The organism is Bradyrhizobium iriomotense (assembly GCF_018129405.1).
Lineage (GTDB): Bacteria > Pseudomonadota > Alphaproteobacteria > Rhizobiales > Xanthobacteraceae > Bradyrhizobium > Bradyrhizobium iriomotense_B.
This window is the reverse complement of record NZ_JAFCLP010000008.1, coordinates 1-56,974: the sequence shown is the minus strand read 5'-3', so window position 1 is coordinate 56,974 and position 56,974 is coordinate 1. Positions and strand designations below refer to the sequence as shown.

The 56,974-nt window shown below is 65.0% G+C and carries 52 protein-coding genes (1 of these 52 cut by a window edge); 34 read left to right on the top strand and 18 right to left on the bottom strand.

The features are described 5' to 3' along the window. Both JQ592_RS18470 and JQ592_RS18465 read left to right on the top strand, forming a co-directional pair. Nucleotides 1–708, top strand: the 3' portion of a protein-coding gene (locus tag JQ592_RS18470; RefSeq protein ID WP_211404237.1) for a UDP-glucose dehydrogenase family protein. 606 nt of this gene lie to the left of the window's left edge; 708 of the gene's 1,314 nt are visible here — the last part of the coding sequence; its start codon lies off the left edge, out of view; its stop codon occupies nt 706–708. Nucleotides 709–841: 133 nt separating this feature from the next. Next, the gene (locus JQ592_RS18465) at nt 842–1,732 is read left to right on the top strand and encodes an aldose 1-epimerase family protein (protein ID WP_211404236.1); all 891 of its coding nucleotides are present in this window, start codon (nt 842–844) and stop codon (nt 1,730–1,732) included. Nucleotides 1,733–1,824: 92 nt separating this feature from the next. On the opposite strand, the gene JQ592_RS18460 is transcribed toward JQ592_RS18465, so the two are convergent. After that, on the bottom strand, nt 1,825–2,982 hold the full coding sequence (locus JQ592_RS18460; protein WP_211404235.1) for an acyltransferase family protein: 1,158 nt from the start codon (nt 2,980–2,982) through the stop codon (nt 1,825–1,827). A 267-nt stretch (nt 2,983–3,249) separates the two neighbouring features. On the opposite strand from JQ592_RS18460, the gene JQ592_RS18455 reads away from it, so the two are divergent. Further along, complete coding sequence (locus JQ592_RS18455) at nt 3,250–4,065, top strand: response regulator transcription factor (protein ID WP_211404234.1); 816 nt, start codon at nt 3,250–3,252, stop codon at nt 4,063–4,065. A gap of 2 nt (nt 4,066–4,067) precedes the next feature. Here the strand turns inward: JQ592_RS18455 and JQ592_RS18450 are convergent, their stop codons facing one another. Together JQ592_RS18450 and JQ592_RS18445 are read right to left on the bottom strand one after the other, a co-directional pair. Beyond that, entirely contained in the window at nt 4,068–5,207 is a 1,140-nt protein-coding gene (locus JQ592_RS18450) for an alpha/beta hydrolase family protein (RefSeq protein WP_211404233.1), read from the bottom strand. A gap of 88 nt (nt 5,208–5,295) precedes the next feature. Next, nucleotides 5,296–5,682 (bottom strand): c-type cytochrome, encoded by a 387-nt coding sequence (locus tag JQ592_RS18445; RefSeq protein ID WP_211404232.1) that lies wholly within the window; start codon nt 5,680–5,682, stop codon nt 5,296–5,298. 437 nt (nt 5,683–6,119) lie between these two features. Here JQ592_RS18445 and pgm point away from each other — a divergent pair, with 437 nt between their 5' ends. From pgm to JQ592_RS18425, 4 genes are all read left to right on the top strand, one after another. Next, entirely contained in the window at nt 6,120–7,766 is a 1,647-nt protein-coding gene (gene pgm, locus JQ592_RS18440; RefSeq protein ID WP_211404231.1) for a phosphoglucomutase (alpha-D-glucose-1,6-bisphosphate-dependent), read from the top strand. 286 nt (nt 7,767–8,052) lie between these two features. After that, on the top strand, nt 8,053–9,102 hold the full coding sequence (locus JQ592_RS18435) for an aromatic ring-hydroxylating dioxygenase subunit alpha (protein WP_211404230.1): 1,050 nt from the start codon (nt 8,053–8,055) through the stop codon (nt 9,100–9,102). 3 nt (nt 9,103–9,105) lie between these two features. Further along, nucleotides 9,106–9,858, top strand: a complete 753-nt coding sequence (locus JQ592_RS18430; protein WP_211404229.1) for a GntR family transcriptional regulator — start codon at nt 9,106–9,108, stop codon at nt 9,856–9,858. 11 nt (nt 9,859–9,869) lie between these two features. Then, complete coding sequence (locus JQ592_RS18425; protein WP_211404228.1) at nt 9,870–10,850, top strand: PDR/VanB family oxidoreductase; 981 nt, start codon at nt 9,870–9,872, stop codon at nt 10,848–10,850. Between the two features lie 155 nt (nt 10,851–11,005). Here the strand turns inward: JQ592_RS18425 and JQ592_RS18420 are convergent, their stop codons facing one another. Further along, nucleotides 11,006–12,967 (bottom strand): putative bifunctional diguanylate cyclase/phosphodiesterase, encoded by a 1,962-nt coding sequence (locus JQ592_RS18420; RefSeq protein WP_211404227.1) that lies wholly within the window; start codon nt 12,965–12,967, stop codon nt 11,006–11,008. A gap of 81 nt (nt 12,968–13,048) precedes the next feature. Between JQ592_RS18420 and JQ592_RS18415 the strand changes: the two genes are divergently transcribed. Beyond that, nucleotides 13,049–14,296: a hypothetical protein gene (locus JQ592_RS18415; RefSeq protein ID WP_246820505.1), complete on the top strand. Its 1,248-nt coding sequence runs from the start codon at nt 13,049–13,051 to the stop codon at nt 14,294–14,296. Nucleotides 14,297–14,308: 12 nt separating this feature from the next. Here the strand turns inward: JQ592_RS18415 and JQ592_RS18410 are convergent, their stop codons facing one another. Further along, nucleotides 14,309–14,674 carry a nuclear transport factor 2 family protein gene (locus tag JQ592_RS18410; RefSeq protein ID WP_211404226.1) on the bottom strand — a complete coding sequence of 122 codons (366 nt, stop codon included), beginning with the start codon at nt 14,672–14,674 and terminating at the stop codon, nt 14,309–14,311. 312 nt (nt 14,675–14,986) lie between these two features. Between JQ592_RS18410 and JQ592_RS18405 the strand changes: the two genes are divergently transcribed. The 3 genes from JQ592_RS18405 to hemC are packed head-to-tail and all read left to right on the top strand — an operon-like array spanning nt 14,987 to nt 18,258. Next, a complete protein-coding gene (locus tag JQ592_RS18405) occupies nt 14,987–15,577 on the top strand; it encodes a TetR/AcrR family transcriptional regulator (RefSeq protein WP_211404225.1) in 591 nt (196 codons plus the stop codon). A 49-nt stretch (nt 15,578–15,626) separates the two neighbouring features. Then, on the top strand, nt 15,627–17,252 hold the full coding sequence (locus tag JQ592_RS18400) for a GMC family oxidoreductase (RefSeq protein ID WP_211404224.1): 1,626 nt from the start codon (nt 15,627–15,629) through the stop codon (nt 17,250–17,252). A 25-nt stretch (nt 17,253–17,277) separates the two neighbouring features. After that, entirely contained in the window at nt 17,278–18,258 is a 981-nt protein-coding gene (gene hemC, locus JQ592_RS18395) for a hydroxymethylbilane synthase (protein ID WP_211404223.1), read from the top strand. 98 nt (nt 18,259–18,356) lie between these two features. On the opposite strand, the gene JQ592_RS18390 is transcribed toward hemC, so the two are convergent. Together JQ592_RS18390 and JQ592_RS18385 are read right to left on the bottom strand one after the other, a co-directional pair. Continuing rightward, entirely contained in the window at nt 18,357–19,511 is a 1,155-nt protein-coding gene (locus JQ592_RS18390) for an alpha-hydroxy acid oxidase (protein ID WP_211404222.1), read from the bottom strand. Between the two features lie 13 nt (nt 19,512–19,524). Next, complete coding sequence (locus JQ592_RS18385) at nt 19,525–21,171, bottom strand: L-lactate permease (RefSeq protein ID WP_211404221.1); 1,647 nt, start codon at nt 21,169–21,171, stop codon at nt 19,525–19,527. A 223-nt stretch (nt 21,172–21,394) separates the two neighbouring features. On the opposite strand from JQ592_RS18385, the gene JQ592_RS18380 reads away from it, so the two are divergent. Continuing rightward, a complete protein-coding gene (locus JQ592_RS18380) occupies nt 21,395–22,156 on the top strand; it encodes an FCD domain-containing protein (protein ID WP_246820504.1) in 762 nt (253 codons plus the stop codon). 210 nt (nt 22,157–22,366) lie between these two features. On the opposite strand, the gene hemE is transcribed toward JQ592_RS18380, so the two are convergent. Continuing rightward, entirely contained in the window at nt 22,367–23,401 is a 1,035-nt protein-coding gene (gene hemE / locus JQ592_RS18375; RefSeq protein ID WP_211404220.1) for a uroporphyrinogen decarboxylase, read from the bottom strand. 106 nt (nt 23,402–23,507) lie between these two features. Here hemE and JQ592_RS18370 point away from each other — a divergent pair, with 106 nt between their 5' ends. Both JQ592_RS18370 and JQ592_RS18365 read left to right on the top strand, forming a co-directional pair. After that, on the top strand, nt 23,508–23,723 hold the full coding sequence (locus JQ592_RS18370; protein WP_211404219.1) for a hypothetical protein: 216 nt from the start codon (nt 23,508–23,510) through the stop codon (nt 23,721–23,723). A 175-nt stretch (nt 23,724–23,898) separates the two neighbouring features. Further along, nucleotides 23,899–25,803 (top strand): sensor domain-containing diguanylate cyclase, encoded by a 1,905-nt coding sequence (locus JQ592_RS18365; protein WP_211404218.1) that lies wholly within the window; start codon nt 23,899–23,901, stop codon nt 25,801–25,803. A 153-nt stretch (nt 25,804–25,956) separates the two neighbouring features. On the opposite strand, the gene JQ592_RS18360 is transcribed toward JQ592_RS18365, so the two are convergent. Next, entirely contained in the window at nt 25,957–26,175 is a 219-nt protein-coding gene (locus JQ592_RS18360; protein WP_211404217.1) for a SlyX family protein, read from the bottom strand. Continuing rightward, nucleotides 26,165–26,917 (bottom strand): rhodanese-related sulfurtransferase, encoded by a 753-nt coding sequence (locus JQ592_RS18355; RefSeq protein ID WP_211404431.1) that lies wholly within the window; start codon nt 26,915–26,917, stop codon nt 26,165–26,167. Before JQ592_RS18355 ends, JQ592_RS18360 begins: the two co-directional genes overlap by 11 nt. Nucleotides 26,918–27,151: 234 nt before the next feature. On the opposite strand from JQ592_RS18355, the gene ggt reads away from it, so the two are divergent. The 5 genes from ggt (at nt 27,152) to JQ592_RS18330 (ending at nt 31,154) form a co-directional block, all read left to right on the top strand. Further along, complete coding sequence (gene ggt / locus JQ592_RS18350) at nt 27,152–28,738, top strand: gamma-glutamyltransferase (RefSeq protein ID WP_211404216.1); 1,587 nt, start codon at nt 27,152–27,154, stop codon at nt 28,736–28,738. Nucleotides 28,739–28,823: 85 nt separating this feature from the next. Further along, a complete protein-coding gene (locus JQ592_RS18345; protein WP_130370680.1) occupies nt 28,824–29,288 on the top strand; it encodes an FKBP-type peptidyl-prolyl cis-trans isomerase in 465 nt (154 codons plus the stop codon). A 269-nt stretch (nt 29,289–29,557) separates the two neighbouring features. After that, nucleotides 29,558–30,073, top strand: coding sequence for a cupin domain-containing protein (locus tag JQ592_RS18340; protein ID WP_028134790.1), 516 nt, complete (start codon nt 29,558–29,560; stop codon nt 30,071–30,073). Between the two features lie 128 nt (nt 30,074–30,201). Further along, nucleotides 30,202–30,630: a VOC family protein gene (locus JQ592_RS18335; RefSeq protein WP_211404215.1), complete on the top strand. Its 429-nt coding sequence runs from the start codon at nt 30,202–30,204 to the stop codon at nt 30,628–30,630. A gap of 35 nt (nt 30,631–30,665) precedes the next feature. Further along, nucleotides 30,666–31,154, top strand: coding sequence for a VOC family protein (locus tag JQ592_RS18330; protein ID WP_211404214.1), 489 nt, complete (start codon nt 30,666–30,668; stop codon nt 31,152–31,154). A gap of 48 nt (nt 31,155–31,202) precedes the next feature. On the opposite strand, the gene JQ592_RS18325 is transcribed toward JQ592_RS18330, so the two are convergent. From JQ592_RS18325 to JQ592_RS18315, 3 genes are all read right to left on the bottom strand, one after another. Next, nucleotides 31,203–32,381 carry an IS481 family transposase gene (locus JQ592_RS18325; RefSeq protein ID WP_211404213.1) on the bottom strand — a complete coding sequence of 393 codons (1,179 nt, stop codon included), beginning with the start codon at nt 32,379–32,381 and terminating at the stop codon, nt 31,203–31,205. A gap of 207 nt (nt 32,382–32,588) precedes the next feature. After that, nucleotides 32,589–33,737: a hypothetical protein gene (locus JQ592_RS18320; RefSeq protein WP_433996424.1), complete on the bottom strand. Its 1,149-nt coding sequence runs from the start codon at nt 33,735–33,737 to the stop codon at nt 32,589–32,591. Continuing rightward, nucleotides 33,725–34,426 carry a FecR family protein gene (locus JQ592_RS18315; RefSeq protein WP_211404211.1) on the bottom strand — a complete coding sequence of 234 codons (702 nt, stop codon included), beginning with the start codon at nt 34,424–34,426 and terminating at the stop codon, nt 33,725–33,727. Before JQ592_RS18315 ends, JQ592_RS18320 begins: the two co-directional genes overlap by 13 nt. Before the next feature lie 200 nt (nt 34,427–34,626). Between JQ592_RS18315 and JQ592_RS18310 the strand changes: the two genes are divergently transcribed. Continuing rightward, on the top strand, nt 34,627–35,907 hold the full coding sequence (locus JQ592_RS18310) for a phospholipid carrier-dependent glycosyltransferase (protein WP_211404210.1): 1,281 nt from the start codon (nt 34,627–34,629) through the stop codon (nt 35,905–35,907). Between the two features lie 54 nt (nt 35,908–35,961). Here the strand turns inward: JQ592_RS18310 and JQ592_RS18305 are convergent, their stop codons facing one another. Then, nucleotides 35,962–36,603, bottom strand: coding sequence for an OmpA family protein (locus JQ592_RS18305; RefSeq protein WP_211404209.1), 642 nt, complete (start codon nt 36,601–36,603; stop codon nt 35,962–35,964). A 534-nt stretch (nt 36,604–37,137) separates the two neighbouring features. On the opposite strand from JQ592_RS18305, the gene JQ592_RS18300 reads away from it, so the two are divergent. The 3 genes from JQ592_RS18300 (at nt 37,138) to JQ592_RS18290 (ending at nt 39,051) form a co-directional block, all read left to right on the top strand. Further along, a complete protein-coding gene (locus JQ592_RS18300; RefSeq protein WP_211404430.1) occupies nt 37,138–37,383 on the top strand; it encodes a hypothetical protein in 246 nt (81 codons plus the stop codon). A gap of 121 nt (nt 37,384–37,504) precedes the next feature. Beyond that, the gene (locus tag JQ592_RS18295) at nt 37,505–37,759 is read left to right on the top strand and encodes a hypothetical protein (RefSeq protein WP_211404208.1); all 255 of its coding nucleotides are present in this window, start codon (nt 37,505–37,507) and stop codon (nt 37,757–37,759) included. Between the two features lie 128 nt (nt 37,760–37,887). Next, the gene (locus JQ592_RS18290; protein WP_211404207.1) at nt 37,888–39,051 is read left to right on the top strand and encodes a winged helix-turn-helix domain-containing protein; all 1,164 of its coding nucleotides are present in this window, start codon (nt 37,888–37,890) and stop codon (nt 39,049–39,051) included. On the opposite strand, the gene JQ592_RS18285 is transcribed toward JQ592_RS18290, so the two are convergent. Then, on the bottom strand, nt 38,993–40,066 hold the full coding sequence (locus JQ592_RS18285) for an NAD(P)-dependent oxidoreductase (protein WP_246820503.1): 1,074 nt from the start codon (nt 40,064–40,066) through the stop codon (nt 38,993–38,995). The genes JQ592_RS18290 and JQ592_RS18285 overlap by 59 nt on opposite strands. A 136-nt stretch (nt 40,067–40,202) precedes the next feature. Here JQ592_RS18285 and JQ592_RS18280 point away from each other — a divergent pair, with 136 nt between their 5' ends. Beyond that, the gene (locus tag JQ592_RS18280; protein ID WP_349630470.1) at nt 40,203–41,207 is read left to right on the top strand and encodes a LacI family DNA-binding transcriptional regulator; all 1,005 of its coding nucleotides are present in this window, start codon (nt 40,203–40,205) and stop codon (nt 41,205–41,207) included. Here the strand turns inward: JQ592_RS18280 and JQ592_RS18275 are convergent. Further along, complete coding sequence (locus JQ592_RS18275; protein ID WP_211404429.1) at nt 41,173–41,637, bottom strand: DUF2809 domain-containing protein; 465 nt, start codon at nt 41,635–41,637, stop codon at nt 41,173–41,175. The two genes, JQ592_RS18280 and JQ592_RS18275, sit on opposite strands and share 35 nt — an antisense overlap. A gap of 79 nt (nt 41,638–41,716) precedes the next feature. Between JQ592_RS18275 and JQ592_RS18270 the strand changes: the two genes are divergently transcribed. Continuing rightward, a complete protein-coding gene (locus tag JQ592_RS18270) occupies nt 41,717–43,048 on the top strand; it encodes an MFS transporter (RefSeq protein ID WP_211404205.1) in 1,332 nt (443 codons plus the stop codon). Nucleotides 43,049–43,062: 14 nt separating this feature from the next. Here JQ592_RS18270 and JQ592_RS18265 read toward each other — a convergent pair whose 3' ends face one another. Together JQ592_RS18265 and JQ592_RS18260 are read right to left on the bottom strand one after the other, a co-directional pair. Next, the gene (locus JQ592_RS18265; RefSeq protein WP_211404428.1) at nt 43,063–43,416 is read right to left on the bottom strand and encodes a type II toxin-antitoxin system PemK/MazF family toxin; all 354 of its coding nucleotides are present in this window, start codon (nt 43,414–43,416) and stop codon (nt 43,063–43,065) included. A 149-nt stretch (nt 43,417–43,565) separates the two neighbouring features. Beyond that, nucleotides 43,566–43,793, bottom strand: a complete 228-nt coding sequence (locus JQ592_RS18260; RefSeq protein ID WP_211404204.1) for an antitoxin MazE family protein — start codon at nt 43,791–43,793, stop codon at nt 43,566–43,568. 181 nt (nt 43,794–43,974) lie between these two features. Here JQ592_RS18260 and JQ592_RS18255 point away from each other — a divergent pair, with 181 nt between their 5' ends. The 9 genes from JQ592_RS18255 (at nt 43,975) to JQ592_RS18215 (ending at nt 56,667) form a co-directional block, all read left to right on the top strand. Continuing rightward, nucleotides 43,975–45,081, top strand: a complete 1,107-nt coding sequence (locus JQ592_RS18255) for an efflux RND transporter periplasmic adaptor subunit (protein WP_211404203.1) — start codon at nt 43,975–43,977, stop codon at nt 45,079–45,081. 261 nt (nt 45,082–45,342) lie between these two features. Then, a complete protein-coding gene (locus JQ592_RS18250; RefSeq protein WP_211404202.1) occupies nt 45,343–48,480 on the top strand; it encodes an efflux RND transporter permease subunit in 3,138 nt (1,045 codons plus the stop codon). Between the two features lie 34 nt (nt 48,481–48,514). Next, nucleotides 48,515–49,114: a TetR/AcrR family transcriptional regulator gene (locus JQ592_RS18245; RefSeq protein WP_211404201.1), complete on the top strand. Its 600-nt coding sequence runs from the start codon at nt 48,515–48,517 to the stop codon at nt 49,112–49,114. A 142-nt stretch (nt 49,115–49,256) separates the two neighbouring features. Beyond that, nucleotides 49,257–49,880, top strand: a complete 624-nt coding sequence (locus JQ592_RS18240; RefSeq protein WP_211404200.1) for a flavin reductase family protein — start codon at nt 49,257–49,259, stop codon at nt 49,878–49,880. Between the two features lie 291 nt (nt 49,881–50,171). Next, entirely contained in the window at nt 50,172–52,439 is a 2,268-nt protein-coding gene (locus JQ592_RS18235) for an acyl-CoA dehydrogenase (protein WP_211404199.1), read from the top strand. After that, nucleotides 52,439–53,722: an acetyl-CoA C-acetyltransferase gene (locus JQ592_RS18230; RefSeq protein WP_211404198.1), complete on the top strand. Its 1,284-nt coding sequence runs from the start codon at nt 52,439–52,441 to the stop codon at nt 53,720–53,722. The genes JQ592_RS18235 and JQ592_RS18230 overlap by 1 nt, the downstream gene beginning before the upstream one ends. A 2-nt stretch (nt 53,723–53,724) precedes the next feature. Beyond that, nucleotides 53,725–55,821 (top strand): 3-hydroxyacyl-CoA dehydrogenase NAD-binding domain-containing protein, encoded by a 2,097-nt coding sequence (locus JQ592_RS18225; protein ID WP_211404197.1) that lies wholly within the window; start codon nt 53,725–53,727, stop codon nt 55,819–55,821. A gap of 21 nt (nt 55,822–55,842) precedes the next feature. Then, nucleotides 55,843–56,253, top strand: coding sequence for an acyl-CoA thioesterase (locus JQ592_RS18220; protein ID WP_211404196.1), 411 nt, complete (start codon nt 55,843–55,845; stop codon nt 56,251–56,253). A gap of 222 nt (nt 56,254–56,475) precedes the next feature. Next, nucleotides 56,476–56,667: a hypothetical protein gene (locus tag JQ592_RS18215; RefSeq protein WP_197963553.1), complete on the top strand. Its 192-nt coding sequence runs from the start codon at nt 56,476–56,478 to the stop codon at nt 56,665–56,667. Nucleotides 56,668–56,974 lie beyond the last annotated feature (307 nt).

The window sequence follows — 56,974 nt, the reverse complement described above, 5'->3', positions numbered from 1 at the left end:
GCGGAGATGATCAAATACGCCGCGAACGCGTTCCTGGCGACCAAGATCACCTTCATCAACGAGATCGCCGACCTCTCCGAAAAGGTCGGCGCCAACGTGCAGGAGGTCGCGCGCGGCATTGGCCTCGACAACCGCATCGGCACCAAGTTCCTGCATGCCGGCCCCGGCTTCGGCGGCTCGTGCTTCCCGAAGGACACCAAGGCGCTGATCAAGATCGCACAGGATTATGACGTGAACCTGCGCATCGTCGAATCCGTGCTTGCCGTGAACGAGAACCGCAAGCGCGCGATGGCGCGCAAGGTCAGTCAGGCGCTTGGCGGTTCGCTGCGCGGCAAGACCATCGCCGTGCTCGGCCTGACCTTCAAGCCCGACACCGACGACATGCGCGATGCACCGTCGATCCCGCTGGTCACCGGCCTCATCGACATGGGTGCGAAGGTGAAGGCGTTCGATCCCGTCGGCATGGAGCAGGCGAAGGGTGAGCTGCCCAACATCACCTATTGCGAAGATGCCTATTCCTGTGCGCAAGGCGCCGATGCCCTCGTCATCGTCACCGAGTGGGTGCAGTTCCGCGCGCTCGATCTCGACCGGCTGAAGGCGACCATGGCGCAGCCCGTCGTCGTCGACTTGCGCAACATCTACCGCCCCGAAGAGATGGTCGCCGCCGGCTTCATCTACGAGAGCGTCGGGCGCTCGTCGCAGGCTTAAGCAAGCCGTTTGACGTTGAGCTTCGCCCGCCCCATCCTGGGGCGGGCGAAATCGTCTCTGCTGCGATATGATACAGTCGCATCAGGTCGCCGCGCTTTGGCCCGTCAGCCTCGTTGCCGCCATGGAGATTGTCATGACCGACGACACGCACACGATCCGCAGCGGCGGGCTGACCGCGACCGTCAAGGCGCAGGGCGCCGAAATGTGCTCGCTGAGGAGCGACGCCGGCGTCGAATTCGTCTGGCAGGCCGAGCCGGCCTGGCCGCGCCATGCGCCGCTGTTGTTTCCGATCGTCGGGCGTCTCGCCAATGACGAATTGCGGCACCGGGGCAAGACGTACCGGATGACGCAGCACGGCTTTGCGCGCGACAGCCGCTTCCGATGGGCGGAGCGCGGCGAAAGCCGCTGCGAGCTGGTGCTCGAAGACAGCGAGGCAACGCGCGCGCTCTATCCGTTCGCGTTCCGCCTGACGGCCACCTATGCGATCGACGACGCCGGTCTCGACCTTTCGCTCACGATTGCCAACACCGGCAGCGAGACATTGCCGGCGTCGCTCGGCGGCCATCCCGCCTTCAACTGGCCGCTCCAGCCCGGTGTGTCCAAGGAAAGCTACGCGCTCACCTTCGCGAACGCAGAGTCATCTCCCGTTCGCCGTCTCGACGGCGGTATGCTGCGTGCGGCAGCGGAGGCAACTCCCGTCAAAGGCACGGCGCTGCCCCTGTCCGATTCCCTGTTCGTCGACGACGCGATCATCTTCGACCGGATCGAGAGCAACTCGGTTCGCTTTGCCGCAGGCGAGGGCGTATCGACTGGGCCCTCGCTCAAAATGTCATGGCGCGGTTTTCGCGAACTCGGCGTCTGGTCGAAACCGTCGGGCGCGCCGTTCCTCTGCATCGAGCCCTGGCGCGGCCATGCCAGTCCCGCCGGCTTCGACGGCGAGTTCAGCGACAAGCCCGGCCTGATGCATATCGCGCCCGGCGCGGACGAGCGATTGTCGTTTCGGATCGAGGTCGCATCGTCCTGAGATCGACGATCCCTAGACCTCGATCCGCGTCAGGTCCTCGCCGATCACGACCGGACCCGAATAGTCTTCTCGGACGTCCGCGAGCAGCGCGTTCAGCTCACGCCTGTCGCAGCGGCCGCGACGTTGGGTCCGATGGCGGGCCGGCTTGACGCCCGTGAGGTCAGGCGATGCGCGAGATCCTGTGCGTGCCGCTCGACCAGATGCCAGGTCGCGCGCGCGACGAGATAGCTGAGCGCGGCCGTGACGGCATAGGCGATGAGCAGCGAGACCAGCCCGTCCGCGAGCGGCCAGATCTGGCGCAGGCCGTAGATCACGGCGAAGTGCGACAGGTACATCGAATAGGAATTGCGGCCGAGCGTCTCGATCGGCGACCACCGGATCGCCAGGTGAATGCAGCCGGCAACCAGCGCGCCGAGCACGAGGTTGATCATCAGATAGTTGAACTCGTGCGAGCCGGTGGCGCGATCGGCGATGAAGGACAGCGCGATGAAGGCGACGAGGATCGCCGCGTCAGACTTCGCAAAGCCGTCGCGCAGCGCGAAGAACAGCGCGCAGCCGACGAGGAAGACCGGAAGCTGGTTCAGGAAGCTGATGTGGAGCGCGTTCCAGACGAACGCTTCATTGCCCGGCCCGTAATAGGCGGAGAACAGCGCAAAGGCGAACGGCTTGAACAGGCAGACATTGACGAGATGCAGCACGATCGCGAGCCCGAGATAGAGATGACGGCGCGCGCCGAACGCGGCGATCAGGAGCGGGAAGAGGAGATAGAATGTCATCTCCGCGGCGATCGACCAGTCGCCCGGTACGATGCTGTTGACGCTGTCCGGCCAGAAGCCGTGCAGGAATGTCGCCGTCAGGATCACCTGGAGCGGCCCGATGCCGTTGGGTGCGTTGGTGCTCGGGCCAGTGCCGTTGACGGCGAGATAGAGCGGGATCGCGAGCCAGAACAGCGGCGCGATGCGCAAGGCACGTCGGATGTAGAAGTTGCGCGTCGGATTGGTTTCGGTCCGCTGCGTCCACATCAGGCACATCGTCATGGCGCTGACAAAGTAGAACACGTTGACGCCGGTCCAGCCGCACATGAAGGCGAAGTCGACGACGCGGATATTCGATGGAAAGGATTGTGAGACATGGATCGCCATCACGCCGACGATGGCAAGGCCGCGCAGAAAGTCGAGGCTGTGCGAACGGCCGAAGGGCGTTGTGGTTTTCTCGGTTCGACCGGCAACTGGCCGGGGCTGCCCCTGCATAACGCCTGCTCCTTCGGTTTCCATCTGCAGGCGGGACCATAGAGGCGCGGCCGGCTTTCCCGAAGCCGAAGGCATTCTTTACGTTAACCGGCGTTCGAGTCCGGAGCCGGCACCGCGGCGCTCGCACGGACCATGCCGGGATGATGGTGCGCCGGATGAGAAGTGTGGGGTAATTCATACTTAATACGGCGAGATCGTGACCAATATTGTTTGGGCGGCACAATAAGCCTAGTATTGGCCAGGCAATTTCGGGGGCTCGAACCAGCTGTGAATGTTCGTTCACATGACAATGTGTTGCGCGACGGCGCGACTTTTCAGGCCGGGTCGCACGCACACAGGACATCCAACATCGTGGCTGATTCCGCACGTCAGGAGATACGTCCCGCGGGCCGCGAGCGGCTGATCGTGGTCGAGGACGATCCGGTGACGCGGACGATGCTGGTCGGCTATTTCAACGACAACAATTTCGACGTGGTCGGCGCCGGCTCCTGCGCGGAGTGCCGGCAAGCGTTGCGCTCGCGCACCGATCTCGTCTTCCTCGACGTGCAGCTGCCCGACGGCGACGGCTTCGACCTCGCCAAGGAGATCCAGGCGACCAGCAACGCGGGCATCATCTTCGTGACCCGCCGCGACACGGACGTCGATCGCATCCTCGGCCTCGAGATCGCCGGCGACCATTACGTCACCAAGCCGATCAATTTGCGCGACCTGCTCGCACGTGCGCGCAGCGTGCTGCGGCGGCGCTCGATCGACCGCAAGGCGGCGCGCAACCACAATTCGATCGCCTTCGGCGACTGGATCATCGACCTGACGCGGCGCGAGCTGCTCGGCGCCGACGGCAAGCCGGTGGCGCTGACCCGGGCCGAATTCGACCTGCTCGCGGCGCTGGTCGGGGCCGACGGCAGACCGCTCAGCCGCGACTATCTGATCGAGGTCGTCAGCAACCGCCAGGCCGAGGTCGACATCCGCACCGTCGATGCGCTGGTGGCGCGGCTGCGTCGCAAGCTCGTCGGCAGCGGCACGCCCGTCATCGCGACCGTCACCGGCGTCGGCTACAAGCTTGCGCTCAGCGAACGCCTCTAGCGTTACCGCGCGCGGGCGCTCTGGTCCGTCGACTTCTTCTGCGCAGGCCCGGCCAGCCGGTCGTCGACCGCATAGAGCGTGCAGGTCGTCGACCATTTCATGCAGGCGGTGAGCGAATCGCGCTGGGCATCGTCGGCGGTGGCGCGCCCTGAACGCCAGCCGTAGCCGCCGTTCGGCGACACCGCAAACGCCTTGTGCGGCAACGTGCTGGCAAGATAGCGCGCGAACTCCGCGCGCGCGGCCTCGTTGAGCTGGCTCGGCGGCGGCAGCGGATCGGGCGGGCTCAGGATGTCATGGTTCAGCCCACGTTCGCGCAGGAACGCATCCACATAGGGCGTCCATTGCGGGCGGCCGGCCACGGAATAGAGATAATGTCCATCGTCGCCGTAAGCCGGCGCTGCGACGAACTTGGCGGTGCCGCCATGGCCGCGAAACCCGTCATACAGCCGGCGCGCGAGTTCGGGGCCGAAATACGAATCGTTGCTGGCATAGACCCACAGCATCGGCACCCGCGAGGTCTTGCCGAAGCTGGCAAAGGCCTGCACCAGCCCATCCTCGTTGCAGACGTCGTCGTCGTCGCGCGAGCCGCGGCCGCCGGCGAAGCTGATCGCGGCGACGAGGCCGCTTGGTGGCTGCGCCGTCAGCGCGACGGTGGCGAGCCCGCCGGCGGAATGGCCTGCCGCGATCATGCCTGATGTCGTGACGTCGGTCCGCCGCGCCATTGCGTCGATCGCCGCGCGCAAATCGGCCACCGCAACCGCCGCTGCCGGCAAATAGGCGGCATTGGCGCAGCCGCCGACGCTATCGGCGCGGCCGCCGGGTGAGGTGCCGTAGCCGCGCCGCATCACGATCAGCGCGGCAAAGCCGCGCCGGGCATATTCGAGCGCGATGCCGTAATATTTGTGCGCCGACATCGTCGCGCGGTCATCGAACTTGCGCGGCGAGCCATGGCTGAGCAGCGCCAGCGGATAGCGCTTTGTCCCCGCCGGGCGCACCAGGAATGCCTCCAGCCCCTGCGGCCCCGCCTCCGTCATCGGGATGCGCAGATCCTCGGTGTAGAACTCGGCGGCGTTGGCGCGCACAGCAAGCCCCGCGATGGCGAGTAGGATGAGCACGCGCAGATGCCAGCGCGCCAAGTCCATGGGTGGATGATTCTCCGTGGCCGCGCGGATCATAACAGAACCGCATGCCCCGGCGAACTCATCCTGATCTCATCGCTCTAGCGGCCGCTCATTTCAGCGTCTGAAGATAGGCGATGACATTGGCCCGATCCGCGGGGTTCGGCAGCCCCTTGAAGAACATCTTGACGCCGTGGACGTCGCCGCGGGGGTCGGCGAGGTAGGCATCCAGCGCCGTCGGCGTCCATGCCGCCTTGTTGGCCTTCATGGCATCAGAATAGGCGAAGTCCGGAACGACGGCAGGCTTGCGGTCAACGACATTCCAGAGGCTTGGGCCGACCTTGTTCACCCCGATCGCCACCGCGTGGCAGTTCTCGCAGGTTCGCTGGAAGACGGCCTTGCCCGCGGCGGCATCGCCCTCGGCGGCGGAGGCGGACGGTGTGGGCAACGACGACGTGGCCAGGGCCAGCACGAGCGTGAAGATCAAACGTCCAGTCATCTTGAGTTAACTCCCCCAAGGCAATCAGCAAGGCAATCAGCGAGGAATCAGCCAAGGGATCGGCGGGCTGATCCTGCAAATCCCGGCTTTCGTTGATCAAACGGCAAGCAGCGTGCCCCACGCCACGCGGCGGCGTCTTTGTCCTGAATCAACCGAAATCCGAGACCAAAGTACGAGGCGCGCCATGCGTCATCGCCATGGATCATCCTGAGCCGGATGCGCGTTGTCGGTTGAGTCGGGCCGGTCACTTGTGCCGGTCCGGCAATCGGCTTGGCGATGCGCCGGCCGATGGTATGGTGTTCGAGAGCGTTTTCCAGCGAAGTGGATGCCGGTTTGCGTGAAGAAAACGCGTCAAAACAAGAATCTGGAGCTTCTGTTCCGATTCTATCGGAACGGAAAAAGCTCTAGGCTGTCGTTTGAAGGCACGGAGAGTTGCAGTGGCAGAAGTCGATCCCGCGGCGGGTAAGCCGGTTGCGCCGAGCGCGCTCACCAACATTCCGCGGCTGGTGACGGCCTATTTCGCGGGCAAGCCCGATGTTGCGGACCCCGCGCAGCGGGTGGCGTTCGGCACCTCCGGCCATCGCGGCACCTCGTTCAAGAACACGTTCAACGAGGGCCACATCCTCGCGACGACGCAGGCGATTTGTGACTACCGGAAGGAGAAGGGGCTGACCGGCCCGCTCTTCATAGGCATCGACACCCATGCGCTGGCCGAGCCGGCGCTGGTCAGCGCAGTCGAGGTGTTCGCCGCCAACGGCGTCGACATCATGATCGACAAGGATGGCGGCTACACGCCGACGCCCGTGATCTCGCACGCGATCCTCACCTACAACAAGGGCCGGACCTCGGGCCTTGCCGACGGCGTCGTCATCACGCCCTCGCACAACCCGCCGGAAGACGGCGGCTACAAATACAATCCGCCGCATGGCGGCCCCGCCGATACCGACGTGACCGGTGTGGTCGAGAAGCGCGCCAACGCCTATCTCGCCGACGGCCTCAAGGGCGTGAAGCGCATCGACTACGCCAAGGCGCGCAAGGCCGCGAACGTCCACCCTTACGACTTCATCACGCCCTACGTCGCCGATCTCGGCAACGTCGTCGATCTCGACCTGGTCAAATCCGCCGGCATCAAGATCGGCATCGATCCGCTCGGCGGCGCCGCCGTGCATTACTGGCATCCGATCATCGAACGCTACGGCCTCAAGGCCACCGTCGTGAACGAGGCGATCGACCCGACCTTCCGCTTCATGACGGTCGACTGGGACGGCAAGATCCGCATGGACTGCTCCTCGCCTTATGCGATGGCCAGCCTGATCGGCATGCGCGACCGTTTCGACGTCGCCTTTGCCAACGACACCGACGCCGACCGCCACGGTATCGTCACGCGCACCGGCGGCCTGATGAACCCGAACCATTATCTGGCGACTGCGATCTCCTATCTGTTCGCGCACCGCCCGAACTGGGGCAGGGACGCTGCGATCGGCAAGACCGTGGTGTCGAGCTCGATCATCGACCGCGTCGCCAAGAAGCTCGGCCGCAAGCTGGTGGAGACGCCGGTCGGCTTCAAATGGTTCGTCGACGGCCTCGTCAGCGGCGGTTTTGGTTTCGGCGGCGAGGAGAGTGCGGGCGCCTCGTTCCTCAGGCGCGACGGCACGGTGTGGACTACCGACAAGGACGGCATCATCCTCGGCCTGCTCGCCGCCGAGATCATGGCGAAGACCGGCCGCGATCCCAGCCTGCTCTTTAATGATCTCACGGCCGAGTTCGGCGTGCCGCATTACGCGCGCATCGACGTAGCGGCGACCGGGCCGCAGAAGAACATTTTGAAGTCCGTCACGCCCGAGCAGCTCGGCCTGAAGGATCTCGCCGGCGATCCGGTTCGCTCGACGCTGAGCAAGGCGCCCGGCAACGGCCAACCGTTCGGCGGTATCAAGGTCGAAACCGATTTCGGCTGGTTCGCCGCGCGGCCGTCCGGGACGGAGGACGTCTACAAGATCTATGCGGAAAGCTTCCGCAGCACCGAGCACCTGAAGCGGATTCAGGAGGAGGCTCAGGCAGGGCTGAAGAAGGTGTTCGGGGCGTAGGGGCCGAGCCGAGCGCCGCTCTAACTGCCCCTCCAAGGAAGGGTCGCCGTATCAACAGGTGTCATCACCCGCGAAAGCGGGTGATCCAGTACGCCGCGGCGGAAGATGTGTGCACCCAATATCTGCCGCGGAGTACTGGATTCCCCGCCTTTGCGGGGGATGACAGTTATCTATGTATACAGAGTCTGCGTAATAGGTATTATAGTACGCCCATTTTGATCTTGAACAATTCAATCCCTTCGCTATTGTATACATAACGCATACATAAGCCGTGGGAGTGAGACCGATGACAAAGCCCTTCCCCATGAACGCCTGGTACGCCGCGGCCTGGGACGCCGAGGTGAAGCCGGCGCTGCTGCCGCGGACGATCTGCGGCAAGCACATCGTGATGTACCGGAAGGCCGACGGCTCGGTGGCCGCGCTGGAGGATGCCTGCTGGCACCGCCTGGTGCCGCTGTCCAAGGGCCGGCTCGAAGGCGACACCGTCGTCTGCGGCTATCATGGCCTGAAATACAACGCGCAGGGCCGCTGCACCTTCATGCCCTCGCAGGAGACCATCAACCCGTCGGCCTGCGTGCGCGCCTATCCCGTCGTCGAGCGTCACCGCTACATCTGGCTCTGGATGGGCGATCCCGCGCTGGCCGATCCCGCGCTCGTGCCCGACATGCATTGGAACCACGATCCGGCCTGGGCCGGCGACGGCAAGACCATCCACGTCAATTGCGACTACCGCCTCGTGCTCGACAATCTCATGGACCTCACCCACGAGACTTTCGTGCACGGCTCCTCCATCGGTAACGATGCCGTGGCCGAAGCGCCGTTCGACGTCACCCACGGCGAGAAGACGGTGACGGTGACGCGCTGGATGCGCGGCATCGAGGCCCCGCCGTTCTGGGCCAAGCAGCTCGGCAAGCCCGGCCTCGTCGACCGCTGGCAGATCATCCGCTTCGAGGCGCCGTGCACCATCGCCATCGACGTCGGCGTGGCGCCGACGGGTACCGGCGCGCCGGAAGGCGACCGCTCGCAGGGCGTCAACGGCTTCGTGCTCAACACCATCACGCCGGAGACCGAGAAGACCTGCCACTACTTCTGGGCCTTCGTCCGCAACTACCAGCTGGGCGAGCAGCGCATCACCACAGAGATCCGCGAGGGCGTCTCCGGCATCTTCCGCGAGGATGAGCTGATCCTGGAGGCGCAGCAGCGTGCCATGGACGAGAATCCCGATCGCGTCTTCTACAACCTCAACATCGACGCCGGCGCGATGTGGTCGCGCAAGCTGATCGACAAGATGGTGACGAAGGAAAATCCGCCGCCGCGCCTCCAGGCCGCGGAGTAAGTCATGGCCGAGCGTGAGGTCGATCGCTCCATCTCGCAGACCGTGAAGGCGCAGCTGGCGCTGCGCGACCAGATCCTGTCGGGGTCTTTGCGCCCCGGCGAGCGCATCTCCGAGCTGCAGGCGGTGGAGACCACCGGTGCTTCGCGCACGCCGGTGCGCATGGCGCTGGTGCGGCTGGAGGAGGAGGGCCTGCTGGAAGCAATCCCTTCCGGCGGCTTCATGGTGAAGGCCTTCTCCGAGCGCGACATCTCCGATTCCATCGAGCTGCGCGGCACGCTGGAAGGCCTGGCTGCGCGCTTCGCTGCCGAGCGCGGTGTCTCCGCGCGGGAGCTCGAGCCGTTGAAGGAATGCCTAGCTGCGATCGACGAGCTGCTGCGCCAGGTGCCGATCTCGATCGAGGCCTTCTCGTCCTATGTCACGCTCAATGCACGCTTCCACGCGGTGCTCACGGAATTGTCGCGCAGTCCGCCCCTGATCCGGCAGATCGACCGCGCCTCCGCGCTGCCGTTCGCATCCCCAAGCGGCTTCGTGATGGCGCAGTCGGCGCTCCCCGAAGCGCAGCAGATCCTGATCATCGGGCAGGAGCACCACCGCGTCGTCATCGACGCCATCGAGAACCGCGAGGGCGCGCGCGCCGAAGCCATCATGCGCGAGCATGCGCGGCTTGCCGTGCGAAACCTTCGGCTCGCACTGCGCAACCGGACCCATCTCGACCTCTTGCCGGCGCTGGCGCTGATCAAGACCGCAACCGATTGAGGGCAGTCATCATGCGCTTCATCGAAACCTGGACCCCGGCAACGCTTCTCTCGACGCGCGACCTTGCGCCCGGCATCCGCGAATTCCTGATCCGCCCGGATCAGTTCGACGGCGCCGCCTATCCCGTCGGCAGCCACATCAATGTCAGCGTGACCATCGACGGCCAGCCGGAGACGCGGTCCTATTCGCTGGTCGGCGAGGCCTCTTCGCACGGCCTTCGAATTGCGGTGCGCCGCGCCGAGGATTCCCGCGGCGGCTCGCGCTACATGTGGTCCTTGCAGCCGGGCGCGCGGCTCGACATCACCCAGCCCGCCTCGCTGCTTGCAGTGGACTGGACGCGGGAAAACTATTGCCTGATCGCCGGCGGTATCGGCATCACCCCGATCCTCGGCGCGGCACAGGCGCTGGCGCGCCGCGGTGCCAATGTCACGCTGCACTATGCCGTGCGCTCGCGCACTGAGGCCGCCTATCTCGACGATCTCGCCGCAATGCTCGGTGACCGCCTCGTCGTCCATGCCAGCGAGGAAGGCCAACGCCTCGATCTCGACGCGCTGTTCGCGTCATTGCCGCAAGGTGCGCTGGCGCTGTTCTGCGGCCCGATGCGGATGCTCGATGCCGCGCGTCACGCCTGGATCGGCGCCGACCATCCGCTGCCCGATCTCCGCTACGAAACCTTCGGCTCCAGCGGTACGCTGCCGACCGAAGCTTTTCGCGTGCGCCTGAAGGGCTCGAACGTCGAGCTCGAAATCCCGCGCGAGCGTTCGATGCTGGACGTGCTCAACGCCAGCGGCCACGAGGTGATGTACGATTGCAAGCGCGGCGAATGCGGCCTCTGTGCCATCGACGTCGTCGAGGTCGACGGCGAGATCGACCACCGCGACGTCTTCTTCAGCGACCATCAGAAGGAGAGCAACGACAAGATCTGCGCCTGCGTCTCCCGCGCGCGGGGCACGATCACCGTGGACACGCTGCTGCGGGCGGATGCGGTCTGAGGCGGCTCCTCCGGACCGAGCACGTCTCGGGGAGGGGATCGTAGCCCGGATGGAGCGGAGCGAAATCCGGGGCGGTCTTGCTCCGGCGCGCACCTTCCCGGATTGTGCTCCGCTCCATCCGGGCTACGGCGTCTCTAAGGATAGCCGCAGAGCCCCTACGCCGCGTAGATCGCCCGGTACTTCTTCGTGTCGAGCAGCGCCCGCACGCCATCTGCCGCCACCGGCCGGCTGATCAGATAACCCTGCACCTCGTCGCAACCGACCTGGCGCAGATATTCGAGCTGGTCGGCGGTCTCGACGCCTTCGGCGACCACGGCGATGTTGAGGTCCCGCGCCAGCGAGATCACCGACTTCACGATCGCGGCGCAGTCCGGCTGCACCAGCATGTCGCGGATGAAGGACTGGTCGATCTTGATCCGGCTGAACGGCAGCTTGCGCAGGTAAGTCAGCGATGAGAAGCCGGTGCCGAAATCGTCGAGCGCCACGGTGACGCCGAGTTGCAGCAGCGCGTTCAGGATCGAGGCGGCCGAGCCGTATTTCGACAGCAGCATCGATTCCGTGATCTCGATCTCGAACCGGCTGGGAGAGACCTTTGCATCGGCGAGTGCCTGCACGATGGTCTGGAGGATGGCCGTGTTGTGAAACTGCGATGCGGAGAAATTCACGGCGACCCTGATGTCTTCGGGCCAGTCCGCCAGCGTCGCGCAGGCGCGCCGGATCACCCATTCGCCGATTTCGTGGATCAGCCCGGTCTCCTCGGCGATGGCGATGAACTCGCTCGGCGGCACAAGGCCCCGCGAGGGATGCTGCCAGCGCAGCAGCGCCTCGAAGCCGGTGATGCGGTTCTCGTCGAGGTCGAGGAACGGCTGGAAGACGAGGAACAGCTCGTCCCGCGCAATGGCACCCTCGAGATCCGCTTGCAGCGCCTTGCGGTCGCGGGACAGCCTGTCGTCGGCTTGCTCGAAGAAGCAGACGGTGCCCGGTCCCGCCTTCTTGGCGCGATAGAGCGCAGCGTCCGCGTTCTTCATGATGTCGAGCGCCATGTTGCCGTCGCGAGGCGCCAGCACGATGCCGACGCTGGTTGCGCCGACGATCTGGCGGCCCTCGATCTGGAACGGCTCGTCGAAGGCCACAACGAAGCGCTCGGCGATCTCGAGCGCATCCTCGGGCCGGGCCAGATTGGCCATCACCAGCGCGAACTCGTCGCCGCCGATGCGCGCGACGTGCTCAGCCGCGCGGGTGCAGCGCTGCAGGCGGCCTGCGACCTGGACCAGGAATTCGTCGCCGGCGGGATGGCCGAACTTGTCGTTGACCTCCTTGAAGCGATCGAGATCGAGCAGCAGCACCGCGAACTCCTCGCCCGATAGCGCAAGGCGCTTCAGCGCGGCATCGAGCGTCTCATTGAAGGCGAAGCGGTTGGGCAGGTGCGTCAGCGGATCCTGCCGCACCGTTCGCTCCGCCTCGATCTGCCGCATCACGCGCCGCGCGAACGAGAACGAATTGACGAACACGCCGCGTAGCAGCACGCTGCCATAGACCACGACGAGGAAGGCGATCAGCAGGAAGGCCAGGTCGCCGTTCCTGCCGAGGCAGATGGCGATGCCGGCGAAGATCGGGGCCGTGAAGGCGATGGCCGCGATCGGGATCGTTGCGAAGGCGAGCGCGCCGCCGGCCAGCATTCCCGAGCACAGGCAGGTGATGACGAGCTGGCCGCCGGTCGAAGCGTTGGCGAAGAAGGCGACCGGGACGATGCCCCAGGCGGCCCCGAGCAGAAAAGCATTGCGCACCAGCCGACGCATGGCGCGCTCCGAGACGAAGTGCGGCTTGGTGATGCGCCGCGCGGCGCGGGATTGCAGGCCGAATGCGATCGCGGCGACGGCGACGGAGACCGCCCAGATCAGCGCGAACGTCCGGTCCGGCGACGACCACAGCGCGATGGCCAGCACGATGGCGTTGCAGGCATTGGCGAGCATGATGCCGACCGAATAGCCGAGCACCAGCGACATCTGTTCGGCGCGGATGTGCCCCGCCACGGCTTCGTCCGTTGCGGGACCGCCGAACGCCGACAGATCGCCGGCGAACAGCCGCGCGAAATAGCTGGTCAGTTGTGTCCGCATTCCAGAGCCTAGCAGCAGGGCCGTTTGTCCGGCTCAATCCGGAGAATTCGCTGCAAACCTTTGACGAACTATGAATTATCCATGCTTGCCAGGGTGGTCGCGACCACTTCTGCGTGTTCAAAGGAAGGTATCGATAACAAATCGATACAAATGCGGTGTTATGCGTCACGCCTGTGGCACATGGCCTGTTCGGTGGCGGCAAGGAAGCTGTCTGCCTCTTCGCTGAGCGGCTTCGGGTCCCGGAAGAACTGCTCCCCGATCGGCTTTTTGCCGCACCCCGGCCGGATCGAGACGCCCCCCGATCGCGTGATACGTTCGTGGACCGACCAGGCCACCTTGCGCGGCGTCGGCACTGGATGCATTCGAAATCCCGAGGGCCTGTCCATGATCGAGCCTTCAGCCGATGTTTCGGCAACGGTCGAATACACGATGGACAAGTGGCGGATGGACCGGGTTCCCTGGGCCATGTGGGCTTGCGTCGCCGGCCTTGCGATCGCGCTTCACGCCGAGAGCCGTGGCCAGAATGGAGCAGTTTTGGCCGCCGTCTATTTGGCTCTCCTGGGTCTGGCGTTCGCAGGCTATGCACTGACGACCCTGATCGGACGGTCCGGCCTGCCACTGCTTCTGGAGTTGTTGATCGGCGCCCTTGTCCTGATCATCGTCTCCGCCCTCGTCGGTGGCATCAGCCTGATGGTCGGCGGGTCGACCGGCGGCTCCAGCTATGTCGGCGCCATGCGCAGTCTCTATTGGAGCCATCTCGTGAACCCATCGCTGAATGTTTTCGGCTGGATGTTGCTCTACTTGGGATCGGGATGGATCGCGTTCTCGTCCTACCGGCACTTCCATGCGGACCGGGCAGTCGTCTCCATGTCTGCCGCGGGCATCCGGTTTCACAGGCCCTGGCTCAAGGGTCTTTTCATCCCCTGGCAGGAGGTGCGCGGGGTGGGCCACCTCGAGGTCCCTGGCATGTCGGGGGTGCCGTATGTCAGTCCGTATGCTGCTGCCGTCACGGTCGGTCAGGATTTCTATGAGCAGCACATCGCGCCGAAGCGAAGCTTCCTTGCGCCACCCGGGTCAGAAGCCATGTTCCAGCCGAAAGGCGAGATGATGCAGGTGGTGCTCAATAGCGCCGACATGACGGTCAAGCCCGATGATTTTCTCGGGCCAGCCGGGGCGCGATGGAAAGCCTTCCGGGATCGGGCCGGATCGTCATCGCAGCCCGGCGGCACTATCGTCTACGGACGGTGGTCCATCAACGGCTCTGCATGGCAGGCCGTTCAGTTTCTTGCGCCTCTCGTCGGCATGGCCGTGGTCATGCTGTACCGATAGGCGCAATCCTGCTCAGCGTCCGAGTTGCTTCGGATCGTAGAAGAAGCGCTCCTCGATGATCTCATTGCCTCGCCAGGTCTGCCACGCGATCTCCTCCAGCGTCCGCGTCACGCCCTCGGCGTTGGTGAAGGAGAATTTCCAGCGGCTGGCGACAATGTCGCCATCGATCAGGCTCGGGCCGAGGCGCACGGCAGTAACCTCCTTGAACGCCGCCAGCACGCCGCGCTCCTTGTCCGCGAGCTTGTCGCGCCCGACCACGGGCGCGGCGAGGTTCTCATAGGTCGCGGCATCCGGGGTGTAGTAGTCGAGGATCGCTCCGACGAAGTCGCCATCCTCCAGCCGCTTCGCAAAGGCTTCGACGATGTCACGGCTCGGCATGGCGACCTCACAAGAAAAACCGACTTATAGTCGGTAATTACCGACCGATAGTCGAAAAGTCAACTGGCCGCCTCTCTTCCCTTCTCCCCTTGTGGGAGAAGGTGGCGCGAAGCGCCGGATGAGGGGTTGTCTCCGCGAATTCCATTGCGAGAGAGTCACGCGTGGATAGAGACCCCTCACCCCGTCTCGCCGCTCCGCGGCGAGCCACCCTCTCCCACAAGGCCCACAAGGGGAGAGGGTGCAGTGTCAGCGCGGCGCACCGTGTTGAATCACTGACTGGCCGCCTGTCGCGAATTCGACTAGACGAAACTCATGGCGAAACAGGCGGAGCGGCGGGCGGCGACATCGGAGGCGATCCTGACGGCGGCGCGCCGCCTGTTCGGGACGCAAGGCTTTGCCGCCACCACCATGGACGAGATCGCGGAAGGCGCCTCCGTCGCCAAGGGCGCGGTCTATCATCACTTCAAGACCAAGGAGGCAGTGTTCGAAGCCGTGTTCGACCAGGTCTCGCGCGACCTCGTTGCCGAGATCGACCGCACAGCGCGGGCCGAGAAGGACGTGCTCGCCGCGATGGTCGCCGGCACCCAGCATTATTTCGCCGCGACCGCCAAGGGACCGACCGGCCAGATCATCCTGCGCGACGGTCCCGCCGTGCTGGGCTGGGAACGCTGGCGCGAGATCGACGCGCAGCACTTTGGCGGCAAGATGCCGCGTGCGCTCTCCGCAGCGATGGAGGCCGGCCTGATCGCGCGGCAGCCGGTCGAGCCGCTGGCGCGGCTGCTGCTCGGCGCGGTCACGGAGGCCGCGGTCGCCTGCGCCGGTCGCGCCGATATCGCAAGGGCGGGTGCGGAATATGCCCGTGCGTTCAGGTCGCTGGTCGAGGCGCTGCGCGTCAAGGCATGATTGTGCTAAGCCACGAAACGGAAACGCCCAACAAGAAGACTAGTAGCGCATGAACGCAAATTCCTCCCTCACTCCGTCAGAACCCGAATTCGACTACATCATCGTCGGCGCCGGCTCAGCCGGCTGCGTGCTTGCGAACAGATTGTCTGCGAACGGCAAGCACAGCGTGCTGCTGCTCGAGGCCGGCCCGAAGGATTCCAACATCTGGATCCACGTCCCGCTCGGCTACGGCAAGCTGTTCAAGGAGAAGTCGGTCAACTGGATGTACCAGACCGAGCCGGAGCCCGAGCTGAAGGGCCGCCAGGTGTTCCAGCCGCGCGGCAAGACGCTGGGCGGATCGAGCTCGATCAACGGCCTGCTCTATGTCCGTGGCCAGCACGAGGACTACGATCGCTGGCGCCAGCTCGGCAACACCGGCTGGGGCTATGATGACGTGCTGCCTTATTTCAAGAAGGCCGAGAACCAGTCGCGCGGTGCGGATCAGTATCACGGCACGGATGGGCCGCTGCCGGTCTCCAACATGATCGTGACCGATCCGCTCTCGAAGGCCTTCATCGACGCCGCGGTCGAGACCGGTCTGCCCTACAATCCTGATTTCAACGGCGCGACGCAGGAAGGCGTCGGCCTGTTCCAGACCACGACGCGCAACGGCCGGCGCGCCTCGACGTCGGTCGCCTATCTCGGCCCCGCGCGGACGCGCAGCAATCTCAAGATCGAGACCGAGGCGCTCGGTCAGCGCGTGCTGTTCGAGGGACGTCGCGCCGTCGGGGTCGAATATCGCCAAGGCGCTGCACTGCGCCGCGCGCGGGCGCGGAAGGAGGTCGTGCTGTCGAGCGGCGCCTACAACTCGCCGCAGCTGCTCCAGCTCTCCGGCGTCGGCCCTGGCGATCTCCTGCGCAAGCACGGCATCGATGTGGTGCTGGACGCAGCTGGCGTCGGCCACGACCTTCAGGACCACATGCAGGTCCGCATCGTGATGCGCTGCTCGCAGAAGATCACGCTGAACGACACCGTCAACAATCCGCTCCGCCGCACCATGGCCGGCGCACGCTATGCGCTGTTCCGCAAGGGCTGGCTGACGATTGCGGCCGGCACGGCGGGCGCATTCTTCAAGACCAGTCCGCGGCTCGCCTCGCCCGACATCCAGGTCCATTTCCTGCCGTTCTCGACCGACAAGATGGGCGAGAAGCTGCACGATTTCTCCGGCTTCACCGCCTCGATCTGCCAGCTCCGGCCCGAGAGCCGCGGCTCCCTGCGCATCAAGAGCGCCGACCCGACCGTGCCGCCGGAGATCCGCATCAACTACATGTCGACCGAGTCCGATCGCACCACCAACGTCGAAGGCATCAAGATCCTGCGCAAGATCTTGAACGCACCCGCGATGGAGCCGTTCGTGGTCGACGAGTACGATCCCGGGGCGAAGGTATCCACGGATGCCGAGATCCTGGATTATTGCCGCGAGCGCGGCAGCACCATCTATCATCCGACCTCGACCTGTCGTATGGGCAACGACGCGCTCGCGGTGGTCGATCAGCGGCTGAAGGTGAGGGGGCTCGAAGGCCTTCGCGTCGTCGATGGCTCGGTCATGCCGGACCTCGTCTCGGGGAACACCAACGCGCCGATCATCATGATCGCCGAAAAGGCCTCCGACATGATATTGGAGGATGCGCGGTAACTTCGCTGCTTGAGAGGGTTTGGACTTGGCTACGCGGTTCAAGATCGGCACACGCAAGAGCGCGATGGCGCTGGCCCAGACGGAGGAGATTGCGCGCCGCCTGACCGCCGCCGTACCCGGTCTCGATGTCGAGATCGTCAAGTTCGACACCACGGGCGATCTCGACCAGACCAGCAAGCTGTTGCCGCATGGCGGCAAGGGCGGCGCCTTCGTGGCGCAGATCCGCGCCGCCGTGCTGTCGGGCGAATTGCAGGCGGCGATGCATTCGCTGAAGGACATGCCGGGCAACGAGGACACGCCCGGCCTCGTCATTGGCGCCACGCTGTCGCGCGATCCGCCCGGCGATGCGCTGGTGCTGCGCGACGGTGTGACGCTCGAGGCGCTGCGCCAGTCCCGCGGCAAGGGTTTTAAGATCGGCACCAACGCGGTGCGCCGGGCCGCCTATGCGCGGCGATTGTTCCCGGAGGTGGAAGTGATCCACTTCCGTGGGGCCGCCGACACCCGCGTGCGAAAGCTCGACAATGGCGAGAAGCAGCGCTTGCCGGACGGCGGCGCCGTGGGCCCGGCCGATGCGCTGATCATGGCGCGCTCGGGTCTCGATCGCGTTGGACTCGCCAGCCGCATCGCCTACGAGTTTGCGACGGCGGAGATGCTGCCGGCGGCAGGGCAGGGCATCGTCGCGGTCGAATGCGCAGCGCAGGACTGGCAAACGCGAAAGATCCTGTCATCGATCGACGATCCCGCCGCCCATGCCTCAGCCGATGCCGAGCGCGAGGTGCTGTGGGTGCTCAACGGTCACTGCAATTCGCCGGTGGCGGGCTTCTCGACCATCGCGAGCGATCAGATGTCGCTCACCGCATCCGTGCTCGACCTCTCCGGCAACACCATCATCGAAGCCTCGCGCACGGGGCCGGCCAACCGCCCGCGCGAGCTCGGCCGTGCCGTGGGACTCGATCTGCTGGCGAAGGGTGCAGCGGAGATCATCGAGCGCAGCCGGCCGCGCTAGACTCGGATTTATCAGCGACCGAGACGAACCGCCAGGTCCCGCGCGCGCCGCTTCAAACTGATGACCGCCTCCTATCGATGCGCCGTCGCGCCGGTATTTCACGCTGCCGACTTGAAGCGCAAATTGGCGCGCGAGAGTTGGCCGAGCGAGGTGCATCCCATCAGCTTCATGTCGCGCTCGAGCTCGGCCCGCAACAGGCCGAGGGCCCGCTCGACGCCGGGCTGACCGGCCGCCGCCAGCGGATAGAGATAGGAGCGCCCAAGGCCGACGGCCTTGGCACCGAGCGAGAGCGCCTTCAGGATGTGGGTCCCGCGCTGGATGCCGCCATCCATCATCACGTCGATGCGATCGCCGACGGCGTTGACGATTTCGGCGAGTTGGTCGAAGGCGGAGCGAGAACCGTCGAGCTGCCGACCACCATGGTTCGACAGGATGATCCCGGCGCAGCCGATCTCGACCGCGCGGCGCGCATCGGCCGGCGACATGATCCCCTTCAGACAGAATGGCCCGTTCCAGCTCCGCACCATCTCGGCGACATCATCCCAATTCATCGACGGATCCAGCATCTCGGTGAAATACCGGCCGATCGACACCGCGCCACCGCTCATGTCGACATGCTCCTCCAGTTGCGGCAGCCTGAATCTCTCGTGGGTGACATACTGGATGCCCCATTGCGGCTTGATCACGAACTGGAGCATTCCGGCGAGCGTCAGACGGAAGGGGATACTGAATCCCGTCCGCAGGTCGCGCTCGCGATTTCCACCGGTGATGCTGTCGACCGTCAGCATCATCACCTCGACGCCGGCGTCCTTGGCGCGCTGCATCATCGCACGGTTGAGCCCGCGATCCCTGTGGAAATAGAACTGATAGACCTGCGGCGTATCATGGGCCTTGCGCAGCTCCTCGAGGCTGACCGTGCCGAGCGAGGAGACGCCGAACATGGTGCCGTAGCGCGCCGCGGCCGCAGCGACGGCACGCTCGCCCCGATGGTGAAACAGACGCTGCAAGGCCGTCGGCGAGCAATAGAACGGCAGCGCAAGCTTCTGTCCCATGACGGTGACCGAGAGGTCGACCTCTTGCACGCCGCGTAGCACATTGGGCACGAGGTCGCATTGCTCGAAGCTCGCCGTGTTGCGGCGGTGGGTGACCTCATCGTCCGCCCCACCGTCGATGTAATCGAAGATCGGCCCGGGCAGCCGGCGACGCGCCAGCCGCCGGAAGTCGTGAAAATTGTGACACTGTGACAATCGCATCGCCAGCCCCCGATCAGGGCACGAGCAGCTTGAGCGGCCAGACGTAAGCCTGGCCCAGCACCAGGATGCCGACGAGAACGACGAGCGCGAAGCTGTGGAAGAAGACGAAGCGCAGGATCGTGCCCTCGTGGCCGTACCATTTGGTGGCCGTGGACGCGACCACGATGCTCTGCGCGTCGATCATCTTGCCCATGACGCCACCGGAGCTGTTGGCGGCTGCCATAAGCACCGGACTGACGCCGATCTGTTCGGCGCTGATGCGCTGAAGTCCCCCGAACAGTACGTTCGAGGACGTATCCGACCCCGTCAGCGCGACGCCGAGCCAGCCGATCAGCGCGCCGAAGAACGGATAGAGCGCCCCGGTCTTGGCGAAGGCCAGTCCGAGCGTGGCATCCGTGCCGGAGTAGCGGGTGACGAAACCGAGCGCCAGCATGCAGGCGATGGTCGCGATCGAATAGCGCGTCAAATAGAGCGTACGCGCATAAATTCGGATCAGACCGAGCGGACCGTAGCCGACCAGTAGGCCCGAAATGATCGCCGACAGGAGAATGCCGGTGCCGGCCGCCGAGAGCAGATTGAGCATATAGACCGCGCCCTCTGCGACAGGCTTGGCCACGACCGGCGGCGCCTTCTGAACGAGGTTGTGCAGCCCGAGCACGGGAAACTTGGCGACCCAGATGCCGTCGAGCCAGCTCTTCACCTGCGGCGTGCCCCAGGCGAAGACGAAAGCCGAGAAGATGAGCCAGGGCGTCCACGCCTTGGCGACAGCCGCCTTGGTGGTCTTGCCGACGGCAGCCTCGTCCGATAGCGGGGCGCCATAGCGCGCCGGCATCTCCTTCATCGCATGCGTGGGCCGCCAGACGCGCAGGAACAGCGCGAGGCTTGCCATGGAGACCACCGCGGCAATCACGTCGACCAGCCATGGGCCATGGAAGTTCGAGACCAGATATTGCGGAACGGCGAACGAAACGCCGGCCACCAGAATGGCGGGCCAGATCTCGAGCATTCGGCGGAAGCCGACGAAGGCCCAGATCAGCCAGAACGGCACCAGCAGCGAGAAGAACGGCAGCTGCCGCCCGATCATCCCGCTCAGCTCCTGGAGATCCAGCCCAGTCACCGCGCTGAGCGCGATCACGGGCGTTCCGAGCGCGCCATAGGCGACCGGCGCGGTATTGGCGATCAGCGACAGGCCGGAGGCGGCGAGCGGCGAAAAGCCAAGCCCTATCAGCATCGCGGCGGTGACCGCAACCGGCGTGCCGAACCCTGCGGCGCCCTCGAAGAACGCACCCAGCGAAAACGCGATGAAGAGCAGCTGGAGGCGGCGATCGTCACTGATCGAGGAGACCGAGCGTTGCAGCACCGCGAACTCGCCCTTCTCGTTCAGAAGCTGATAGAGGAAGATGATGTTGATGATGATCCAGCCGATCGGCAGGAGCCCGAAGCCCGCGCCGTAGACCGCGGCCATTCCGGCCATGCCCGCCGGCATGCCGAACGCGAACACGGCAACGCCGAGGGCGGTCACGAGGCCAATGGCTGCCGCCCAATGCGCCTTGATTTCGAAGACCGCAATCGCACTCAGCAGCACGATGACCGGCAGCGCCGCCGCGGCGGTCGAGAGCCATGGATTGTTGAAGGGGTCGTAAGCCTGGGTCCACGCCACGAAAATCTCCTCGCGTTGTCCTCATCTGCCGCCGCGTTGGTCCACGGTCTTGGGTATCCACATTGTCCGATACCTATATTGGTAAAATTAATTTACCAGAATTGTCAATTGGGAAATATTATTAATCCGGAATCGGTCGTGGGGAGGATGCTTGACCGAGGGCGCGAAAGGGCCATACTTCGCAACCGAATCTGCGCGCTCTGCCAAAGGGATAGGTGCCATCTTGAGCAACGTCGTCCGGACGCCGAAAATCGCGGAAGCGATGGCCGATCACATCGAGAAGCTGATCCTCGAGGGCGTATTACGGCCTGGAGAAAAGCTCGCGGCGGAGCGGGATCTCGCCGAGAAGCTGGAGATCTCGCGACCCTCACTGCGCGAGGCGCTGCAAATCCTCGAAAAGCGCGGGCTGCTCGCCACCACCCGCTCGGGGACGTTCGTCGCCCAGTTCCTGTCGCCGCTGTTGCGGCCGCTCGCTACGCTGTTGCAGGACAAGCCGCGTGTCACGGCCGACTATTTCGAATTCCGCAGGATTCAGGAGGCGCACGCCGCCCGCTTCGCCGCACTGCGTGGCACCGATCTCGACCGGCAGGCGATCCGGGATTGCGCCGATCGGATGCGAAAGGCCCATAAGCTCGAAGATCCGAGCCAGGAGGGTGATGCCGACGTGGAGCTTCATCTCCTGATCTACGAGGCGAGTCACAACGTGGTGTTGCTCCACGTCATGCGCGCGCTTGCCGACCTCTTGCGCAACAACATCTTCTATAGCCGCGCGCAACTCTATTTGCGCGAGGGCGTCCGCGACCAGCTGCTGGAGCAACATCTGGCGCTCGCGGACGCGGTGATCGCAGGCAAGACCAAGGAGGCTGAAGCGGCTGCGGCCGAGCACATCCGTTTCACCTTCGAGACGGTCGAAGAGATCAGGCGCGACGATCTCCGGCTCGAAACGTCGCTCAGCCGGGTGAATCGCAGCGATTTCCTCGCCTGACGTGGCCTCTCATCGAGCGCAGCCGGCTGCGGTAAGCTTCGCCGAAATCACAATCTGCGATCCTGCCATTCTGCCCCTGTTTTGCCCGACGGGTCAAACCTCGTCGCTTCCGGACCTGAGGCTGCGCCGTGCGAAATTCTTCAATGATTTGTACTGTGCATGGGGTTGTTTTCGCACTTTTTTGTTTCCGCCTCCTGAGAGGCTGAAACATTAGCCCCGCACCCGCTTGATCATCTGCTCGACATGGGCGATCGGCGTCTCCGGCTGGATGCCGTGGCCGAGATTGAAGATCAGCCGCCCCTCGGCGAAATTGGCCAGCACGTTGTCGACCGCGCGGTCGAGCGCGGCGCCGCCGGTGATGAGCACCAGCGGATCGAGATTGCCCTGCACGGCGACCTTGCTTTGCACGCGCTCGCGGATGAAGGCCGGCTCCGCGGTCCAGTCGATGCTGACGCCGTTGATGCCGGTCGCCTCGACGTAAGGCGGCAGCAGTGCGCCGGCGCCGCGGGGAAAACCGATGATCTTCGCATCCGGCACCTTCGCGCGCACGCCCTCCACGATGCGCCGCGTCGGCTCGACCGACCACCGCACGAATTCGGCCGGCGGCAGCACGCCGGCCCAGGTGTCGAAGATCTGCAGGGCATCGGCGCCGGCGGCGAGCTGGGCCAGCAGATATTCGATCGAGCTGTCGACCAGCACGTCGATGATTTTCGAGAATGCCTCGGGATGCCGGTAGGCCATCATTCGTGCGGGCGCCTGGTCGGGCGTGCCTTGGCCGGCGACCATGTAGGTCGCGACCGTCCACGGCGCGCCGCAGAAGCCGATCAGCGCGGTCCTGGGATCGAGCGCGCTGCGCACGATCTTCAGTGCGTCGAACACCGGTTGCAGCCTGCCGAGATCAGCGCGCGGCGCCAGCGTCGCGACCTTGGCGGCATCGTCGAGCGGCTCGAGCCGCGGGCCTTCACCGACCTCGAAGCGCACCGAGCGGCCGAGCGCGTAGGGGATCACGAGAATGTCGGAGAAGATGATCGCCGCGTCGAAGCCGAACCTGCGGATCGGCTGCAATGTCACCTCGGCTGCAAGTTCCGGGTTGAAGCAGAGATCGAGGAAGCCGCCAGCCTTGGCGCGCACCTCGCGATATTCCGGCAAGTAGCGGCCGGCCTGTCGCATCATCCACATGGGCGGGACGGGCTGGCGCTGGCCGGAGAGCACGTCGATGAAGGGCTTTTTTGCAGGCTGGGGCACGAATGGTCCTGAACGAGGTTATGGCTCCTGATACACCGCCCCGGCGCTCAGCGGAACAGGGGAACCTGCGCAATCGGGTCGCGTTGACCAGCCAAAGGAGGAGCTCATGGCTGAGAGATTCAATCCCGCCCCGCACGACAAGCACGCCGACGATCTGCGTGAGGCGCTTGCCGCCGATCGTCATGCCAAGCTCGATACAGGTCTGGAAGACACCTTCCCCGCATCCGATCCCGTCAGTGCGGCCCAGCCGACACCGTCGAAGGCCGATGCGGAGGCAGATGCCCCCTCGCTCTGGGACAAGGTGAAGGCGATCTTCAGCTAGCGGCGAGAGGCGCCGGATTCCGACAGGCTTGCTAATGTCTTGTTAGCGATGCGCTGATCCTGGCGTCCGTAAGACTACTGGAAACCGGGGAGATAGCCGCGTATTCCGGTAGTGATTTCAGAGTTCACTAAGAGAAGCGGCAGAGTTTCCGAAACGATCGGAGAAATTCTGCCGCATGAGCGCCGCTACCCAAAGAGCCGGATGGAGCCGCCTGCCGCTGCGTGCGGCGGCGTTCGTCGTGCTGACCTGCGCGACCATCCTCGGCGTCAGCGCCTGGCGCGAATGGGCCGCGCGCGATGCGGTGCTCAGGGGCGCCGAGACCGAGATGGCGAACGTTGCGCGCTCGCTGACACAGCATGCGGAGGACAGCTTCGACCTGCTCGATTCCGGCATCGTCGGCGTCGTCAGCCGGCTGGAGATGGACGGCACCGACCCCGTCACGATTGCCAAGCTCGGAAACCTCCTGGAGGCCCGGGCGAAGTCGGTCGAACGCATCCACAGCCTCGCCATCACCGACGACCAGGGCAAACGGCTGACCTCTCCCGGGACGATCAACTCGACGTTCAGCGACGACGCGTTCTTCCGCCATCACCAGCTCTCGCCGAAGCGCGAGCCCCATTTCGGACGCCCGGTGAAGAGCCTGATCGACGGCGAATGGGTCGTCACCCTGTCGCGCCGTTTCAACAAGCCGGACGGCAGCTTCGGCGGCGTGGTGCTCGCGACCATCAGCTCCCGATATCTGTCGCACTTCTACGAGCAGTTCGAGATCGGCCGCAACAGCTCCGTGGCGCTGACGCATGGCGACGGCCTGATCGTGGCGCGCTACCCGAGCAACGAGAAATTCGTCGCACGCAGCGTTGCCGACAAGCCGCTGTTTCGCGACCCGAGCCTGCAGGGACCGAGCGGCGCCTATCACTTCAAGTCGCCGCTGGACGGCGCCGAACGCGTCAGCTTCTTCAAGCGCTCCAGCCGCTATCCGTTCTTCCTGCTCGCCACCGTCGACAGGGATGCACTGCTGGCGCCCTGGCGCGCCGCCGCAGTTTCCCGCATGCTCTACGTCCTTGCGCTGGTCATGCTGATTGCAATCATCGGCGCGGTGCTGGTGCGGCAGTTGCAGCGCGGGCAGCGCATGGCGGCCGCCCTGGTCGAGAAGGAAGCGCATTTTCGCCTGCTCGCGGAAGGCTCCAGCGACATGGTGACCCGGATCGGGCTCGACGAGCGGCTGCGCTATGTCTCGCCGTCGTCGGTTCGCGTCGTCGGCTGGCGGGCCAATCAATTGATGGGTACGCCCGCACTCGCCGGCATTCATGCCGACGACCTGCCGCAAGTCCAGGCTCTCGTTGACGCCATGAAGCGCGGCGAGAAGGAGGAGGCGCGCGTCACCTACCGCAACTCGCACCGGCAGAAGGGCGAAGTCTGGCTCGAATCGACCATGCGGGTGACGCGCAAGGACGACGGCCGTGTCGATGGCGTGGTCGCGATCTCGCGCGACATCACCGCGCACAAGCAGCTCGAAACCCGGCTCGAGACGCTTGCGATCGAGGACAGCCTCACCGGGCTTGCCAACCGCCGCCGCTTCGACGAGCGGCTGAAGGAGGAATGGGCGCGGGCCTATCGCGACCGGTCCAGCCTCGCTTTGCTGATGATCGACGTCGACCACTTCAAGGCCTACAACGACGAGTACGGCCATCCCGCGGGCGACGCCTGCCTGCGCGTGATCGCCAGGATCCTTGCGGCCGAGATGCAGCGCGCCGGTGATCTGGCGGCGCGCTATGGCGGCGAGGAATTCGCCATGCTGCTGCCCAACACCGATGCCGCCGGCTGCGCCCGGATCGGCGAACGGATCCGCGTAGCCATTCACCGGCAGGGCCTCGTCCACGCCTCGAGCCCGATTTCGGGGCGCGTGAGCGCCTCGCTTGGCGGCGCCGCCTGCCGGCCGACCTTCGAGCGAACCGCAGGCGTCGCTTCTCTGGTGGAAGCCGCCGATCGCGCGCTCTACGCCGCCAAGGATGCCGGCCGCGACCGTCTGATCATGTCCGGCGAGGTCATGACCCTGCTGCCGAAGGCGTCCGGACAGTAAGCCTCGTCCGCAACAGCTACGTGTCCCGGACGCGACGCAGCGTGAAACGATGCGGCGCCGAGCCGGGACCCAGCACCTATCTTGTCGCAATAATGGGCCCCGGTTCAGCAGCGCATCGCAAAGCGCGCTGCGCTGCGCCCGGGGCACGAGAATTCAATAATGCGGCGGGCGCTCGTTGGCGGGGCCCGGCGCATGGGCCTCGGCCTCCTGCAGCCGCTCGCCGAGCTCTGCGATCTTCCGCGTCAGCGCATCGATCTGCTTCCACTGCGCGGTGATGGTCTGGTTCAGCGTCTCGATGGTGTCGTCCTGATAGGCGATGCGCATCTCCAGCGTGTCGATGCGTTCGCTCAGCGTCTTGATCTCATTCGTCACGTGTCGCGTCCTTGTCCCGTTCGCGCAAACCGTGGCCCAGCGCGACGCGCTCGTCGAACACAAAACATTCGCCGCGCCAGCGGCTCTGCGCCTCCGGCACCACTTCCAGATATTTCAGGATGCCGCCCTTGAGGTGATAGACCTCGGCAAAGCCGCGCGCGAGCAGGTGCGCGCTCGCCTTCTCGCAGCGGATGCCGCCGGTGCAGAACATAGCGATCCTGCGGTGTCTTGCCGGATCGAGCTTCTGCGCGGCAAACTCCTTGAACTGGCCGAAGCTCTTGATGTCTGGGTCGACCGCGCCCTCGAACGTGCCCATCGCGACCTCGAAGGCGTTGCGGGTGTCGAGCACCAGCGTGTCGGGTGCTGCGATCAGCGCGTTCCATTCGCGTGCGTCGACGTAGGTGCCGACCTGGCGCGTCGGATCGGCGGCCGCATCGCCCAGCGTGACGATCTCCTTCTTCAGCCGCACCTTGAGCCGGCCGAACGGCATCCCCTCCGCAGTCGAGAACTTCAATTCGAGATTGTTCAGCCGGCCGCCGAATCGGGCGCCGTGTGCGAGCTCGTGGGCGAAGGTGTCGATCGCCTCGGCCGCGCCGGCGATGGTGCCGTTGATGCCCTCCTCGGCCAGCAGCACGCTGCCTTTCAGCGCAAGGCCGGCGCAGAACGCGCGCAGCGGCTCGCGCAGCTCGCGGTAATCGGGCAGGGCGGCGAATTGATAGAAGGCGCAGACCTTGTAAGCCATATTCCTGGACGTCATGGCCGCTCGTTTAGCAGGCGGCCGGCGCCCGGAAAACCCGCATCGCGAGAGCCCGCAAAAGGTCTATACGCCCAGCGGATGGCAGCCATTTCCCTGGTATGCCAGCATTGCCCCGACCGGCCGGAATGTGCCATGTAGACCCGGTTTTTCCGAGACGGCGCGGCGCGCGCATCCACGGCCAAGAAAGCCTCAAGACAGCCTAACGAGAGCAAGAATTCGATGAGAAACTTCCATTTCCCCGGCAGGTCCACGGTCCACGCCACCAACGCGATGGTTGCGACCTCGCATCCGCAGGCCTCGCTGGCCGCGATCGAGGTGCTGCGCGAGGGCGGCACGGCGGTGGACGCGGCGGTCGCCGGCTCGGCCGTGCTCGGCGTGATCGAGCCGCAATCGACCGGCATCGGCGGCGACTGCTTTGCGCTGATCCAGCCGCGTGGCGAAGGCAAGATCATCGCCTATAACGGCTCCGGCCGCGCCCCGAAGGCGGCGAACGCCGACTGGTATCTCGAGCGCAAGATTACTTCCGTGCCGCTGACCTCGGCGCATGCGGTCTCGATCCCCGGCGTGATCGACGCCTTTGCGACCGTGCTGCGCGATCACGGCAAATTCGGCTTCGACCGCCTGCTCCAGCCCGCGATCAAGGCGGCCGAGGAGGGCTATGTCGTCGCCCCGCGCATCGCCTTCGACTGGAAGAACCAGTTCGAGAAGCTGAAGAATGGCACCAACACCGTGCGCTACCTGCTGCCGGGCGGCAAGCCGCCGGTGGCCGGTGACGTCATCCGTCAGGCCGAGCTCGGCAAGACGCTGCGCGCGATTGCCAAGGACGGCCGCGACGCCTTCTACAAGGGCGAGATCGCGGAGGACATGGTCGAGACCCTGCGCGGCATCGGCGGCCTGCACACGCTCGATGATTTCGCCGCGCACACGACCGAAGTGACCACGCCGATCGGCACCACGTACAAGGGCTATGACGTCTGGCAGTGCCCGCCGAACGGCCCGGGCGTCACCGCGCTGTTGATGCTCAACATCCTGTCGCGCTTCGACCTGACCAAGTACGCGCCCGTGAGCGTCGAGCGCTTCCATCTCGAGGCGGAGGCCGCGCGCATCGCCTACATGAACCGCGAGATGCACGTCGCCTCTCCCGAGCACATGAAGATCAACGTCGCCGAGATGCTCGAGAAGGGCTTTGCCGACGAGTACATCAGCAAGATCCGCATGGACGGCATGCTCGACCTGCCCAATGTCGCGCCGCCGATGAATCCCTCGACCATCTACATCACGGTGGTGGACAAGGACCGCAACGTCTGCTCGTTCATCAATTCGGTCGCGCATTCCTTCGGTTCGGCGATCGTCTCGAACAAGACCGGCGTCTTGTTCCAGAATCGCGCCGGCGGCTTCCGCATCCAGCCCGGCCATCCCAACTGCATCGAAGGCGGCAAGCGTCCGCTGCACACGATCATGCCGGGCCTGCTCACCAAGGGCGGCCGTTCCACGATGTCGTTCGCGGTGATGGGCGGCCAGTATCAGCCGACCGGCCAGACTCGTCTGCTGACCAACATCCTCGATTATGGTTGCGACGTGCAGGAGGCGATCGACATGCCGCGTGGCCTGCACTACGAGGGCCAGTATCAGCTCGAGGACAGCGTTCCTGCCGGCATCGTCGAGGGTCTGAAGAAGCTCGGCCACAAGACCACCAGCGTGGTCGGCCCGCTCGGCGGCGCCCAGGCGATCTGGATCGACTGGGACAAGGGCACCCTCACCGGTGGTTCCGATCCGCGCAAGGACGGCTGCGCGCTGGGTTATTGAGCGAGGCACAAAGCTGCGAAGGTTTCGGCTGGAAACGACACCTGCATTGCGTTAGACACCTCCCGCCTCAAATGGAAGGTGTCTTATGCAGCGTTTCCAGCGCGTGCTCCTCGCTATCATGTCGGCACTCGCGATCACGGTGATCGCCAGTGTGTCCGATTTCGTTTCCACCACGGCCTCGGCCCAGACCGCAGGAAAGACCATGACCACAGCTTCAGGCTTGCAGATCATCGACACCACGGTCGGCACCGGCGCCTCGCCGCAGCCCGGCCAGATCTGCGTGATGCATTATACCGGCTGGCTCTATGAGAACGGCCAGAAGGGCAAGAAATTCGACTCGTCCGTCGATCGCAAGGAGCCGTTCGAGTTTCCGATCGGCAAGGGCCGCGTGATCGCGGGCTGGGATGAGGGCGTCGCCTCGATGAAGGTCGGCGGCAAGCGCACGCTGATCATTCCGCCGCAGCTCGGCTACGGCGCGCGCGGCGCCGGCGGGGTGATCCCGCCGAACGCAACGCTGATGTTCGACGTGGAATTGCTCGCGGTGAAGTGACGGCGCAGCCGTCATTCCGGGGCGGCTCGAAGAGCCGAACCCGGAATCTCGAGATCCCGGGTTCGATGCTTGCGCATCGCCCCGGGATGACTGAACAAAACAAACAAAAAGACCGGCCATGCGGCCGGTCTTTTCGTTTGCAGTCCTGCGCGCGTCACTCAGCCGCAACGGCACCATTTGGCGGCTACGAGGGTTCCGAATTTGGTATGGCTTGCGGCTGCGGCTTTGGGTTAGTTTGCTGCGCACGGAACCAACAGGAAGCACGTCCCATGACCGGCCATGACCATTCGCATTCCCACCATGACCACGATCACCACGACGATCGCTGGAAACATGACGGCGTGCGCGTCATTCCCGGCAACCAGCTCGATACCAACGTGCCGTCGACGGCAGGCATGGACCGTGCGGCAGCGATCAATTTCGCGCGCGTCGGCGCGCAGAAATTGTGGGCCGGCACCGTCAGCATCAAGCCCGACGCCAAGACCGGCGCGCATCATCACGGTCATCTCGAAAGCGTCATCTACGTGGTGAAGGGCAAGGCGCGGATGCGCTGGGGCGAGAGCCTGCAGTTCACCGCGGAGGCCGGCCCCGGCGATTTCATTTTCGTCCCTCCTTACGTGCCGCATCAGGAGATCAACGCCAGCCCGGACGAGGTGCTGGAATGCGTGCTGGTGCGCAGCGACGGCGAGGCGGTAGCGATCAACCTCGACATCGAGCCGGTCGAGAAGCCCGAGACCGTGCTGTGGATCGACCCCGTGCACCGGGACCCCAACGAGAAGAAGTAAGGCCGGCCTGAAGCCTGCTGGTTGTGCAACAGAACCCCGCAGCCAGAGCCTGAAAAAATATCTGGAAGCCGTGTCGGATGGCCGTCGGCCCGTCCGTCCTTGGGTGGAACCCGCCCAAGGAGCTTCCGATGCCCAAGATGATCTTCGTCAATTTGCCGGTGACCGACCTCAAGCGCGCGACGGCTTTCTATGAGGCGGTCGGCGCGGTCAGGAACCCGCAATTTTCCGACGAGACGGCGAGCTGCATGGTCTTCTCCGAGACCATTTTCGCCATGCTGCTCACCCACGACAAATTCCGCCAGTTCACGCCGAAGCCGATCTCGGATGCCAGGACCTCGAACCAGGTGCTGTTCTGTCTCTCCGCCGACAGCCGCAACGAGGTCGACGAGGTCGTCGGCAAGGCGGAGGCAGCGGGCGGAGTGGCCGATCCCGGCCCGAAGGACGAATACAGCTTCATGTACGGCCGCAGCTTCGAGGATCCGGACGGGCACATGTGGGGCGTGAACTGGATGGACCTCGCGGCCTTCGCCGCGCAGTCCGACATGGCGAACGCCTGATCGAAACCCCAGCCAGCCGAAGAGGAGCATTCACGATGTCCAAGCTCGTGCCCTGCATGTGGTTCAACGGCGATGCCGAGGAAGCGGCGAAGTTCTACACCTCGCTCGTGCCCAATTCCGAGATCACGCACGTTCAGCGCAATGTTTCGGACAACCCGTCCGGCAAGACGGGCTCCGTGCTCGTCGTCGAATTCACGGTGGCCGGGCAGCCGCTGGTCGCGCTCAACGGCGGCATGAAGATGGAGTACACCCACGCGATCTCGCTGATGATCCATTGCGACGACCAGGCCCAGGTCGACAGCGTCTGGAGCGCGTTCCTCGCCCATGGCGGCAAGGAGGAGCAGTGCGGCTGGCTCAGGGATCGCTGGGGCGTGGCCTGGCAGGTGGTGCCGAAAGTCATGTTCGAGTTTCTCACCAGCCCCGACAAGGCCGCCGCCGCCCGCGCGATGCAGGCCATGATGAAGATGGTGAAGCTGGACGTGGAGGTGTTGCGGCGCGCGTTCGAGGGCAAGTCGGCGGCGTGAGGCGGGGTGCTCTCGCCACATACTCACTGTCATCGCCCGGCTTGATGTTTAGACCGGAGACATGGCTGACACCTGTTCGGACACATCACTGACAGGTTGGTCATTGGTCAAGTCGATCGATGCGACCAGCCAGCTGGCAAAGAAGATTCCGAAGTGGCCGTCGCGGTCGAGCGGTCTGACGGCCAGTTGCTCGCCACAGAAGGCTTGCGGGACTTTCCACATTCGACCCTTGAAGGCGATGTAGCTCCGGGTCGAGGAGACGGTGCGAACGGTCTCTCCGGCGTCGTATTGGACCTGCGGGACACGTTCGGGCATGGGGCGAGAGCTGGGGCGGTAGCGATCGGCGGGGACGCCCATGCCAAGGCCCTCGTGAGGCCGTTCCAGGTTGTAGAGCATGCGCCAGCTATCAAGGGCGCGCTGGACTTCCGTCAGAGTGCGGAACGTGCGCAGGGCGAACACTTCCGCGTTCAAGCTGCGATGGAAGCGTTCGTTCTTGCCCCGGCCCTGGGGGTGGCGCGGCCTGGCATGCACCACCCTGATGCCGAGTTTGAGCAGCCACACCTTCAGCGCGGTCCAGCGCACGCCGGACGTGTCGCCCCAGGGGGAGCCGTTGTCGATGTAGAAGGCCTCCGGCAGGCCATAGCGGCGGAAGGTGTCGGTGAGATGCCTCTGCACGGCGGGACGCTGCTCGTTGACGCATGCCTTCAGACACACGGCATAGCGCGAGTGATCATCGACCATGGTCAGCGGATGACAGCGCGTTCCGTTGGCAAGGGGCATGTGGCCCTTGAAGTCCATTTGCCACAGCTGATTGGGTGCCTCCTTCTCGAAGCGATGGTCTGATGGGCTCGGCGGGGCCTTCTCGCTCGGCTTGATCCGCTCGTTCCGGCACAGGATCTGATGGACCGTGGAAGGCGCAGGCACAACCTCGCCGCCGCGCTTCAAGCAATGGGCAATCTTGCGCGCGCCCCAGGCTGGATGCTTGTCGCGCACAGCCAAGACTTGCGCCTCCACCGCAGGCTCGCTGCGTTTGGGCATGCTCTTCGGACGGCGGGGCTGATCCGCCAACTCATGGTCGCCCGCCTGCCAGCGCCTCAGCCATTTGTAGCCCACATCAGGACTGATCCCGAACCGCCGGCACAGCTCTCGCCGGTTGGTTCCTTCCTGCAAAGCAAGTCGCACGAACTCACGCCGCTGATCCATTACCGACACCTCGTTCCAAGGCATGGACGCCCTCCCGAATCGGACCAATCCAGCCAATGTTGATGTGTCAGCTATGTCTCCGAACCCCCGTCAGTGATCTGTCCGGGCTAAACACTTGACCGGGCGATCCAGTACTCCGAGACGGCAGTAATTAAACCGATGGGCCGCGGCGTACTGGATGCCCCGGTCAAGCCGGAGCATGACAGCGGAATTTGAGGCGAGATTTCGCCGCTAATAATTAATCCGTAGCCCCACGCCGCCGTGGATGGTGTTGCCGACCGGCTGCGGGCCCAGCGTGCCGTTGGCGAACAGGTCGACGATCCAGCCCTTCTGCACGCGGAAGCCGAGGCGGCCGCCATATTCGAGCCAGCCCTGGTTGCCCATAGTCGGCACCACCGTGCCGTTGCCGGTCACCGTGGCGACGACGCCGCTATGGCTGGCGAACGACTGCACCCAGCCGCCGTTGATGTTGGCCTCGATGTTGCTGCCGTACAGATGCGTCCACTGGCCGCCGATCTTGACGAGGCTGGTGCGGTCGGTGCCGGTCGCGATGCTGGCGTCGAACGGATTGAATGCCACCGCACTGTCGGTATAGCCGGAGACGCGCTGCCAGAGCTGCCAGACCTCGATCGAGGCCGCAACCTCGTCGCGCGGTGATACCCGGCTCATCCAGCCGGCACGGCCGTAGACCGCGTAGTTCGAGGCGTTGGTCGAGCTCGTGACGCTGACCGGGCCGAGGCTGGTGTCGTAGCTGCGGGTATAGCGCGCCTTCTCCCATGGCGTCAGGATGGTGCCGACGTCGAAGAACGGGCGCGAGGAGCCCCAATCGGTGAAGTCATAGCGCAGCGCGAAGGCGCCGATGGGCGCGCTGGTGATCTTGTAGCCGCCCTCATTGTATTGCGTGTAGGCGATGCCGGCGAGCAGCGACAGATTGTTGGTCAGCTCCTTGCGGCCGTGGATGCCGGCTGAGAACGAGCCGGCCGAGCCGAACGCGCTGATGCAGTCGCTGCAATTGACCTGCTCGTTGACGCCGAGCAGCACCGTGCCGAGCACCCGATTGGTGATCATCTGGTTGAAGCGCTGGTCCGCGAGGCCGCCGATCGAATTGCCGCTGGAATCCGCGCCGGTCGGTGTCGGGCTCGGCGACGGATACGGGTTCGGCAATGGTGACGGAGAGGGGGTCGGCGACGGAGAGGGCGAAGGTGAGGGAGAATAGGTCGGTATGGGAGTCGGTCCGGTTGTGCACTCGGACTCGCACGCCGCCTGGGCTGCAGCCGGGCGGACGTCCAGCGCGACAAGGGCAAGTGCAGTTACGGCGGTCAGCACGCCGGCAAGGATGAACCGTCCGAAGTGGAGCGTCACCATCGTCAGCGCCCGCACAGCATGCCGTCGTCATGGACGGCGGGCGTGATGGTCGGCGAGGCGTCGGCGTATTGGTTGACCGCGCACAGCCCGGCGCTTGCGGCGCAGTTGGCGGCGAAGGTCCAGGGCGGCGTGTTGGTCTTGGTGATGGAGACCTTGCCGCCGGTCGAGGTGATGATCGCTGTGTCGCCGGGCTGGGTGAGCTGCACGCATTGGAAGCTCAGCGTGCAGACGCTCGCGGCGCCGTCCTGAAGCACGACGACGGAGCGGCCGCGTTGGGAGAGGATGTCGAGCGTGGTGCCGCGCACGCCAATGGTCGCGAGCGGCGTCGTGATCTTGTATGCGGTCTTCTCGGAATGTCCGGTGACGAAGCGGAATGCGCCCGTCGTCATCCGGATCGCGACGTCGCGATAGCTGTGCTCGTCGTTGAAGACGGTGCGGTCGAGCTTCAGCGTGGCGCTCGGGCCGAGCGACAGATTGGTGCTGTCGGCCATGACGAAGCGCGCCGCGCTGTCGGCGCCGGTGCGCACGGTCTCGTCGCGCAACATGCTGTCGCCGACGCTGATCGGCGTCGTGGTCGCGGCCACCCGCACAACCTCGTTCTGGATCACGACGGCTTCGCCGACGCGTGTCTGCGCCTGCGCGCAAGGCGCGGCGCACAGAGCGGCCGTGAGCAGTGTGGGGAAAAGCCAAAAACGCAAATTCATTTCGCAACCGATCGATGTGTCCCTGATCGTACCGGATCGCGCATGCTTGCGATGTGGCGGAATTATCACAAGCGGCGCGGGACGTGCGTCATGCTTAGTGACAGCTGCGGCAGAATGCGTTCAATGACGAGAGCCAATATTTTTTTCTCCGCGGTGAAGCCAATTTGCCACGCAAAACAGCCCCACAAGAGACGCTCGAATTGCCTGCGGTTCCGAAGGTGTCGCGGAGCGCAGTGATTGCTGTCGCGATTTTCCTGATCGCGCATCTGGCATTGCTGATCGGACTCACTAGGCCAGAGAAGTTCGTCTTCGACGAGGTGCATTACGTGCCGGCGGCGCGCCAGATGCTGGCGCCCGCGATGTCGCAGCCGATGCTCAATCCGATGCATCCGCCGCTGGCCAAGGAGCTGATCGCGGCGTCGATCGCGACCTTCGGTGACAACGCGCTGGGCTGGCGATATCCAGGCACATTGTTCGGCGCTCTCGCCATCGTCGCGATCTATTTGTGCGGCCTCGCGCTGTTCGCTGCGCAGGGACCGGCGATCGCCGCCGCGCTGATCGCGGCCTTCAACCAGATGCTCTACGTGCAGGCCCGCATCGCGATGCTCGACATCTTTGCGCTCGGCTTCGGTCTGCTCGCGACCGCGGCCTTCATGCATGGCTTTCGCAAAGAGCGGCCGCATGCACTGTTCGCGGTGGCGGGCTGCCTGTTCGGCCTTGCTGCAGCCTGCAAATGGAGCGGCCTGTTTCCGCTCGGCGTCTGCATCGTCATTGTCGCGGTGATCCGCCTGATGCAGAGCTGGCACACATTGTTCGCCGACGCGAGGGCGGACGATTGGTATCGGCCCGACCTCTGGCCGGACTTCAGCGCGCTCCATGTCGCGCTTTGCTTCGCCGTGCTGCCGGCGATGACCTATCTCGTCGCCTTCATTCCGCTCTATGGATTGTCGCTGCCGGATCTGATCGAGGCGCAACGCCGGATCTTCGCCGACAACACCACGACTGCGATCGCCGGGCACACCTATATGAGCGCGTGGCCGTCCTGGCCACTGCTCGCGCGTCCGGTGTGGTTCCTGTTCGACAAGACGGCGGAGGACAACGTCTCCGCGATCGTCTTCCTCGGCAATCCGCTGGTGGCGTGGCTGGCGCTGGCGGCGCTCGCAGTCGTGCTGCGTGATTTCGTCGTCACGCGCCGATGGGATGCGTTCCTGATTGCGGCGTTTTACTTCGGGCCCTGGCTTGCCTGGGCGTTGCTGCCGCGCACGCTGGGGTTCATCTACTACTACCTGCCGGCCGCGACCGCAGCTTCCCTTGCACTGGTCTACGTCTTGCGCCGGGGCGGCCTGCCGCGCTGGCTGCTGTGGGCCTATGTCGGCGTCGCCGCGGCCGGCTTTGCGGTCATGCTGCCGGTCTCGGCCGCCTTCATCGGCACGTCGATGCAGACTTTCAATCGGCTGATGCTGTTCCAGAGCTGGATATGACATCGCCGCCTGCCGGGGTGCGGCAGGCGGCGTGTATCGCGCGACGGTTCGAAATCATTTCGACGCGGTCTTGGTGTCCATGTTCACGACCTGGACGCGGCGGTTGATCGGGTCGGCGCCGTTGGCGGTATCCTTCAGCTTGGTCTTGCCGTAGCCGACGGTGACGAGATCGGTGCCGTTGAGGCCGTAGTTCTGCACCAGGTACTTCTTGATGGTGTCGGCGCGCCGTTCGGATAGCCCCTGGTTGTATTCCTCGCCGCCGATGGCGTCGGTGTGGCCGGCGACCACGAAGGTCGAGCCCTTGAGCGCCGGGTCGGACAGCGCCTTGCCGAGCGCCTGCACCGACGGCACCGAGGTCCTGGCGATGTCGGCCGAGTTGTAGTCGAACTGGATCTCCAGATCGATCTTCGGCTTGGTCGCAGCCAACTCGGCGATCTGCTCGCGCTCGCCCATCGAGAGCGACCGGGTCGAGCGGTTGCGCACCGTGTTCAGGAACGTCGCTTCCTTGGCTTGCGCGGTCGTATCGGCCTGCGGACCGACGGACAGGCCGCGGGTCACCGGCTTCGGCTTCAGCGCGTCCACGATCTGGCTGGCGGAGAAATTGTTGTCGCCGGCCAGCGCAAAGCTCGCCGTCATCGACAGCGCCGCGGTAAGAGTGATCGCCTTCAGTCCAAAAAACCTATCAAAACGGGTCATTGTCGTATCCTCGCTGTAACGCCTGATGGCGATTTGATGCTGCGAGCATAGGGGAGGTTCAAAAACCGAAGTGTGATCTTCGTCACGTTGGGAATGGCCGTCTCCGCGGCGATCCCAGCGCGTTTTGCGGCGGTTCGGGTGTGGGATCGGGCAGAAAGCTCGCGACCCCGAGGGTAGGCGCGGGCGGCTGAACAGCAGGGGTCGCGTCCGCTCACGCGCGGGTTCGAGGCACCCCAGCCCTGGCGTGATTCAGATCACGAAGCACGGTCAGGCTGGTCGGTGAAAGTCCGGCCTGATGCCGGCGGGTGTCTGGGATCCATGAGGCGCCGGTTCGCTTGCAGAAACCTGCGCACACCGATCGTCGCGAAGCCGTCGCCGCGCGGCCTGCTCGCGAACAAGAAATCGGCCAGATGCGCGCCTAGCAAAATTCTTCGCCATCAACCGCAGACGAGGGGAGCCGAGTTCCGTCCAGTGCCGAGGCCGAGTGACTACCAGTTCCATCGCAGTGCGGATCGGACTGTGTCCCTGAGCTCCATGCCCATCTATATCGGCGCGGCGATGATCGCGCTGGCGATCCTGCTGTCGACGCTGATCACGAGCCTCACCTCGCGCTATGTCGGCCTCGAAGCCCCGACCGACGAGAACATGTGGCTGGTCGACCGTCTCACCGGCAGCGTCTATCGCTGCCAGGCGGAAGGACGCGGCAAGGCGTCGTGTGAGCCGGACGTCGCCACAGGCAGCCTCGGTGGCCGCTCCGGGGCGCCGAAGGACAATCGCTGACCGCGTCTGTCTTCGCACTGCAGCAAGAAAATTGTCTTCTCTGCGAAACGTCTGCGCGAGAGAATACGTAGTTGCGAAGGCCGGCATGACGCCGGTTTCGTTTTACGGAGGAGACTTTTCGATGAAGATCTTGCTCACGGCCGCAGCCTTTGTCGCGTTCACTCTTTCGCTGTCCCCGGCATCCGCCGCCATGATGGCGTGCACCAAGGACAACATGATGAAGACCGCAGCCACGATGGGCGGCACACCCGACACGCCGGCCAAGATGGCGGCGAACAAGGAAATGGCCATGGCCAACACCGACATGAGCAACGGCAAGATGAAGAGCGCCTGCATGCACTACATGAAGTCGCAGAAGGCGATGTCGATGAAGTAGGCGCGCCGCGCGCCATCCGGCCGCGCTGTCAGCAGATGGCAGCGCGGTTTTCCCTGGCCGCTCGCTTGCCCCGTTCTTTCTGCACCGTTCTTTCTCTCGGCGCGAATCCCGCTACATTGTGTCCTGCAATGTCCCGCGCGCCCAAACCTCTCCCCCTCACCACCACACAGGCCCGGCAGGTCTGGCTGCACGCCCAGCGGCTGGTTCAGCGCATCCCGTTCGGCGAGGGTGCGCAGGCCGTCGCCGATGCGGTCTCCCATCTCGGCTATGTGCAGATCGACACCATCAACGTCATCGAGCGCTGCCACCACCACATCCTGTACAGCCGCATCCCGTCCTATCGCCGCGCCGATCTGCGCCAGGCCCAGAGCGTCGACAGAAGCGTGTTCGAATACTGGACCCATGCGCTCTCTTATGTGCCGGCCGGCGACTTCCGCTTCTTCCTCCCTGCGATGCGCGAGCACCGCCGCGAAGGGCACAAATGGTACGCCTCGGTCAAGCCTGCCGATACGCGCAAGGTGATGCGGCTGCTGCGCGCCGGTCCGCTGACGATCCGCGACATCGAGGACGACGTGCTCACCGAGAAGGAGCACCTCTGGCAGAGCCGCAAACCCTCGAAGCGGGCCTTGCAGCTTGCCTTCTACACGGGTGTTGCAACCATCAGCGAACGCCAGGGCATGCTCAAGACCTATGAGCTGATGACGCGCCATTTCGGCTGGGACAAGCTGCCGAAGCCGGCCTCCGCGAAGGACATCACGGCCTATCTGCTCGATCGCGCGCTGCGCTCACAGGGTGTCGTCAGCCTCGATTCGATCTGCCACCTCGATGCGCCGAGCAAGAAGGCGGTCGCCAGCCTGATCGCCGCGCGCGTTCGCCGCGGCGAGCTCGTGCCCGTTGCGATCGACGGCGCGGGCAGGCAGGAGCATTGGGCGCCGCCCCCGGCGCTGGAAGCGAACGGCGAGGTGTCGCCCGATCTCGTCCACATCCTCTCGCCGTTCGATCCCCTGATCATCCAGCGCAAGCGCACCAACCTCATCTTCGGCTACAACCATCTGTTCGAGGCCTACGTGCCGAAGGCCAAGCGCAAGCTCGGCTATTTCGCGCTGCCGGTGCTGGTCGGCGACGAGATCGTCGCCGCGCTCGACCTCAAGACCGACCGGCAGGCGAAGAAGCTCCTGATGCAGAAATGGACCTGGGTCGGGCAGGGCAAGAAGACGGCGGGGCGTAAGGAGTTCAAGCGCGTGATCGAGGAGGAGCTCGATCGGTTCGAGCGGTTTCAGCTGGCGGAGTGAACCTCGTCGTCCTGTCTACAGTCTCTCCGATCTCGACCGAGCCGCCAGCTACGGCATGCGCATATCGGTCCAGCACCTCGTCGGCTGAATAGCTGGACCGTCGCGCAAATTCGTCTCGCAGGCCTAGCTGGGCGGAAACCTTCAAGCGCGCCGCCGTGGCGGTGGCCATCAGGGGATCGAAACCTAATTCCCGCAAGCCTGCGGCTACGCCATCCATCTCCACCGCGCGGCGCTCGGCGTGCAGCACGTCGGAGCGGACGCACATGTCTAGGAATTTGCTGAAGGGGGTGGCATCCATCGACGTGCAAAGCCCGCGCATGGTTTCATCGCGCACGCCGGCGAGCGTTGCGGCGGTCAGCGCCTCGACCAGCAGCGCCTCCATGCCTTTGGTCACCACGCTTCGCAGCATCTTCACGGCAGCTGCCGTTCCGGCTTCGGGGCCTGCGACCTCGATGCGGAAGCCGAGCGGCTTGAATATCTCCGCGAAGCGCTCGGCGCCGCTGCCGGACGTGTAGAGCGTGACCGCGGCACCGTAGAGGTCGACCGATCCCATCAGGTTCGCATCCGCAAACAGACCGCCGCGGGCCTCCACGGCTGCGGCGACACGCCTTTTCGTCTGCGGGGTCGCGGCGTTGATGTCCACGACGAGGCAGCCGGGACGGACGATCCTGGAAATGGCCTCACCCGTTTCAGCCGCAACGGCAACGACGACGGCGGAAAAGATCACGTCCGCGTCCGACAGGTCCTCGAGCCGGTCGACCAGCACGACGCCACAGCCGGCTGCCATCGCACGAAAGGCCTCGGAGTAGGGCGGCGCGTTGGTCTTGCCCTGACAGAACGCGACCATCGTCGCACCAGTCTGCGCCGCAAGATGCGATGCAAAGCATCGCGCGGCCTCACCAAATCCGACAAAGGCGATCCTGGGCTGCGGCATGGCTGGGGCCTCCTTGCGCGGCGTTTCACCGCCGACAGCCATTGTGCCGGGTTCTGGCGTTGAGTCAATGAACCGGTTCATCAAGAGTCTGGGCCGCGCAGGCGGTCATGACGCAAATCGGCTAGTTTTTTAGCAAAATCGGTCGCGTTGCCTTGCCTGGATAAATGAACCGGTTCATAAAGTAGGCATGCCGGCACACGCCCATCGATCGCAAACCGTGAAGGTCAAGGACGTCGCCCGGGAGGCTGGCGTTGCGGTCGGCACGGTATCCCGCGTGCTGAATGATCATCCTGCGGTGACCAAGGAGCTGCGCGAGCGCGTCGAAAAGGCGATGGCGCATCTTGGCTACGAGGTCGATGTCACGGCTCAGAGCATGCGCGCGGGCCGGTCGCGGCTCGTGGCTTGCGCCATCCGCGATTTCGACATCCCGCGCTTTGCCCTGTTCATCAAGGAGGCCGAGGCGGTCTTGCGCGAGGCCGGGTACACTTTGCTGCTGGCGAGCACGACCAACCGGCCCGACGTCGAGATCGCCTTGCTGCGTGCCTTCCGCAGGCGCCGGGTGGACGGCGTGATGATGACGCTGAGTGATGAGCAGCACCGGGACGTGCGCGCGGCGCTGTCGGAGGCGACGATGCCGGTGCTTCTCATCGACCGCGATCGCATCGAGGCGCTCGATCGCGTCACGGCCGATCATCGCGAGGGCGCCCGTCTGGCGACGAGCCACCTGCTCGGTCTCGGGCACCGGCGGATCGCCATGCTGGTCGGCGACCTCAAGGCCTTTCCGTCGCGAAGCCGCCTCGAAGGATTTCGCGCGGCGTATGCGGCGGCGGGCATCGCGCCGGACCCGAGGCTGTTGCGAGACGATGTGCTCTCGAGCGAAGACGCCTATCGGGCAACAAGCTCGCTCATGAGCCTCGCGGAGCCTCCCACAGCGCTCTTCGTGGCGGCGATGGACATGCTCGGCGGCTGCCTGCGCGCGCTGCGGACGATGGGCCTTGCCGTCGGCGACGGGATTTCGGTCGTGGCCGGCAGCGATTCCGACCTCGCCGAATTGTACTGGCCACCGATCACGGCAATCGCGTGGGATCTCGCGGCCATGGGCCGCCACGCTGCGACCATGCTGTTGGAGCGGATGCGCGGCGACGAGATTGAGCGCGGCCGCGGTCTCACCGTGCCGACGGAGCTGATCATTCGCGGGTCGAGCCGGCCGTTTGCGAATTGAGCGTGCTCACCCTGTGCATGTCGGCCAGACGGTCCAGCCCAACGCCGATGACGATCCCGACCGCATAGGCCAGCAGATTCCACAGCGAAAAGATGCGGCCAAGCAGCAGCGCGCCGGCCGTCGTCAGCCGGAACGCATCGAGCCACGGCACATGCACCAGCCGAGAGAATTCCACGACGACCGCGATCACCGCCGCGATGGCTGCGATCTGCGTCCGCGTCCTCCGTGGCAGCAATACCCCGACCAGCAAGAACACCATCGTGGCCCACAGCAGTGAGCCGCCGTACTTCACCACAAAGGCAGGTAACCCGAGCGGAAAGCCGTACCAGCGCAGGGACAGCCCGCAGGCAATCACGACCAGCGCGAGGACGGCGCGGACCAGCGATGTCCGTAGCGGCGCAACAAGTTTATCCGGCTGCGTCCCGTGCATTGCTTGTTCCATTGACTCTTCGCCCGCGATGCTCAAAACCCCGGATCAGCTCACAAAAGCAACAACCCGGGGGGAAGCCATGAGCCAGACCACGACCTATGCCGGTTCCGCCGGCGCCGCCAAGAGCGAAATCGAGACGTCGACCATCCGCGCCATCTCCTGGCGCCTGATCCCGTTCCTGGTGCTGGCCTATTTCTTCTCCTATCTCGACCGCGTCAATCTCGGCTTCGCCGCGCTGACCATGAACGCCGAGCTGAAGTTCACCCCGCTGATCTTCTCCTGGGGCGCCGGCATCTTCTTCATCGGCTATTTCATCTTCGAGGTGCCGAGCAATTTGGCGCTGGAGAAGTTCGGCGCCAGCCGCTGGATCGCCCGCATCATGGTGACCTGGGGCATCATCTCGGCGCTGATGGCGACGGTCAGCGGCGTGACGAGCTTCTACGTCCTGCGCTTCCTGCTCGGCGTCGCAGAGGCCGGCTTCTTCCCCGGCATCATCCTCTATCTCACCTATTGGTATCCGGCCGAATATCGCGCCCGCTTCCTCGCGGCCTTCGCCATCGCGGTGCCAGTCTCGACCGTGATCGGCGCGCCGATCTCCGGCCTCTTGCTCGGGCTCGACGGCATGATGGGGCTGAGGGGCTGGCAGTGGCTGTTCATCATCGAGGGCATCCCCTCAGTGCTGCTCGGCATCGTCACCTGGTTCTATCTCACCGACAAGCCGGAGAAGGCGGACTGGCTCTCGGCCGAGCAGAAGGCCTGGCTCAAGGCAAAGCTCGATTCCGAAATCGCGGCCAAGCAGGCGGTGAAGCATTTCTCGCTCGGCGAGGCGCTGTCCTCGCCCAAGGTGATCGCGCTCAGCCTGATCTATTTCGGCTTCGTCGGCGCGCTCTACGGCATGCAGTTCTGGCTGCCGCAGATCGTCAAGGCGTTCGGCCTCACCAACGCGCAGACCGGCTTCGTCACCGCTATCCCTTATCTGTTCGGCACCATCGCCATGATCCTGTGGGCGCGGCATTCCGATGCGACGCGCGAGCGCGTGATGCATGTCGGCGCGCCGCTGCTGCTCACGGCGGTCGCGCTCGGCATCTCCTCCTATCTCACTGATCCTACGGCGACGATGGTGGCGCTGACGGTCGCCGCAATCGGCGTGTTCTGCTGCTTCGGCGTGTTCTGGACCCTGCCGACCGCCTGGCTCTCCGGCACGGCCGCCGCCGGCGCCATCGCGCTGATCAACTCGATCGGCAACCTCGCCGGCTTCGGCGGCCCGTATTTGATCGGCTGGGTCAAGGAAGCGACGGGGCAGACCTCGACCGGTCTGCTCGTCCTCGCCGTCCTTCCGCTGCTCGCCGGCATCCTGGTGTTTGTGGGTGGCCACGACACCAAGCACGAGTTCGCCGGACAGGGGCGGTGAGGGCGTGGCTACGGCTAATCCGCGCCCAGGCTTCTCTGCGAGCCGGCCAATCCGAGGAAAACCAGCATAGCGCGGTTGAGACGCAAGACGTCGTCATCTTCTAGGCGTCCCACCAGCGTTCCCAACTTGGCTTTCGACACTGTGGTAATCTTGTCGACCATCAGCCGGGACGGCACTCGAAGGCCGTTGCGTTCGTTCGGCTCGATCTGCAATCGGAAAAGGGGGGCTTCCGTTTCATTGGTTGTCAACGGGCAGACCGTGATCGAGTCTGTGGCATCAAAATTGTCGTCCTGCACGATGACAGTCGGGCGTGGCTTTCCCGTGTAGTCATTTCCACCGGCTACAGTCCAGACTTCGCCACGTTCAATTCGTTGACGAAGGGCCATACTAGACGTGCTCCATTGCTGGGTGATCCATCGCGGATAGGTCACAATGGACGCGAGCGTATGTTGGGCTGGATACGAAAGTGTTCCGGACGAGAGGCTGCTGCTGACTAACTCCGTGATCGATTCACAGGTCATTCTGGCTCGTTAGGCCAATCGGAGATGGCATCGACGAAAGCTTGGTCTTCGGACGCACGTGGACTCGCAGCGACCGCCAGCGATTGCCGATGCGCTTCTGACTTGAACAGCGGCGAGCGGATATCCGGCACCCAGATCTGGATCGGACGCAGCCCCTGTGCACGCAATCGATCGCGGTGGGCCTGCACCTTCAGACGAGACGACTTGGGCTTTGAAGGGCTCATGGGGTAATTCCCTCTGGTTACATGTAACCTACCAATAAGCTTCGCAAATTTCCAGCGGTGCATATGGCTTCCAATCCTTACCACCTCTTAACGATCACGCTTTCCTGATGACTGACGATTATTGACTTTTATCAGTGATTAGTCGACATTCCTCTCATTGCAGCCGCAGGAGTGTCCTCCGATGTTCGTTCGGTCCGTTTTGTCCAGCTATTCCAAGCTTTTGGCGGGTGTGTCGCTGGCCCTGATGGCCGCCACCCTGGCCGGGTGCAATGATACCGTCGCCGAGAAGGCCGAGCCGCCGCGGCCGGTTCTGGTGGCGACCGCCCATTATGATGCCGAGACCCCGGAGCGCAGCTTCGTCGGCACCGTCCGACCCCGGATCGAGAGTGACCTGGGCTTCCGCGTCGCCGGCAAGGTCGCCAAGCGCCTGGTGGAAGTCGGCCAGACCGTCGAAATCGGCCAGCCGCTGGCCACCCTCGACGAGGTCGATCTGAAGCTCCAGGCCGAGCAGGCCCTGGCCGAGCAGACCGCCGCGACCGGCGTGCTGGCCCAGGCCGCCGCCGCCGAGCAGCGTGCCAAGGATCTGAAGGCCAAGGGCTGGACCACCGACGCGCAGATGGATTCAAGCCGGGCTTCCGCCGACGAGGCCCGCGCCCGCCTGAACCGCGCCGAGCGCGCGCTCGAACTGAGCAAGAATTCCCTTTCCTACGCGACGCTTGTTGCCGACGCCCGTGGCGTCGTCACCGCAACGCTGATCGAGCCCGGCCAGGTGGTCGCCGCGGGCCAGGCTTCGATCCGTGTCGCCCGCTTTGCCGAGAAGGAAGCGGTCGTCGCGATCCCTGAGACGCTGGTTGGACGCGCCAAGTCGGGCGTCGCCAGCGTCACTCTTTGGTCGGAGCCGGACAAGAAGTACGCAGCGAAGCTGCGCGAGATCGCCCCGGCGGCCGATCCGGCCACCCGTACCTATCTTGCAAAGTTCTCGCTGCCCGAGGCCGACGACAAGGTCGCGCTCGGCATGACCGCGACGCTGACGCTGTCGGATGCCGCCACCGAGCGCGTCGCGCGGCTGCCGCTCTCGGCGCTGTTCAACGAAGGCGGCAAGCCTTCTTTCTACGTCGTCGACGACAACGGCGGCGTCACGCTCAAGCCGGTGACGGTGAAATCCTACGAGAGCAACGACGTCGTCATCACAGGCGGTGTCGACGAGGGCGCCAAGATCGTCGCCCTCGGCGTGCAGAAGCTCGATCCGGGCCAGCGGGTGCGGGTCGTGTCGTCATTGAGTTTCTAGCTACCGTCATTCCGGGGCACGCGCAGCGTGAACCCGGAATCTCGAGATTCCGGGTCTGGTCCTTCGGACCATCCCGGAATGACAAGCAAATAGAGTTACGTCGTGTGAGGTGAGTTTCGGCCTTTGTCCCTAAGCAAAGGCTGAAGCGGCGAAGCGATCCAGAATCTGCCCAGCCCCCTGGATTGCTTCGCTGCCTCGCGACGACGGTTTGAACAGAGCGGCTGTCGTTGTTTGCAACTGGATCGTCTTTCGGAGAGTGCGATGAAGCGCTTCAACCTTTCGGCCTGGGCCGTCAGCCATCCGACGCTGGTTCTCTTCCTGATGCTCGTGCTCGGCGTCGCCGGCTTCTTCTCCTATGAGAAGCTCGGCCGCGCCGAGGATCCGTTCTTCACGGTGAAGGTGGTCAACGTTTCCGTGATCTGGCCCGGCGCGACCGCGCAGGAGATGCAGACCCAGGTCGCCGATCCCATCGAGAAGAAGATCCAGGAACTGCCCTATTTCGAGAAGGTGCAGACCTATTCCAAGCCCGCCTTCACCGCGCTCCAGGTCACCTTCCGCGACAACACGCCGCCGAAGGATGTGCCCTACCTCTTCTATCTGCTGCGCAAGAAGCTGGTCGACGTGCAGGGCCAGCTGCCCTCAGGCATTCTCGGGCCCGTGGTCAACGACGAGTTCTCCGACGTCGATTCCATCCTCTACATGATGACCGGCGACGGCGCCGATTACGCCCAGCTCAAGAAGGTCTCCGAAGGTTTTCGCCAGCGCCTGCTCAAGGTGCCCGGCGTCACCAAGGTCGACGTCTACGGCAACCAGGATGAGCGCATCTTCGTCGAGTTCAGCCACGCCAAGCTCGCCACCCTCGGCATCACGCCGCAGGCGCTGTTCGATTCGCTCGCCAAGCAGAACAACGTAACTCCGGCCGGCACGGTCGAGACCTCTTCGCAGCGCGTGCCGCTGCGGGTCACCGGCGCGCTCGACGGCGCCAAGGCTGTCGCCGAGACCCCGGTCGAGAGCAATGGCCGCGTGTTCCGCTTAGGGGATATCGCCACCGTCACCCACGGCTATGTCGATCCGCCGAGCTTCGTCGTCCGCCAGGAAGGCAAGGCTGCGATCGGCATCGGCGTCGTCACCGCCAAGGGCGCCAACATCCTCGAGCTCGGCAAGGAGGTCGAGAAGGCGACGGCCGAGTTCATGAAGGCCGTGCCGCAGGGCATCGACGTCAAGCTGATCGCCGACCAGCCCAAGGTGGTCGAGCACGCCGTCGGCGAGTTCGTGCACTCCTTCATGGAAGCGCTCGTGATCGTGCTGTTCGTCTCGTTCCTGGCGCTCGGCTGGCGCACCGGCATCGTGGTCGCGCTGTCGGTGCCCCTGGTGCTCGGCATCGTCTTCATCGTCATGAACACGATGTCGCTCGACCTGCACCGCATCACGCTCGGCGCGCTGATCATCGCGCTCGGCCTGCTCGTCGACGACGCCATCATCGCGGTCGAGATGATGGTGGTGAAGATGGAGCAGGGCTGGGACCGCATGCGCGCGGCGTCCTTTGCCTGGGAATCAACTGCGTTTCCGATGCTCACGGGAACGCTGGTCACGGCCGCTGGCTTCCTCCCCATCGGCTTTGCCAGTTCGGCGGTCGGCGAATATGCCGGCAGCATCTTCTGGATCGTGGCGATTGCGCTGGTCGCCTCCTGGTTCGTCGCGGTGATCTTCACGCCCTATATCGGCGTCAAGCTGCTGCCCGAGATGAAGGCGCACCACAACCACGATCCGCACGCAGTCTACGAGACCCGCATGTACCGGGGCCTGCGCGCCATCGTGCAATGGTGCGTCAACCACCGCATCACCGTGGTGGTCGCGACCGTCGGTGTCTTCATTGCCTCGATCGTCGGCTTCGGCCATGTCCAGCAGCAGTTTTTCCCGCTGTCGGAGCGGCCCGAGCTGTTCCTGCAGCTGCGCCTGCCCGAGGGCACTGCCTTCAACGTCACCGAGAAGGCCGTGAAGAAGGCCGAGACCCTGCTCAAGGACGACAAGGACATCGAGACCTATACGTCCTATGTCGGCCAGGGCTCGCCGCGCTTCTGGCTCGGCCTCAACCCGCAGCTGCCGAACGAGGCCTTTGCCGAGGTCGTCATCGTCGCCAAGGGCGTCGAGGCGCGCGAGCGCATCAAGGCCAAGATCGAGAACGCGGCGGCCGACGGCTTCCTGTCCGAGGCGCGCGTGCGCGTCGACCGCTTCAACTTCGGCCCGCCGGTTGGCTTCCCCGTCCAGTTCCGCGTGATCGGGCCCGACGCCAACAAGGTGCGCGAGATCGCCTACCAGGTCCGCGACGTCATGCGCCAGAACAAGAGCGTCAAGGACGTCCAGCTCGACTGGAACGAGCAGTCACCCTACCTGAAGCTCGTCGTCGACCAGGATCGCGCCCGCGCCATGGGCCTGACCCCGCAGGACGTCTCGCAGGCGCTCGCGATGCTGATCTCGGGCTCGCAGGTCACCACCGTGCGCGACGGCATCGAGAAGGTCGGCGTGGTCGCCCGTGCGGTCCCGTCCGAGCGTCTCGACCTCGGCGGCGTCGGCGATCTCACCATCACCTCGCGCAACGGCGTCGCCGTGCCGCTGCAGCAGATCGCCAAGATCGAATATGCCCACGAGGAGCCGATCATGTGGCGGCGTAACCGCGACATGGCGATCACCGTGCGCTCCGACGTCGTCGACGGCGTGCAGGCGCCTGATGTCACCAACCAGATCACGCCGAAGCTGAAGGCGATCAAGGATCATCTCGAGCCGGCCTACCGGATCGAGGCAGGCGGCGCGTTCGAAGAGTCTGCCAAGGGCAATGCCTCGATCTTCATCCTCTTCCCGGTGATGGTCATGGTGATGCTGACTCTGCTGATGATCCAGCTGCAGAGCTTCTCGCGCCTGATCCTGGTGTTCCTGACCGCGCCGCTCGGCATCGTCGGTGCCTCCTTAGGCCTCAACGTCGCCAACGCCCCGTTCGGCTTCGTGGCGCTGCTCGGCCTGATCGCGCTCGCCGGCATGATCATGCGCAACACGGTCATCCTGGTCGACCAGATCGAGACCGACGTCAGCCACGGCCTGACCCGGCGCGAAGCGATCGTGGAGGCAACCGTCCGCCGTGCCCGCCCCGTGGTGCTGACGGCGCTCGCCGCGATCCTGGCCATGATCCCGCTGTCGCGCTCGGCGTTCTGGGGGCCGATGGCGATCACCATCATGGGCGGCCTGTTTGTCGCGACATTCCTGACGCTCCTGTACCTGCCGGGCCTTTATGCCCTGTGGTTCAGGAAGAGCCTGGATGAGGCCGGCACCCCCGAGCAGCCTGCCGCGCCGCAGCATGAGAGCGATGACCAGCATGCAATTCCGCTTGCTGAAGCGGCTGAATAAGTGAGAAGTAGTGCTGATTGACGAGTCCTGACAGATGACACTGGTTGCGGAACATATCGAAGGCGACACCCGGGATCGTATCCTCGAGGTGGCCGAGCGGCTGTTCCGGCAGATCGGCTATCAGAAGACCACGGTCGGTGACATCGCCAAGGAGCTCAGGATGAGCCCCGCCAACGTCTATCGCTTCTTCGAATCGAAGAAGGCGATTCACCAGGCGGTGGCCCGTTCGCTGATGGGCGAGGTCGAGCTGGAGGCGCAGCGGATCGTGACCGGGCCCGGTCCGGTGCTCCCGCGCTTCCGCGAGCTGCTCACCACCATCCATCGCATGAACACCGAGCGCTATGTCGGCGATAACAAGCTGCACGAGATGGTCGCGATCGCGATGGAGGAGGACTGGGACGTCTGCGTCGCCCACATGGAGTGCATTGCCGGGGTGATCGGCCAGATGATTGCCCAGGGGGTGGCCTCCGGCGAGTTCGAGGCGCCCGACCTGCAGCTGGCCTCGCTGTGCGCCTGCACCGCGATGATCCGCTTCTTCCACCCCCAGATGATCGCCCAGTGCGCCACCAAGCCGGGCCCGACCATCGACCAGATGATCGATTTCGTCATCGCGGGTCTGTCCCCGCGCCACTGACGGGTGGACGGGTTTCCCCCTATAAGCAGGCCGACGTAGCCCGGATGGAGCGAAGCGCAATCCGGGATCTTTGGGCGTTGCGCTTGCGGTCCCGGATTACGCTTCGCTCCATCCGGGCTACCAGGATCAGGAAAGACCCGCGGTGACCGATAAAGACCTCTACTTCTACGAGCCCTCCAAGGGCCACGGCCTCAAGCACGATCCCTTCAACGCCATCATCGCGCCGCGCCCCATCGGCTGGATCTCCTCCCGTGACACCAGGGGCCACGTCAACCTTGCGCCCTACAGCTTCTTCAACGCGTTCTGCTACGTGCCGCCGATCATCGGCTTCTCCTCCACCAACTGGAAGGACACGGTCGAGAACATCCAGCAGACCGGCGAGTTCGTCTGGAATCTCGCCACCATGGACCTCGCCAAGCACATGAACGCGACCGCCGCGCATGTCGCGCCAGAGGTCGACGAGTTCGAGGTCGCGGGCCTGACCGCCGTGCCCGGCAGGCTCGTCAACGTGCCGCGCGTCGGAGAGAGCCCCGTCGCCTTCGAATGCAAGGTGTCCGACATCGTTCGCCTCAAGGGCGCCAACGGTAAGGAGGCCGACGCCTGGCTGACGCTCGGCGAGGTGGTCGCCGTCCACATCGACAAGGCCATGATCAAGGACGGCGTCTATCAGACCGCCGCCGCCCGCCCCATCGTTCGCGCCGGCCGCCGCGGCGATTATTTCGAGATCAAGCCGGAAAACATGTTCGAGATGGTCCGGCCGGATTGATCCGGTCGCTCCCGTAGCCCGGATGGAGCGCAGCGCAATCCGGGAAAGTCCATCCGCGACGCGAGAATCCCGGATTACGCGGAGCCTGTCATCGGGCGGCGCTTCGCGCCGACCCGTTGGCTCCATCCGGGCTACTGCTCCCCTTCCGGAACTGCCCCACGCCCCGGCCGTTATGGCCTGGGCGGCCGCCCGGCCGCGTCAAATCGCTTCTTTTTGCCCGCGAAGTGTTCACGCACCCCGGCCACTTTCCGCTAAAATGCCCTGTCACCGCGCCGATGCATGAGGTCCGCCATGAGCTTCCGCCGCGACACCATCACAAAGCCGATCTTCTCCTGGGCACGCGGCGTGCTGCCGGCGATGTCCGACACCGAGCGCGAGGCGCTGGAGGCGGGCGATGTCTGGTGGGATGCCGATCTCTTCACCGGCGATCCCGACTGGTCGAAATTGCTGAAAATCGCGCCAGCCAGATTGACCGACGAGGAGCAGGCCTTCCTGAGCGGCCCTGTCGACGAGCTCTGCGCCATGCTCGACGAGTGGAAAATCTTCTGGGAGTGGCGCGACCTGCCGCAGGACGTCTGGCACTTCGTCAAGCGCGAAAAGTTCTTCGGCATGATCATCCCGAAGGAGTTCGGCGGCCTCGGTTTCTCGCCCTACGCGCATTCGGAAGTCGTGCGCAAGATCTCGACCCGCTCGATTGCGGCCGCCGTCACCGTGATGGTGCCGAACTCGCTCGGGCCCGGCGAGCTCTTGATGCGCTTCGGCACCAGGGAACAGCAGGAGCGCTGGCTGCCGCGGCTCGCAGATGGCCGCGACATTCCCTGCTTCGGCCTCACCAGCCCCGAGGCCGGCTCCGATGCCGCCTCGATGGTCGACACCGGCATCATCTGCAAGGGCAACTTCGAAGGCCGCGAGGTCACAGGCCTCAGGCTCAACTGGCACAAGCGCTACATCACGCTTGGCCCCGTCGCGACGCTGCTCGGCCTCGCCTTCAAGGCCTATGACCCCGATCATCTCGTAGGCTCCCAGGAAGAGCTCGGCATCACCGTGGCGCTGATCCCGACGAATTTGCCTGGCGTCGAGATCGGCCAGCGCCATCTGCCTTCGATGCAGGTGTTCCAGAACGGCCCGAACTGGGGCCGCGACGTCTTCATTCCGCTCGACTACGTCATCGGCGGCAAGGAGCGCCTCGGCCAGGGCTGGAAGATGCTGATGACCGCGCTCGCAGCTGGCCGCGGCATCTCGCTGCCGTCGCTGTCGGCGGCAGGTGCTGCCTATGCCGCGCGCACCACCGGTGCCTATGCCCGCATCCGCGAGCAGTTCGGCATCTCCATCTCCAAGTTCGAGGGCGTCGAGGAGCCGCTCGCGCGCATCGTCGCCACCGCCTATCAGCTCGACGCGGCACGCCGGCTGACCTGCGCGGCGCTGAATGCCGGCATTCATCCTGCTGTCATCTCCGGCATCATGAAGCTGCACGCGACCGAGCGGATGCGCACCGCCGTCGACGACGCCATGGACATCCATGGCGGCAAGGCCGTGATCGACGGTCCGCAAAACTATCTCGGCAATTTGCATCGCGCCGTCCCCGTCGGTATCACTGTCGAGGGCGCCAACATCCTGACCCGCAACCTCATCGTGTTCGGGCAGGGTGCGATCCGCGCGCATCCCTATCTGCTCGACGAGATGAATGCGCTTGCCGACGCCGATCGCGAGCGCGGGCTCACCGCGTTCGACGCGGCGTTCTGGAAACATGTCGGCCACAGTTTTCAGACGCTGTTCCGCGCCTTCGGCCGGAGCTGGACCTTTGGCGCTTTTGCGATGGCGCCGGATGCGGGCGATGCCACGCCATTCTATCGCCAGCTCTCCCGCTATTCGGCGGCCTTCGCGCTCTGCGCCGACATGGCGCTGCTGACGCTCGGCGGCGCGCTCAAGCGCAAGGAAATGCTGTCGGCACGCTTCGGCGACATCCTCTCCGAACTGTATCTGCTCTCGGCCGTCTTGAAGCGCTGGCAGGACGAGGGCCGGCAGAAGGAGGACTTCGCCGCGCTGGAATGGTGCATGGCGACCGGCTTCAAGACCATCGAGAACCGGCTTGCCGAAATCCTCGCCAACCTGCCCAACCGCCTCATTGCCGGCTTCCTCAAGCTCGTGGTCCAGCCCTTCGGCGCCCGCGTGCTCGGCCCGTCCGATCGCGTCGTGCACCAATGCGCAGGCCTCGTGCTGGAGCCGTCGGCGGCGCGCGAGCGCCTCACGCCGGATCTCGCTCATGTCGACGACGACGGCGGCTTTGCCCGGCTGGAGCGCGCGTTCAAGCTGGTGGCAGGGACCGATGCGATCGCCAAGCGCCTGCGCGCCGCGCACATCCGCGACTGGAAGGACGCGGTCACCAAGGGCGTGATCACGCAGGCCGAGGGCGAGCAGCTTGCCGCGGCTCACGAAGCCGTCACAAAAGTCATCGAAGTCGACGATTTTGCGCCGGAGGCGTTGTCGCCGATTTACAAGAAAACCGCCGACGTGCATCAGTTCTTCCAGGAACTCGGTGAGCAGAGGGCGGCAAGCTGATGGCACGACCCGTTTTCATCGTCGACGGCAGCCGGACGCCGTTCTTGAAGGCACGTTCGGGGCCGGGGCCGTTCACGCCCGTCGATCTCGCCGTGCAATGCGGCCGGCCGCTGCTGGCGCGGCAGCCGTTTTCGCCTGACGATTTCGACCAGGTCATCCTCGGCTGCGTCAACGTGATCGCGGACGAGATGAACCCGGCCCGTGTCGCCGCGCTCCGGCTCGGCATGGGCGAGGACATGGTCGCCTTTACCGTGCAGATCAATTGCGGCTCGGGCATGCAGTCGATCGACACCGCCTACCGCTACATCCGCGAAGGCCATGCCGACATGATCCTGGCCGGCGGCACCGAGGCCCTGAGCCACGCGCCGCTGGTCTGGCCGAATTCCGGCGTGCGCTGGTTCGCCGGGCTCGCCACCGCCAAGGGCGTGGCTGCGAAGCTCGCCGCCGCGTTCAAGCTACGCCCGCGCTATCTCAAGCCGATCATCGGCCTCGAGCGCGGGCTGACCGATCCCGTCACCGACCTGAACATGGGCCAGACTGCCGAGGTCGTCGGCCATCTCTTCGGCATCACCCGCGCCCAGTCCGACGCCTATGCCGCCGAGAGCCACCGCCGGCTCGCGCATGCGCAGGCCGAGGGCTTTCTGAAAGATGAGGTCGAGACGGCGTTCTCCCGCGACGGCAAATTCTTCGACCATGACGACGGTGTGCGGCCGGACTCGACGGCCGAGTCTCTCGCGAAACTGAGGCCGGTGTTCGAACGCCCCTGGGGCCAGGTCACCGCCGGTAATTCCTCGCAGATCACCGATGGTGCCTCCTGGGTGATCCTCGCCTCCGACGCGGCTGTAGCCAAGCACAAGCTGGAGCCAAAGGCCGTGATCGTAGACAGCCACTGGGCCGCGCTTGATCCCAGCATCATGGGGCTCGGCCCCGTGATGTCGGCGACGCCGCTGCTGAAGCGCAACGACCTCACCATCAAGGACGTCGAGACCTGGGAGCTGAACGAGGCATTCGCGACGCAGGTGCTCGGCTGCCTCGCCGCCTGGAACGACGACAAGTTCTGCCGCGAGATTCTTGGGCTCGACGGCGCCGCCGGTGAGATCGATCGTGAAAGACTCAATGTCGATGGCGGCGCGATCTCGCTCGGCCATCCCGTCGGCACCTCCGGCAACCGCATCGTGCTGCATCTCGTCAACGCGATGAAGCGGCTCGGCACGCGGCGCGGCATTGCCACCGAATGCATCGGCGGCGGGCTCGGCGGCGCCATGCTGATCGAGGCGGTGTGACCATGGATTCCAAGATCATGACCGCGCTCGGCGATCGCGTGCTGGCGCTGGGGCCTCAGCCTGCGACCGATGGTCCCTACAAGCACTTCAAGCTGACGCGCGATGCCGACGGCGTTGCCTGGCTCCTGTTCGACCGTAACGGCGCCAGCGCCAACACGCTGTCCTCGGACGTGATGGAGGAATTCGACGCCGCGCTCGCGGCGATCGAGACCGAGCGCCCCGCCGGCCTCGTCATCCGCTCCGCAAAGCCGTCCGGCTTCATCGCCGGCGCCGACGTCAACGAATTCCGCGGCGCGGCCGATCCCGAGATGGTGGAAACGCGCATCCGCGCCGCGCATGCGGTGGTCGACCATTTGGAAGCGCTCAAGCTGCCGACGGTCGCGGTTATTCACGGCTTCTGTCTCGGCGGCGGGCTCGAGGTCGCGCTGGCCTGCCAGGCGCGTATCGCCATCGACGGTGCGCGCTTCGGTTTCCCTGAGGTGATGCTGGGCCTGCATCCCGGCCTCGGCGGCACCGCGCGCTTCACCGCGCTGGTCAATCCGACGCAGTCGATGGCGCTGATGCTGACCGGCCGCACCATCGATGCGCGCCGCGCCAAATCGCTCGGCCTCGTCGACACCGTGACGCAGGAGCGCCACGTCCAGGGCGCGGTGAGGGATGCGCTGTTCGGCCGGCTGAAGCGGGCCAAGCCCGGCCTGCTGACGCGCGCGGCCAATCTCGGATCGGTGCGTGGGCTGCTGGCCAAGCGCATGCGCTCGGAGGCGGCGAAAGCTGCGCCCCGCGAGCATTATCCCGCGCCTTACGCGCTGATCGATCTGTGGGAGACCCATGGCGGCAGCAAGACCGCGATGCTGAAGGCAGAGCAGGCGTCATTCGCCAAGCTGATGGTGACGCCGACCGCGCAGAACCTGATCCGCGTCTTCTTCCTGCGCGAGCAGATGAAGAAGGCCGCAGGCTCCGGCAGCACGGTGAAGCATGTCCACGTCATAGGCGCCGGCGCCATGGGCGGCGACATCGCGGCGTGGTGCGCGGGGCAGGGGCTCCGCGTCTCGCTCGCCGACATGAAGCCGGAGCCGATCGCAGGCGCGGTCAAGCGCGCGGCCGAGCTCTACGGCAAGATCATCCGCAAGCCCACGGATGTGCGCGACGCGCTCGATCGCCTGATACCTGATATGGACGGCGAGGGCGTCCGCAACGCCGATCTCATCATCGAGGCGGTGCCGGAAAAGCTCGAGCTGAAACAGAAGGTCTATGCCGGCCTCGAGCCGCGGATGAAGCCGGGCGCGATCCTTGCGACCAATACGTCGAGCATTCCGCTTCAGGATCTGCGCACCACGCTGGCGCGGCCGGAGCGGCTGGTCGGCCTGCATTTCTTCAATCCGGTCTCGCGCCTGCAGCTGGTCGAGGTCGTCAGCCATGACGGCAACGAGCTAGAGGTGCTGAAGGAGGCGCTCGCTTTTGTCGGCGCGATCGATCGCCTGCCGCTCGCCGTGAAGAGCTCGCCCGGCTTCCTCGTCAACCGCGCGCTGACGCCGTACATGCTCGAAGCCATGGTGATGCTGGACGAGAAGACCGACCAGCGCCTGATCGATGCGGCGGCCGAGCAGTTCGGCATGCCGATGGGGCCGATCGAGCTCGCCGACCAGGTTGGCCTCGACATCTGCCTCGACGTCGGCGACATGCTGCGGACCAAGTTCGGCGACCTGCTGCCGCCGACGCCGGCCTGGCTGCGCGAGAAGGTCGCCAAGGGCGAGCTCGGCCGCAAGACCGGCAAGGGCTTTTACACCTGGAAGGACGGCAAGGCGGAGAAGGCGCCGTTGCCGGACACCGGTCCGCGCGTCACCGACCAGATGATCGACCGACTGGTGCTGCCGATGTCCAATGTCTGCGTCGCGGCGCTTCGTGAGGGCATCGTCGACGACGCCGATGCGGTCGACGGCGCCATGATCTTCGGGACCGGCTATGCACCGTTCCGCGGTGGTCCGCTGAATTACGCGCGCACGCGCGGCGTCGAAAACATTGTATCCACCCTGCGGGCCCTGGCGGAGCGATTCGGCGAGCGCTTCGCGCCCGATCCGGGCTGGGACAATTTCAAGTGAGCAATCTCAAGTGAGAGAGGCATGAACGAGCAAGCCAATACCGGACCGAGCGGGGATCTCTGCATCCGCACGCTGGCGATGCCGGCCGATACCAATGCGAACGGCGACATCTTCGGCGGCTGGCTGCTCAGCCAGATGGACGTCGGCGGCGGCGTGTTTGCATCGAAGGTCGCGAAGTCGCGCACGGTCACCGTTGCGATCGAGGCGATGAATTTTCGAAAAGCGGTCTATGTCGGCGATCTCGTCTCCGTCTACGCCAACCTCGTGCGTGTGGGGCGCACGTCCATCACCGTGCATCTGGAAGCGTGGGCTCTGCGTCGCGGGGAGCAGGATCCGTTCCTCGTCACCGACGGCAACTTCACCTACGTCTCGATCGACGAGCACGGCCGCCCGCAGGCGGTTCGTTCGAGCGACACTGTCATCGCGACGTAATCGCGCGCGGCGCTCTGCCCTATCTCACGACGACGTGCGATGTCGCCGAACGCGGCGCGCGCGAGTCATCGCGTCGCGGCTTCGCCAAGAACAAGTCATAAAACGGATGAGGTCCCGGCGTACTCAATTGCGTGTCGATTCGGGGTGGAAAACGGCCGAAAATGCCTAGGAACCTTTGGGTCGGAGTGCCGTTATTTGCCCGCACTGAGGAAGCCACGGACCATGCCGGACAGCTACATCATCGAAGTCGATTCACAGACCGCAGGTATCGTCGTTCGTTCCCAGGGAGGTTACTGCTTCTTCGCTTCATCCCACCGCTTTAACCGCCTCGAAGGCCAGCTCTTCCGCAACGCCCGCGAAGCCGAGCGCGCCGCGCGTAGGCTGTTGAATGGCGATGTGAAGGAGGCGGCGTAAGCGCCCGCCGTGCCGCCGGTGATTTCGACGCGCGAAGCGTGGTCGGAATTTTTTGCCGCCCAGACTGCTGCGGCCTTCTTCCTTCTCCCCTCATGTCCGCCGAAGCCTTGGCGAAGGCGGATGTGGGAGAAGGTGGCGCGAAGCGCCGGATGAGGGGTATCTCTCCAACTCGCAAGATCGTCTGTGAGGATAGATACCCCTCACCCGTCTCGCCGCTATCGCGGCAAGCCACCCTCTCCCCTTGCGGGCTACGACATTCACACTTCTCGGAAGGCTTGTGGCCGGGCTCGGAAGCTGACTCTCTATG

What these genes read in the sequence shown, in the direction of transcription:
- JQ592_RS18435 (WP_211404230.1), top strand. Translation starts at nt 8,053, where the DNA reads ATGACAAAGCCCTTCCCCATGAACGCCTGGTACGCCGCGGCCTGGGAC.
- JQ592_RS18370 (WP_211404219.1), top strand. Translation starts at nt 23,508, where the DNA reads ATGGCTGAGAGATTCAATCCCGCCCCGCACGACAAGCACGCCGACGAT.
- JQ592_RS18270 (WP_211404205.1), top strand. Translation starts at nt 41,717, where the DNA reads ATGAGCCAGACCACGACCTATGCCGGTTCCGCCGGCGCCGCCAAGAGC.
- JQ592_RS18250 (WP_211404202.1), top strand. Translation starts at nt 45,343, where the DNA reads ATGAAGCGCTTCAACCTTTCGGCCTGGGCCGTCAGCCATCCGACGCTG.
- JQ592_RS18410 (WP_211404226.1), bottom strand. Translation starts at nt 14,674, where the DNA reads ATGCCGAGCCGTGACATCGTCGAAGCCTTTGCGAAGCGGCTGGAGGAT.
- JQ592_RS18465 (WP_211404236.1), top strand. Translation starts at nt 842, where the DNA reads ATGACCGACGACACGCACACGATCCGCAGCGGCGGGCTGACCGCGACC.
- JQ592_RS18450 (WP_211404233.1), bottom strand. Translation starts at nt 5,207, where the DNA reads ATGGACTTGGCGCGCTGGCATCTGCGCGTGCTCATCCTACTCGCCATC.
- JQ592_RS18445 (WP_211404232.1), bottom strand. Translation starts at nt 5,682, where the DNA reads ATGACTGGACGTTTGATCTTCACGCTCGTGCTGGCCCTGGCCACGTCG.
- JQ592_RS18315 (WP_211404211.1), bottom strand. Translation starts at nt 34,426, where the DNA reads ATGAATTTGCGTTTTTGGCTTTTCCCCACACTGCTCACGGCCGCTCTG.
- ggt (WP_211404216.1), top strand. Translation starts at nt 27,152, where the DNA reads ATGAGAAACTTCCATTTCCCCGGCAGGTCCACGGTCCACGCCACCAAC.
- JQ592_RS18235 (WP_211404199.1), top strand. Translation starts at nt 50,172, where the DNA reads ATGAGCTTCCGCCGCGACACCATCACAAAGCCGATCTTCTCCTGGGCA.
- JQ592_RS18305 (WP_211404209.1), bottom strand. Translation starts at nt 36,603, where the DNA reads ATGACCCGTTTTGATAGGTTTTTTGGACTGAAGGCGATCACTCTTACC.
- JQ592_RS18290 (WP_211404207.1), top strand. Translation starts at nt 37,888, where the DNA reads ATGTCCCGCGCGCCCAAACCTCTCCCCCTCACCACCACACAGGCCCGG.
- JQ592_RS18390 (WP_211404222.1), bottom strand. Translation starts at nt 19,511, where the DNA reads ATGCGATTGTCACAGTGTCACAATTTTCACGACTTCCGGCGGCTGGCG.
- JQ592_RS18400 (WP_211404224.1), top strand. Translation starts at nt 15,627, where the DNA reads ATGAACGCAAATTCCTCCCTCACTCCGTCAGAACCCGAATTCGACTAC.
- JQ592_RS18215 (WP_197963553.1), top strand. Translation starts at nt 56,476, where the DNA reads ATGCCGGACAGCTACATCATCGAAGTCGATTCACAGACCGCAGGTATC.
- JQ592_RS18340 (WP_028134790.1), top strand. Translation starts at nt 29,558, where the DNA reads ATGACCGGCCATGACCATTCGCATTCCCACCATGACCACGATCACCAC.
- JQ592_RS18260 (WP_211404204.1), bottom strand. Translation starts at nt 43,793, where the DNA reads ATGAGCCCTTCAAAGCCCAAGTCGTCTCGTCTGAAGGTGCAGGCCCAC.
- JQ592_RS18225 (WP_211404197.1), top strand. Translation starts at nt 53,725, where the DNA reads ATGGATTCCAAGATCATGACCGCGCTCGGCGATCGCGTGCTGGCGCTG.
- JQ592_RS18330 (WP_211404214.1), top strand. Translation starts at nt 30,666, where the DNA reads ATGTCCAAGCTCGTGCCCTGCATGTGGTTCAACGGCGATGCCGAGGAA.
- JQ592_RS18295 (WP_211404208.1), top strand. Translation starts at nt 37,505, where the DNA reads ATGAAGATCTTGCTCACGGCCGCAGCCTTTGTCGCGTTCACTCTTTCG.
- JQ592_RS18285 (WP_246820503.1), bottom strand. Translation starts at nt 40,066, where the DNA reads ATGAACCGGTTCATTGACTCAACGCCAGAACCCGGCACAATGGCTGTC.
- JQ592_RS18415 (WP_246820505.1), top strand. Translation starts at nt 13,049, where the DNA reads ATGCTTGCCAGGGTGGTCGCGACCACTTCTGCGTGTTCAAAGGAAGGT.
- JQ592_RS18325 (WP_211404213.1), bottom strand. Translation starts at nt 32,381, where the DNA reads ATGCCTTGGAACGAGGTGTCGGTAATGGATCAGCGGCGTGAGTTCGTG.
- JQ592_RS18300 (WP_211404430.1), top strand. Translation starts at nt 37,138, where the DNA reads ATGCCCATCTATATCGGCGCGGCGATGATCGCGCTGGCGATCCTGCTG.
- JQ592_RS18460 (WP_211404235.1), bottom strand. Translation starts at nt 2,982, where the DNA reads ATGCAGGGGCAGCCCCGGCCAGTTGCCGGTCGAACCGAGAAAACCACA.
- JQ592_RS18335 (WP_211404215.1), top strand. Translation starts at nt 30,202, where the DNA reads ATGCCCAAGATGATCTTCGTCAATTTGCCGGTGACCGACCTCAAGCGC.
- JQ592_RS18275 (WP_211404429.1), bottom strand. Translation starts at nt 41,637, where the DNA reads ATGCACGGGACGCAGCCGGATAAACTTGTTGCGCCGCTACGGACATCG.
- JQ592_RS18420 (WP_211404227.1), bottom strand. Translation starts at nt 12,967, where the DNA reads ATGCGGACACAACTGACCAGCTATTTCGCGCGGCTGTTCGCCGGCGAT.
- JQ592_RS18230 (WP_211404198.1), top strand. Translation starts at nt 52,439, where the DNA reads ATGGCACGACCCGTTTTCATCGTCGACGGCAGCCGGACGCCGTTCTTG.
- JQ592_RS18245 (WP_211404201.1), top strand. Translation starts at nt 48,515, where the DNA reads ATGACACTGGTTGCGGAACATATCGAAGGCGACACCCGGGATCGTATC.
- JQ592_RS18425 (WP_211404228.1), top strand. Translation starts at nt 9,870, where the DNA reads ATGCGCTTCATCGAAACCTGGACCCCGGCAACGCTTCTCTCGACGCGC.
- JQ592_RS18365 (WP_211404218.1), top strand. Translation starts at nt 23,899, where the DNA reads ATGAGCGCCGCTACCCAAAGAGCCGGATGGAGCCGCCTGCCGCTGCGT.
- JQ592_RS18355 (WP_211404431.1), bottom strand. Translation starts at nt 26,917, where the DNA reads ATGGCTTACAAGGTCTGCGCCTTCTATCAATTCGCCGCCCTGCCCGAT.
- JQ592_RS18255 (WP_211404203.1), top strand. Translation starts at nt 43,975, where the DNA reads ATGTTCGTTCGGTCCGTTTTGTCCAGCTATTCCAAGCTTTTGGCGGGT.
- JQ592_RS18405 (WP_211404225.1), top strand. Translation starts at nt 14,987, where the DNA reads ATGGCGAAACAGGCGGAGCGGCGGGCGGCGACATCGGAGGCGATCCTG.
- JQ592_RS18430 (WP_211404229.1), top strand. Translation starts at nt 9,106, where the DNA reads ATGGCCGAGCGTGAGGTCGATCGCTCCATCTCGCAGACCGTGAAGGCG.
- JQ592_RS18220 (WP_211404196.1), top strand. Translation starts at nt 55,843, where the DNA reads ATGAACGAGCAAGCCAATACCGGACCGAGCGGGGATCTCTGCATCCGC.
- JQ592_RS18345 (WP_130370680.1), top strand. Translation starts at nt 28,824, where the DNA reads ATGCAGCGTTTCCAGCGCGTGCTCCTCGCTATCATGTCGGCACTCGCG.